Origin of the sequence: Arthrobacter sp. EM1, assembly GCF_029964055.1 — a bacterium.
Lineage (GTDB): Bacteria > Actinomycetota > Actinomycetes > Actinomycetales > Micrococcaceae > Arthrobacter.
This window is the reverse complement of the sequence record NZ_CP124836.1, coordinates 3,778,557-3,832,559: the sequence shown is the minus strand read 5'-3', so window position 1 is coordinate 3,832,559 and position 54,003 is coordinate 3,778,557. Positions and strand designations below refer to the sequence as shown.

Here is a 54,003-nt window from a genome sequence, read left to right as displayed (position 1 = left end):
AGCCGTCTCAGTGGTCCCCAATTAGGTTGGCATACTCAGATTTCGTTGATGATCCGGTCCAAGGCTGCCTGGGTTGTCGCGAGGTTTGTGATGGTGTCCGAGATCCGGTCGCGTTCCTGGAGCAACCGGCTCCGCAGCTTGGGTGTCCTCACGCCGGGATCACTCATGCACGGGAGCAGATCGACCATCGTTGCGCTGCATATGCCGGCTCCGAAGAGCTCCTGGATGAGCCCCACACGGGCCGCCGCATCCGGGCCGTAGACCCTTTGCCCTGATCCGGTGCGGTCCGCGCTTAGCAGGCCCTGGTCCTCGTAGTACCGCAGTGAACGCACACTGACCCCTGTCGCGGCCGAAAGTTCTCCGATACGCATCTATGCCTTGCCTCTCACATTGGTGTCAGGTTCTAGGGTACGAGCATGACTACAGAGAAGAGAACCACAGCCCCTGTGCGCCAGCTGCGCCTCATCGTCGAAGCCGAAGATTACGAGGCCGCGGTGACGTTCTACCGAGACGTGCTGGGCCTCACTGAACAAGCCGCCTTTGAAGGTGACGGCGATGCCAGAGTCACCATCCTCGAGGTCGGTCGCGCCACGCTCGAACTCTCCAACCCGGCCCAGATCCGGATGATCGACGATATCGAGGCCGACGGCCAACGGAGCGCAAAAATCCGGGTCGCCTTCGAAGTGGACGATTCGGCCACGGCAACGAAGGATCTCGTCGCGGGCGGCGCCACCCTCGTTGCCGAGCCGCGCGAAACGCCATGGAAGTCATTGAACTCCAGGTTGACCGGTCCCGGGGGGTTGCAGCTGACCTTGTTCCAGGAACTGGAAGACATCCAGACACGCAGCACCCGCCCAGGGTTCAAACACCCCTAAAGCAGCTGCCAACGATTCACGGCACTCCAGGATCAGCTCAGGCCGCACCAGGACAGCACGAGCATAAAAGATCAGCCGCGGACGTCCCGCCCCCGCGTCCCCATCCCAATCGAAAAAGAGAATTCAATGTTCCACGCAACAACGGCCGACCGTGACGCATGCGGCGCCGGCAAGGTCATATCCAAGGATCAGCAGTTCGGGTACGCGATACAGGAACTCGGCATCTCCACAACCGATGGCGAAAAACGGGTAGAAGCCGGGGAGGGAACGTCCCTCTATTGCATCGGCGGCCGCGGCTGGGCGTCCCTTCCTGGAGGACATGCCCGGTACGCCCTGGAGCCAGGGACCGTCTTCGCTGTCACTGAACCCGGATGTGGGGTCATCATCAACGCAGCCGAGGACCTTACGATGCTGCGGGTGGACCATACACGTAACAGTTGAGAGACCGTCTGGCCGAATGAAACAGTCCCCCATCGCTAACCAACACCCGACAGGAACATCCATGAGCCACGCGCGAAATCCCACCATTGACCCCCGTGCCGCACTGGTGATCATCGATGCGCAACGGGCCTTCGACGACGCCGCGTACTGGGGTCCTCGCGATAACCCCTCCTGCGAGGCGAACATCGCGGCCCTGCTGATGCGCTGGCGGGAAACCGGCCGTCCCATCGTTTTCGTCCGCCACGATTCGACCACGCCCTCCTCCCCCCTGCACCCGAACAACCCCGGCAACGCGTTCAAGGACATCATCACCGGCACACCGGATCTTCTGGTGCGCAAGAACGTCAACTCCAGCTTCCACGGCACCCCCGATCTACACGCGTGGCTTCAGGAAAACGACATCAAGGAGCTGGTCGTCTGCGGAATCACCACCAACCATTGCTGCGAAACCACGGCTCGAGTCGGGGGCAATCTGGGCTACCGGGTCTACTTCCCCCTCGACGCGACCCACACCTTCGACCGCACCGCCCCGGACAGACAAAACGTCACCGCGGCTGACCTGTCACGGATGACAGGGGTGAATCTCCACGAAGAGTTCGCCACAGTCGTGACCACATCGGATCTGCTAGAACGGGCAACGCAGATTACTGCCCGGTAGCCGGAGCTGACACGACTGTCCTTTCCGCGTCCCCTGGGGCCTCAGGCGCTCCCGCGGTCGGCGGCTCTCGCGCTTGGTCTAGATCCCAGCGATTGGTTCGGTGAGCTGCCCGGACCGGCTGATGAAGGGTGAGTGGCTCGACTCAAGACAGACCGCATTGGTGCACCGATGGGCCATTCGTTCCTGCGGGGCGGGGCTGATCCTTGTTCAACCACCCACCCCCGGCAAGCGTCCCCAGCTTCGTTGCCGGCTGGTGCCGCGTTCAGTCGAGGACTGCGGCTACCGCTTCGACTTCCACGAGCTGGTCGGGGTAGCCGAGAACAGTGACTCCCATCAGGGTGCTGGGAACATCGTGGTCACCGAACGAGGTGCGGACAACGTCCCACGCAGCCACCAGGTCGACCCTGTCGTTAGACGCGACGAGAACGCGAGTGCTGATCACATCCTCCAAGCCCGCACCGGCCGCCTCCAAAGCAAGGCGCATGTTCGCTATCGCCTTCTCCGCCTGGGCCGTGTAGTCACCTACCCCCGCCGTCGAACCATCCGCGTTCAGCGGACATGCGCCGGCCAGGAAGATAAGGCGGGCGCCGCTGGGGGCGGTTGCTGCGTATGCGTACTGCGCAACGTCTGCCAGAGAGTCCGAACGAATGAGACTGACCACTCGCGCCATGTTTGCCTCCATTGTGGTTGCCCCACTTTTCTGTCCATCGGGTCACGTCTGTCGGCTCGCGAAGCGAGCTTCTCTTGATCAGAGCGTCAAAACAGTTCGTTCGTCTGTGAGCCGGGCCAGTGCGCGGGCCTCGGCGCTGCCGGGTTCGGCCGTGTAGGTCAGGATCCGATGACCGGAATCGTCCGGCATGGTCAGGACCTCAAACCCGAGCTCCAGCGGTCCGAGCGCAGGGTGGTGCAGGGTTTTGCTACCGGACATGCAGTTCTCGACCGGGTGTTCGGCCCACATCACGGCGAATTCCGGGCTTTTGAGGGTCAGCTCACCGACCAGCGCGGCGAGCTCGGCGTCGTCGGCGAACCGGCCCGACAGGAGCCGCAGGGAGGCCACGGCGCGGCCGGCCTCGGTCCGCCAGTGCGCATACAGGTTCCGTGTGGCTTCGTCCAGGAAGAGCATCCGGGTCATGTTCGGCCGCTGTGTCGGCGTTTCCGGGGATTCGAAGTCCAGATGCGGGGCGACCAGGCCGTGGCCGGCGGCGTTCCAGGCCAGGACCTCCGTGCGTTTACCCAGCACCACCGCCGGGACCGGGTGCATGGACTCGATCAGCCGTTTCGTTCCGGGCCGGACATGGTCCGGGCGGCTGCGGGAAGGCTTCGCGTTCCGGCGCCGGATTCCGGAGAGGTCCGCGAGGTGCTTGCGTTCGACGTCGGTCAACGCCAGCGCCCTGGAAAGGGAGTTAATGACGGCGTCGGAGGCGTTCAGGTGCTGGCCCTGTTCCAGCCGGGCATAGTAGGTCACGCTCATCCCGGCCATCATCGCCACCTCCTCACGCCGCAGGCCAGGCACCCGCCGCGTCCCGTAGTCCATGAGCCCGACATCGCCCGGGCTCAGGGAGGCCCGTCGTTTGCGCAGGAACTCGCCCATGGCTACCGGTTGATTCATACCTGTGAGTATTCCCGAACATCACCAACTGTGGGTAGCACTGCCAGTGCTACCCACAGCACGGCGTGGCTGTCCGTGCCCGGGACCGGCAGGGTGGAAGGGAACCCATCCCAGACTTCAGCGATCGGACATCCCCGCCATGACAGCCCGCGACACCTCACCACTCCCCCAGCTCACCGCACCACCGGCCCCGCCAGCTCCCGCAGCGCCTCCCCGGATGACCGGCCGGCAGCGGCTCATCATGGTCCTGCTGCTGACCGCCAGCTTCACCCTCGCGGTGGACTTCTCCATCCTCAACGTCGCACTCCCCCGCATCGGGGCCGACGTCGGATTCTCCCTCGAACACCTGCAGTGGATCGCGACGTCCTTCGCGCTCTGCGCGGCAGGATTCACCCTGTTCTTCGGCCGGGTCGCTGACCTCTTCGGCCGCAAACGCCTCTTCATCGCCGGCATGGCTCTGCTCGGGATTGGTTCCCTTCTCGGCGGCCTCGCCACCGATCCCGGCCTGTTGCTGGCCGCACGTGTCGCCCAGGGCCTCGCCACCGCCGCCGTCACCCCGGCCGCCCTGTCCCTGCTCACGACGTCCTTCCCCGAGGGACCGCTGCGGGACAAAGCCCTGGGACTGAACGGCTCCCTAATGGCCGCCGGCTTCACCACCGGCGCGATCCTCGGCGGACTCCTGACCGACCTGCTCTCCTGGCGGTGGGCGTTCTTCATCAACATCCCCGTCGCGGCCTTCGTTCTGATCCTGGCACCGAAACTCCTGACCGAATCCGCCCGGGGGAACAGGACGAAGCTCGATGTCCCAGGCGCCGTCACCGTCACCATTGCCCTGCTCGCACTCGTCTTCGGCCTGACCACGGCCGGCGAGAAGGGCTGGGACGACCCACTGGCGTGGGGCACCCTGACCGCAGGCGCGGCATTGTTCATCGTGTTCTTCTTCATCGAAAAGAACACCGCCCATGCCCTCGTCCCCGTGAGTATCCTGCGCCGAAACAACATCGCCTGGGGCAACATCGCCGGAATCCTCGCGTTCGCCACCGAAACCTCCCTGGTCTTCGTCCTCACCCTCTACCTCCAGCAGGTCCTCGGCTACACCCCGCTCGGGGCCGGCCTGTCCTTCGCCGTGCTCGGCGCCGGCACCATCGTCGGGGGCCTGATCGCGCCGAAGCTCATCGGCAGGCTCGGCAACAAAAACACCATCATCCTCGGCCTCACCATCCAGGCCGCCGCCACCGGATCCCTGCTCCTCATCAACACCAGCCAAGGATCCCTGATCATCGTGCTGATCGGAACCTTCATCGGCGGCGTCGCCAACCTCGCCGCTATCGTCGGTTTCATGGTCACCGCCACCACCGGGCTGCCGGACACCGAACAGGGCCTCGCCACCGGGCTGACGACCATGAGCCAGCAGGTCGGCATCACCATGGGCATCCCGGTCATGAGCACCATCATCGCCGCGTCCCTACTCCGGCACGGCAGCGACAACGCCCCGCAGCAGGTCCTGGACGCCGTATTACCGGCCATCGGCATCAACGCCGGCCTCTGCCTCGCCACAGCACTACTCGTCGGACTCCTTCTGCGCATGCGTCCTGCAGTCCCGGCAGAAGCAAACTAGACCCAGTCCTCCGCCAAGAGACCCTCCCGGGCTGCCGGCCGGGCGGGGAAGCAAACGTCTTTTGGCGCTAGGCTTCGGTCCATGATTATCTGGCTCAACGGCACCCACGGGGCGGGTAAAACAACGACGAGCGCGCTCGTGCAGCAGTTGCTGCCCGGATCCCGCGTCTTCGACGCTGAAAAGGTCGGTGAGGTACTCATGGACATCAAACCCGGGCTTCCGGCGACGGATAACTTCCAGCACTGGGACCCGTGGCGGACGCTCGTTGTCGAAACCGCCAGGCGTGTGCTCGAGTACACCGGCGGAACGCTCGTGATGCCGATGACGGTCTTGGTGGAGACCTACTGGCGGGAGATCAGCGAGGGGCTGAGCGCTCACGGCATACCGATCCAGCATTTTGTTCTCCACGCCGACCAGGCAACGCTCCGCGACCGAATACAGAACGATAAGGACCTTGCCCCTTCGACGTTCCGCTTCGCGTACCTGGAACCGTACGCCGAGGCAGCTCATACTTGGCTGCACCATGAAGCCGAGGTCATCGACACCACGCACATCACGGCGGACCAAGCTGCGCAACGGATCGCGGATTCAGTCCTTAGCCGCCAACGGCACACACCACCCGGCAGCCTGCCCGACGACGGTCAGCTTCCGGAAACCCGCCTGTCGAAAACTAGTCTTTAGCTGTGACAGACGAGCAAATACTCAGCGGAGGCAACGCCAGCGGCGTCGTCGTGCGTGTGGGGTCAACCGTCCGTAAACCGTGGACCGAGGCGACCCCTCATGTCCTGGCCTTCATGACAGCAGTCCGGGCGGCCGGGGTCGATGTCCCCGCTGCCCTCGGCCAAGATGCCCAAGGCAGGCAGGTCACGGAATTCATTCCAGGCCGGCTTGCCCTCGATTCGGATCCACTCACCCATGCAGAACTCGGCAGGGTCGGAGCGATGGTGCGGGCCATCCACGACGCAAGCGAAGCATTCACCCCAGACCCTGGCGCGTCGTGGATCACGGCGATTCCCAGTCCCGGCGAAGAGCTAATCTGCCACAACGACCTCGCGCCGTGGAACCTCATCATCGGTGAACGATGGGCATTTATCGACTGGGACGCTGCCGCGCCGAGCACCCGGCTATGGGACCTTGCCTACGCCGCCCAAGCCTTCACGCTCTCCAACACCCAGCAGGCTCCCAAGGAAGCGGCACAAAATCTCGCAGCATTCGTCGATGGCTATGCAGCAGACCCTGGCCTGCGCGCCGGCCTCCCCGCCGCAATGTATCGCCGCGCCGCAGCCATGCACAACCTTCTCAGGTCTTCTCACGAGACAGGTCAGGAACCGTGGGGGACCATGTATGCCAATGGGCACGGCGACCACTGGAGAACCGCAACTCAATACGCAAAACAGCACCAACGCATCTGGGTCGAAGCGCTCCTCCCATCAACACGTTAACGGATCGGCGTACCGGAGGGCTTCTTCGCGCCTTGCGCGTGGCACGAGACCCGGCGACCGCCCTCCGGTTGACCGCGGGAGACAGAGACGAAGTGCTGATGGCACTGGCCTTGCGCCGCAACTCCGACGAGTCTGGGAACTAACAGGTTCGATCGACTGAACTTCATCACGGCAGGCCTTCGTCGCCGAGCATATGGACGAGCCCATCTGGTGATGTACAGTCCGGGCTATGGAACCAATAGTCAGGGAGAGCGCCCGAGTCAGCACCGCCGCCGGCGACCTCAACGCCCTGATTCACTACCGTCCTTCACCCCTCCCCCAGCCGGGACTGGTCCTGGTGGACGGCTCCGGAGACGGCACAGCCGATGGCTGGGGTGGTGCCGTTGATCTGCTCGTCTCGTGCGGAACAGTGGTCCTCACACACGACAAACCCGGGTGCGGCAATTCCTCCGGTGACTGGAGGACACAATCCCTGACTGCCCGGGCGGACGAATCCCTTGCGGCAGCGGCGCTGCTGAGGTCCCACCCAGCGGTAGCAGGCGTCGGGTGCGGCTTCTACGGAGTGAGCCAGGGCGGGTGGGTGGCGCTGATCGCAGCGGCCCTCGATGCCCGGATCCAGTTCGTCATCTCCAACTCCGGGCCCGGTGTCTCGCCCGCGTTCCAGGACCGCTTCCGAATCCTGAACAACCTCCGCCAGGACGGACAGGATGACATCTCCTTAGCGGAAGCCGGACGGTGGCTCGATGACCGGGCAGACCGGCTGCTTTCCGGGCAGGCCCCCGGGGAGGTCCTGACCCGTCAAGAAACCTTCAGCGGCAGAACCTGGTACGAAATCGCGACGCGTTACTTCGACACTGTTGAGATGCTGGGATTCCTCCGGCAGGTTCTCGACTTTGACCCCGCACAGATCCTGCCCAGGGTCCAGTGCCCGGTGCTGGCACTGCTGGGAGCATCCGACGCAATGGTTCCAGTCCCCGAAAGCCTGGCAGCCTTCTCGTCACTGCTCCGGCCACTGCCAGGCAATCCCCACGGCATAGCCGTGTTCCCTGGCGCCGGACACGGCCTGTTCATAGAAGACCCCGATCCGACAAAAGACAGAGCGTCGCAACTGGCACCGGGCTTCATCCCCATGGTTCACGCCTTCATTCACAAAAACACGTCCGCCGCAGTCGACAACAACAGCAACTGACTCACGCCCAGCGGATTCCGATCCTGTGGATCCTCATGCCTTCTCGTGAAAGGCGAGTCTTTGTCCCAGAGACGCCTGGAACCGAATCAAGTACCCGTCGGGATCTGCCACCAGAAACTGTGTGACGCCGGCTTCGTGCTCGCCGGTTCTGTACCACTTGGTCTCCGGTGCCATGAAGAGCGGCCATCCTCCGGCATCGAGGGCCTTCACAATCGGCTCGATCGACGGAACCGAAACCTGAAAGTTGACCCCGCGCCCCAGCGGACGTTCAAGAGGCCCGGTGATCCAGTTTCGACCCATTCCGACCTGCTCCAGCATGACGTGCGCCGAGCCTATGGCGATATAGGCAAAACCCTCGTTCATCCGGTGATAGAGCACCGCGAACCCGCATAGCCCGCACCAGAAATCCAGGCTCTTGTCGAGATCCGTGATGAGAAGTTCCGGCACCAGGACGGGGTCGGGTGCAGCGGTTGCCGTGGTCATACGCGGCTACTCTCGGAACGGTTCGCGCGCCAGACCGTGGCGTGCGCGAGGATTTGCGAGATGACGTCGGTCTTCGCATCCGCGTAGTCATTCATATCGGACCATCGTTGTCGTGCCAGCAACTTCTTCGTATAGGCATACAGGGTACGGTCGGTTTCATCGACCCGAAGCCAATCGCGCAGGTCTCTGTACTTCGAGACGGCCTCGTCCTCAGGGTTAAATACATGGACGTGAACATCTTTGGCAGGCGTCCTGAGCATGCGGTGCCCTTCCTCGCGGACTCGGAGAACAAAACCGGCGTCTTCCAGAGCCGGAATATATCCTGACTCGTCCTCAACGTCCATGACGGTCAGGAGGACGTCGATGATGGGCTTGGCCGATAAGCCCGGAACCGCTGTAGAGCCAATATGTTCTACGGACACCGCCTTCTCCCCGGCAGCATCCCGGATGGTTTGGGCGAGAGCTTCGAAGCGTTCGGGCCAGGAAGGGTCGTAGTCCACGATGACGATGGCTCGCGCTTCGCGGCCACCTATCAAGACGGCGTCCAGGCGCGCATCTGCTTCAGATTTCATCGATCAATCCTCGCACTCCGCGGCAGCTCCCGCTCCCCCACAATTGTGAAAACGACAACCCAATCTCGCTCCGGTTTCGACCCACATCAGTCAAAACTCATCAGCCACCAGTTTTGCAGCACCAGAATTTCGATAACGGTCCTTTTTGACCGGCGACTGTTCTGGCGCATGGGCGCAGTGAGACCGACGACGCACCTGCTTCCGATGCATCTAGGGTGGAACTATGGGGGAAACGACACGCGAGCCAATTTCCAATTTGATACCGGGCAGCCGCAGGAGGAATGTCCTCGCGGGGGCGGCCGTGGCAGCGATCCTCGTCCTCGGTTGGGGCGCCTACGCTGGCACCTTCCTATCGATCGCCGGAGCGCAGAGCTGGTCCGGAATTGCCTGCGATGGCGAATACCGGTCGGCCTCCTGCGCCTCTACGTCGGTGTGGCGGCAGTTTGAAATGACTATCACCCTCGCCCAGCTTGTAGCCCTGCCCATCCTGGTCTTCAACGGGATCAGACTGGCTTCGGGGGCCTGGTTCGACCGCGGCTGGATGCTATGGCTCGCTGCGGTCCTGCTGATCTGTATCGCCGTGGCTCCTCTGAACAACCCACAGCTCAGCTACCTCCCGTAGCCTTACCGTTCCCACCCGGTTCTGCCGGCCTGCCGGGAACAGCCTCAAAAATCGGTCGTTTTGACCGTGGCGCATAGGGCACGCGGGGTTCTGTTGATCGAAGCAACGCCATATGAGTTCCGAGCGCCTGGCCTACGGATCCGCTCGAGGTATTGGAGGGGCCAACTAGACTCGCTTGAACAACGAGGTTTGGGGAACCGATATGAGTACGCCAATAGTGCCGGCCAAAACGTCGACTACTCGACTGAACCGGCTGTCCGTCGCAGCCATCATCTTCGCCGTAATCGCTGCCTCCGGCGTCTGGATCTTTGGCGCCGCAGTTGTTGCTGTCTTTGCGGTGGGGTCCGGACACATGGCCCTCAGCCAGATTAGGTTGAAGGGAGAACGCGGCCGTGGTCTGGCCATTGTTGCCCTGGCCATCGGTTACGGCATCGCCACGTTCGCGTTGATCAATACGTTAATGTTCATTCCCGGCGCGCTCCAGCAGCTCGTTAGCTAGCGTCCATCCCGACAAAAGTCCGGCCTGATGAGTGCACGGTAAAGGATCCTTGAGCGGGCGGATAATCCGATGCACTGCAGCACCGTGGACGCCCAATTTCTGCCTTCCAGTTCGGCTCTCTGACGAAGCACCGGCCACGGGCGCGCGTTCTCCATGGCCTCGAGATCCCGTTGGATGGCGGGAGTGACTGACTGCATGACCGGGGACTCCAGGGATGCTTTTTCCTCGGAGCGCCAGGGTCGGTCTGCTAAGAACCCTCGAAATGGGCACCCGTTGCGAAAGTGGAAAGCCACCGGACGGGGATTACCTGGAGGTCGACGAGGACATGGCCGGCACCGTCGACCTCGGCGGCGGCGGCGACGGCCGCTCCCTCGTCGTGGTGCTGTGGGTGCTTGCCGGGTTCGAGTAACGCCCGGCTTTCGCGCTTGCACCGTTCGAGGTACAGGCGTCGCGGATGCTCAAGTCTGTCCCGAAGAAGGCCCGGATGCACGCCCAGCGGACAAGGGGCGCTAGACCGTGGGTGGCACCCGCCCCCACGTCTTTCAGCCTGGGAGACCGCCGCCGCCATTGTAGCCACCGTTGACCCGGGTGGCGTTCGGGTAATTGCGGCCGTCATTGCCCAGCTCGCGATCTCGGGTGGCACGTGGCTCGAAGTGAGGGTGCTTGTTACCAGCGCCCGCCTTCTTGCGTTTGATGACGAGGAAGTAGATGGCCGTTGCGATCAAAGCCGTGATAACGAAGGCCGCGATTGCTGTCTGAGTTGTGTCCATGGCTTGATTGTCCTCTCTATCCCGCGCGACTGGTGGATCCTTACGAGCCAATCATTACCCACTGGTCATTTTCCCGATGCTACCGCCCCCGGCCGGTGGGGTCGGATCGGACCCTGTGTGACCACGGTCTTGCCGCGGCATGGACGGAACCGGTGATCGATGCCGGAAAGGTAGAAATTAAGCCGCCCGCGAAGGAGGGCAAAGCCTGGACCGTGACCCAGGCTGACGCGGTCGCGGTCGACCCTGCCACCGTGATGGTGAGCGGGCGACTCGTCTTCAACGATTTCAACGTCGCAGCGAAACTCACGCGCTGGGGCATCGACGCGCACACGGGCGTTCTCTTCGGTCTCGCCAACCCGATCGTTCTTCCTGCGATTGCGCTCGGTCTCGCCGGAAGCGCCATCGGCGGATACTTCATGTGGTGGAAGCGCCGTCCCATCCGCGGTACGTCCTGGGCCATCGGACCGCCCCGGGCCCGCCGCTTCCTTCGCACCGCCTCGGGGCCGCTGACCGCAGCCGTAGCCGTCTTCGAGTCGGGTGACGCACGATGCGAACCGTCTGCGGCACTGTCCAAAAGGGATCCCTCCACGGGACGCCTGCGTGACGAGAGATGGTGCCTTCGATGCTCGGGCGGCGCCGGCTTATTGCTGCTTACGCGCAAGAAATCAGATCAATCCTGTCGTCTGGCGGGGAACCTTAGCTGTGACTTGCGTTCGATGCCCACGTGGGTAGGCTCGCGGCATGTCACAAGGTCGGTCTGACTCCGCAAAGCCCGGTCCGGGCTCCGCACCGAGGGAGAAATCAATGAGCAGTTCCGCACTGCCGGCGCTCATTGCTGGAGTGTTTTTCCTGCTCTGGGCGGCAATCCTTCTGACGTGGGCGCCGGTGGACACTCTCCGCCTGGTCACGGGCATCATCTTCGTGCCGATCGGCCTGGCACTGATCCTCAAGCACTTCATCGGCAGCCGACCCGCGAAACGCGAGCACTCCATGGCCTCAGCCGATGACCACTAGGACCCGAGCGCTCCGTAACTTGGCCGTCTACACGGCCGGGTTCCTGCCGTTCGCTCTCTTTTGGCGTTCCATCGGCTTCGTGCCGTCCGTGCTGATCGGCGTCGTAGCAATGCTGGTGGTCGCTCTGATCTTTCGCAGGCACGATGCGAAGTCCCGCACACCCCGCACGCTCCACCAATCCACCGAACAGGGGAAATGATGGCCGCAGGACGATGGGCACTTCTCATAGTTGCCGTAGTACTCATGATCGTCTCGGTAACTCTCGCCCTTCAGGGATCGGAGGGTCTGTGGTTCACCGCAGTGGCCATGGGCATCGCGATCTTCACCACCCTGCGGTCAGGACTCAAGGAACGTCGCCAGAACCAAGGCAACTCGGCGTCCGAAAGCTAGTACGCAGGGGCTGTGTGAGTTTCTGGCGGCCCAGCCAGACTGGCGGTGAAGTCAGCCACGAGATGCTGTCCGCGGTTGCTACGTCAGGAGGATGGCGCACCGCAGCGACGACGCCGCAGGCGGGTCCGGCCAGTCTCAAGTGGGGATTCTTCTTAGGCTTTCGGAGGCGCGGTTCTTGAATTCTTTCCCCTATAGCGCCGCCACAGGTAAAGACCCCAGAACCCGAGTGCAACGGCGAATACGGATGCAACTCCACGCCACCAGACAAAGGGCTGCCACAGTGCGAACAGGACCGCCCAGGCGAAGAATGAGGCACTTATCCAAGGGCTTGGAATCTTGTTGGCCATGCGGCCACCTTTCGAGTAATGCGTGCGGGGAAGGGAACGCCACCGCCACCGGGCACAACTGGCAAGGTCCGCCCTGGCCGCCGGACATCGATGAGCGGGTGCAGGTCGGCTATTCAGGGGTGTCCTAGGCTTCCTTGTCCGGACCCGGCAGGGCTGCCCTCCGGAGCTCCTTGATACGGAGGCGGAGGAAGATGATGCCGAGCACCAAGGCGTAAACAGCCAGCACTACGATTGCCACCATCACCACGGAGTAGAGAATTCCCAGTATTCCAATCGAAACCACGCTAAGCCCCCAGTTTTTTGATGCGACGAACCTACGGCGCAAGTCTCAGAGGCTAGCACTGTCCACCCTTTGACGGGGAGTCAACACCGCCCCCCGGTTCTTCCCCCGGAATAAGTGAAGGCCAAACCTAGGGACGGCATGTGCCCATGCCCAGCCACTCCGACGTGTGCCCATAAGACGATCGGCCTACGGGCGCGCATCTCGTAGCCACCCAATAACTAAGTTGCGTGTTTGGATGAAGCATGACCACCATCAAAGTAGTGAAGGCCAAAGACCTGCCACTCAGCGAAGTCCTAGAGCTATACCGTGCGGTGGAATGGCTTGCCTACACGAAGGACCCTGACAATCTAATACGAGCCTTGGAAGGATCTTCCACACTCGTGGCCGCTCATGATGGCCACACGCTGGTTGGACTAGCTCGCGTCATTTCCGATGGTGCTTCGATTTGCTACCTCCAGGACATCCTCGTGCGGCCGTCCCATCACAGAAGAGGTATAGGACGAGCCCTCGCTGAACGAGCGCTCGAACAGTACCCGCACGTGCGTCAGAAAGTCCTAATCACCGACGACCAGCTGAAGCAGAAAGCGTTCTATGAAGCGCTCGGCTACACCCAGACCGAGGAATTCCAAGGAGGATCGGTCAGGGCCTTCATCAGATTCGACTGAGTACCTACGTCCGTTAAAGGACCCCCATCTGGATGCCTTACGGCGATTCTGCGCTGCCCAGAAGACGAGGGAGAGACCGCTCGTGGTTCCAAACTTCCACTTCCTCCGCGTTCCAGACATCAAACAACGCATCTACGCCGTTGCTACGCGCATGCTCAATCTCTTGAGCAAAGAGCGGAGCGGCGTCGAGGAATTTGATATGGCTTCCGTTGCTGAGAGCAAGATCGGGTAACAGCTCAGGAGAGCGGTCAAAGAAGATCCATCCAGGGACTAACTGGTCGGGCTCACCCCGAAGCGCCCTAGGTCCCCGTCAGTCATCCGCAGGTAGCTGATGCCTGCCCAGCGTCCGCAGATATGCGGCAAAACCGTGCGGCGCCCTCGCCTGGATCCGGCCTGAGGTTAGCACTCGCATACTGTCGGTGGCAGTCACGGTGAAAGCGCGGCTCCGAAGGCTTTGCACCAGGGTCCGGTCCTCGTGCGAGACGAGTTTCGGGAATCCTCCGGCGGCCAGGTAGGCAGAGGCCCTGACACCGAAGTTGGCGCCGTAGATGTGCGGGTGGTCCTCCTCGAAGGGGTGGCGTTGCAGCCAGCGCCGCAGCAGCTCCGGGTCCATCCCTGCGGGGTCCGGTTCCACCGAACCCAATACGGCGTCGGCTCCGGCCTCGGCGAACTCCAGCTGGCGGACCAGCCAATGTTCCGGAACCCGCGAGTCGGCATCAGTGTTGGCCAGCCACGTCCGGCCCGCCCACGGCGGCGGGGTCCACCGCTTGCCGGGCGGCCGCCGCCGGGGTGAGCCGATGCCGGCGGCCCGGGCCCCGGCCGCCCGGCTGGCTCCGGCGCTGTGGAAGTCCACTTCGAGGGCACTAAAACGCCCGTCCGTGGCAGTGTAGCGTGCCGTGATGCCGGCAGACCCGTCGGTGCAGCCGTCCAGCACAACTGTCACGCCAACTTCCACGTCGGGCCGGATCCGGTGCAGCGCGTCGGCGGCGCACTGCACCGCCAACAGGGCATCGTCGAGGTGCTGGTCTTCGTTGTGGGCAGGAATCACCACAGCGATCCGGTCGATGCCGCATCCGCGGGGCAGCGGCAGCGCATGGGCGGCCATTCCGCCTAACCCTCCGGGCCCGGAACGACGGCGGTTTCCAGCGGAGCGGTCAGGACCTCCAGGATGAAGTCACGTTCGCGATACAGTCCGGCGTCGCTCCAGCCGAGTTGGCGGCGTGCTGCGGCGTGCACTGCGTCGCCGTCGAGCTCCCAGCCGGAGATCGGATGACGCCAGTGGCACAGGACCAGGGAGCCGCCGGGCAGGAGCGCGGCCTCGACCCGGGCGAACAGCCCGGCCAGCTCACCGGCTGCGAGGTAGTAGCCCACCTCGGAGACCACAATCAGGTCGAACCGGCCGTCCGGCCACTCCCGCGGGACAGTGAGCTGGCGGGTCCGGGCAGCGGGCAGGTGGTCGAGGCGCCGGGCGGCGTGGGCCAACGCGGCGCTGCTCGCGTCGACAGCCAGGAACGTGGTGCAGCGTTGTGCGAGTTCCGCGCTGAGCGTCCCGATCGAGCAGCCGACCTCCAGCCCTGCGGTATATACCTCGCCGGGCAGGGCGGCGAGGGTAAGCGAGCGTTTTCGCTGTTCGTACCAGCTGGTGGTGTACTCCCAGGGGTCGTCGGTTTCGGTGTGGACAGCATCAAAAACGCCTTCGGCGTCGGCGGCGGCGTAGGCGCCGGTGGCTCCAGTGGGGCGCTGCCAGGCGAACGTCTCAAATGGCCGTTCGAAGTGGCCCAGGAAGGCCGGCGAAAGCAGCGCCTCGTCCCCTGGCTGACCGGAGAGTGCCTGGACCTGCGACGAGTGGGCAGCCATCGCCGCGGCCTTGGCCCGTTGTTCCGCGGGATCCAGCGGCAGGCGCAGCCACGACTGCCATGCGGGGTCCGTGGCGTCCGCCCAGAGCCAGTACCAGATGGGGTATTCCAGCAGCCCGTGGCCGCCGGCATTGGCGGCCTCGGCCGCGGCGGCGCCCAATTCTTCGTGGTCTGTGTGGCCGTCGTGCCGGTACGGGGCCACGAGCGTAATGCCGGCCGGGGGCAGCCCCGAGGCGGCAGTTGCCTCGGCGATCGCGCGCTGGAGTGCCGCGCGCAGCTCTTCCCGGTGGTCGGCGAGCCTGCCGTCCGGTAGCCCGAGGAAACGCCACTCCGGTTCCGGCAGCAGGCGCTCGAGAGCACCGCCGAATTCTTTGAGCCGCACGCCGGCGAGCTGTTCCGGCGTCGTGCTGGGAGAGTCCGGGTGGGAGGACTCCCCGGCCGTGCACAACAGGACAGTGACGCGTGCGCCGAGCCGTTCGAGCCGAGCCATCAGACCGCCGGCACCAAGGGATTCGTCGTCCGGATGCGCGGCCAGGACAATAACCACCCGGCCGGCACCCTCCCCCGGCTCAAGCAGCAGCTCCGGCCGGGCAACCAGCCCGCTGGCCGCCCAGGCGGCCTCGCTGGTCCCGGCGTCCTGATGGGTGAAGCTCACCATGGGTGGTCCCCTTTGAGCGTGCGGGCACCGAGTTGCGCGTCGTCGCGCATGGTGTGGTGCTGGCGGATGTACAGCGAGAGGTCAGCCATACGCTTCCCATAGACGGGATCGAACGCGAGCGGGGCGGGCCCGAGATTCTGGCTGACAAGGGCCTGGATGTGTTCGACGGCGGTGGCCACCTGTCCGCGGACGCGCAGGGCCTCGCTCCAGGCGCCGCTGCCCGAGAGTTCCCCGGCATCAATTGCCTCCGCCGTCCGGGCCAGGTAACCGGTCAGGGCCGTCAGGGTACGGTCAATCTCGCCGAGGTGGGCGAGCGCGAGCTGGTCCGGTTTGCGGCCGCCGTCGGACGCCGCAACCAAAGCCTCCTTGAACCCGCGGGCCACCGCGACGGCGCCGCCCAGCCAGCAGGCCGCAACGCCCATGCCGCCCCAAGCGAAGCCGGGCCGGCGGTAATACCAGCCGGCGGCGCCCAGTGGCACGGCCGGAACGGCGTCGAAGCGCACTGTGCCGCTGGGGATTTCCCGGAGCCCCAGGCTGCTCCACCGCGGGTCTTCGAAGCTGACGCCCTGGGCATGGAGGTCCACTGCGAAAGCCGCCCTGCCGCCGTCGTCCAGGTGGGCGGTCACGACGGCGTGGTCCAGCTGGGCAGCCAGCGAGCACCATGGTTTGGCGCCGTGCAGCAGGAAACTGCCGTCAGTGGCTTTGGCCTCGAGCCGCAGGCCTGCCGCTTCGGCGGCAAACACACCCCAGGCGCCGGCGTCCGGGCCGTTCCGGTCCGGCAGCGCCGCGTGGCGGGCCGCTTGGCTGCCTGCGGCCAGGGCGGCGGACTGGGCGAGGATTGCCGCCGCGTCCAGATGCGGTTCAATGGCCCGTCCAGCCGCAACGTCGACGGCCGTGACGGAAGCCAACATTTCCCAGAGGAACGCCGTCCCTCCCTCGCCGGGGTTCGGTGCGGTTTCGGCTGCGGATTTGGCCAGCTCCAGCAGGGCCGGGACGTCGCCGACGGCGGACCGGGCTTCCGCCAGCAGGGGGCCGAGGCCGGCCAGGCGCTCCGGCCCGGAGCTTATCCGCACGGCCAGGGGCTGCTGGGAGGGTGGCTTCCGGTTCATTCGGGCCTGTTCTCCTTCGAATGGTGTCTGGTGCTTTGTCGTCCGCGCCTGCCGGCCGGACAACTGTTCGGCATAGGGCGACTCGCTCAGTAAATCTAAGCACACTTAGCACTTTTCGGATTCCGGCGTCAGTTCCGGCGCCGGCGGGAGGCCCCCCGCTGCTACAACACCCGCGCGAGGGCGAAGCCGTCCCAGCCTTTGGTGCCCACCGTCTGGATCACGGTGCCGTCCAGCCTCGGATCCTGGCCCAGCATGTCCAGGGCGCTGATGATCCCCCGGGCAGTGACGGGGTCCAGGGCGGGGTCCAGCACGGCACCCTCCCACACCATGTTGTCCATCACGATGGCCGTGCCGGGCCTGCCGAGGCGGATGGCCCAGTCGAGGTAGTGCGGGTTGTTTTCCTTGTCCGCGTCGATGAAAACGAAATCAAAGGGCTCAACGTCCTCGTCGGCGAGACCTCGCAGCGTCGCAAGCGCGAGCCCGGTCCGGATCTCCACCAGGTGGCCCAGGCCGGCGGCGTCCACATTGGCGCGGGCCACGCGGGCATGTTCGGGCAGGTATTCACAGCTGAGCAGCCGCCCGCCGTCGGGCAGTCCCTGTGCCATCCAGATGGTACTGAACCCCGCCAGGGTCCCGATTTCCAGCACGCGCCGGGCGCCGGAGAGCTGAACGAGGAGTTTGAGCAGTTTCCCGGCGTTGGGGGCCACCTCGATGGGCGGCATCCCCGCCTCAAGCGCCGTGGTGAGGGCGCGTTTGAGGGAGTTGTCCGCCCGGACCACAACGGCGGACAGGAAGTCTTCGACGGCGGACCAGCGGGCGGTGGGCTGATGCTCGAACATTGCCCCAGTCTTTCAGCTGCCCCGCCCCGGCGGTAGGCCCGACAGGGCCGATTCCTAGCCGGCCGCGGGGCTTGAGGCGCCCCCGATGGCTTCTTCCAACCGGTCAAGCTTTCCGGTCAGTTCGCCCGTAAAGCCCGGGCGAATGTCCGCTTTGATGACCAGCGAGACCCTGCTGCCGTAGCGGCCGACAGCCTCGGTGGCGCGCTTGACGACGTCGAAAACTTCATCCCACTCGCCCTCGATTGTGGTGAACATCGAGTCCGTGTGGTTCGGCAGACCAGACTCCCGCACGATCCGGACCGCTTCGGCGACGGCGTCGTGCACCGATGCCTCGTCCGAAGCGATGGCCCGGGAACCGGCTTCCGGGCCATCGGCCGTTCGCGCGGGACGGCCGGAGGGTGCGACGGAGAATGCAAGCAACATGGGCCCAGTCTTTCACGTACGCCGCCGCCCCGCGGCATGGCTGGCGGGCGGGGGCGTCAGGGGCCCGGACCGGAACCCGGACCGGGCCCCGGAACCCGCACCCCGGCCGCTGCCGCTGCCGCTGCCGCGCATACCGTCACATTCCCGCCTACCCGGGAGTAACCTCCCCGCCCCGGGTGCGCGTTGCTACCCTAAGCAAATGAACCGGGCAGCAGACCGCAAACCGCTCCGCGCTGATGCCGCGCGGAACGTGGACAAGATCATCACGGCCGCCCGCCTGTGCTTCCGTGAGCACGGCCCGGAAGTCCCGCTGCAGACCATCGCCGTGACCGCAGGAGTCGGCCCGGCGACGCTCTTCCGGAACTTCGCCGACAAGGAAGAACTGGTCCTCGCCGCACTGCACCGCCAGCTCGGTTTGCTGGTGGACCCGGTCATCGAGGAGGCCCTGGCCGGTCCCGACGCCGCCGACGGCCTCTTCCGTGTTATTGACGCGCTGATGGGCGTCGCTAGCGAAGAAGCCAACCTGCTTGGTGCCGTCGCTGGCCGGCGCGGGCTGCTGACCGGCATTACGGGGGACTTGATTGAGTCCGTCGCCGTGCTCCTGGGCCGCGGACAGGGCCAGGGTACGCTGCGCAGCGACATTTCGATGACCGACCTGATCCGGCTGCTGGCCATGCTGATTGGCGTGGTGGACACCATGGAGGCGGGTTCGGATGCCTGGCGCCGTGCGGCCGCCCTCGTCGAGGACGCGATCCGTTCGGAACGCCCCCACCGGCCGCTGCCGCCGCAGGCGCCCCTGCCGGGAACAGCCTTCGACTCCGTCCTTGGCTAGGGCCCGGCCTTGGCCTTGGCCCGGAATGCCTCAGGGCTGCGGGGCGGGTTCCAGCTGGCGCCGGCTAACGAGCCAGCCGTCCAGTTCCGCGGCGCTGACCGGGAGCGAGACATAGTGTCCTTGGGCGTTGTTGCAGCCGAGCTCCTTGAGTTCGTTCTGTGTCTGCCTGGTTTCCACGCCCTCGGCGACGATCCGCAGTCCCAGGCTGTGTGCCAGGGCGATGGTGGACGCCACAAGGGCCGAGGCCCGGGGGTCCGTGCCCATCGGCTGCACGAACGACTGGTCGAGCTTCAGTTCGTCGATGGGCAGCTCGCGCAGATAAGCCAGGGAACTGTAGCCCGTGCCAAAGTCATCGACGGCAATCTGAATACCGTTGCCCCTGAGTTCGGTCAGAATTCCCCGCGCGCGGTCACGGTCGGCCATCAGGAAGTCCTCGGTTATTTCCAGGATCAAGGCACTGGCCGGGAGCTGCCGCTCATGCAGCATGGCACTGATCCGGCGGGGAAGCCCGACGTCGACCAGCGAACTCGCGGAGATGTTGACCGCAACCGTGAGCTTCGCCTGTCGAGAAGACCACTGAGCGGCTTGATCCAGCGCCTTCTGCAGCACGACCAGCGTGAGGTCATGCATCAGGCCGCATTCTTCCGCGAGGTCCAGGAAGTCAGCGGGCATCAGCAGCCCCCGGGCGGGATGGTCCCAGCGCACCAGGGCCTCGACCCCGTGGATCTCGTTCGTGGCGAGATCGATTTGGGGCTGGTAATGCAATACCAGCTGATCGAGGACCAATGCGGTGCGTAGTTCCTGGATGGTGCGCAGCCGCAACTCGCCCTGCCGGTCATCGTCCTGATGGTAAAACTGGTGCCCGCTTCGGGCCGTCTTGGCCCGGTACATGGCAAGGTCTGCCTTGCGAAGGAGTGAGTTGGCGTCGGCCCCATGGTCCGGGAAGAGCGCAACGCCGATGCTGACGCTGGTCCGCAGTTCAATCCCGGCTACCGGGAACCCCCCGGCCAGCGCATCGCGGATCTTGCGGGCCACAGCGTCGGCTTCGTCGGCGCTGCTGCCATTCAGAAGCACCGCGAACTCATCACCGCCCAGCCGGGCCAACAGGTCACCGGTGCGAAGCGACCGCGACAACCGTTCCCCGACCTGGACCAGCAGGCGGTCGCCGGCCTCGTGGCCCAGACTGTCATTGATTTCCTTGAAGCGGTCCAGGTCAAGCAACAGCAGCGCACCGCTGCGCTTGCCGGCGCCGGCACCGGCGGCGGCGGCGGCGGCGGCCAATCGTTGCACACAATCATCGTGGAACGCCCGCCGGTTAAGCAGCCCGGTCAAATCATCCGTCCGGGCCAATCTGCGCAACAGTCGGTGGCGGAATGCCATCGGCACGGCCGCGAGGACCAGGGTGGCGCTGGCTAACACCAGCGCGTAGACCGGCACGTGTTGCTCGCTCCCCAGCAGCAGAACCGCCAACGCCGCCGCTGTCGCCGCTCCGGGCAGCAAAAGCGCCTGATGGGCCGTTCGCCGGCGCCGGCGCGGTTGCCCGGCACGGGAGGCCCGGTCAACCCACACGGCTATCAGTGCGATCCCGACGGCCCAGGCCATGTCCAGAGCTGACCCCACCGAATATGCTCCCGATGCTTCCCCCAGCGCAAACACAACATCCGCTGCAGCGAAGATGAGCAAACCAACCACGAGCGGAGCCCAGTGTCCGTCCGTTTCACCCCGGGCCGCGAAAATGGCCGCAACCACGGCAATAAGCATCAGGTCAAAGAGCGGATACGCGACGGCAATCACGGTCCGGGCAGAGAGGCCAGCTTCGCCTGAGGACCCCACCACGGGTTCAAGGACTACCGCCAACACCGTGGCTGCCCCGCAGGCGGCAACAGCGCTGTCGAGGAAAACGGGCCACGCAGCTCCATGCAGCCTCTTTCCCACAACAACGATCAAAGCCAGCAGCATCAGGGCATAAAAGAGCATGTATCCAAGGTCTGCCAGCGAAGGCGAAGGCAAAACACCGGATTCGTCCTGCGCCAAGGTGTAATACGTATCCCCCGCCACAGTCGCCGTCACCGCAACCGTAGCCAGTGCGTACTCGATCCGCACTCCGGCGGACCGGTGCAGTGCCAGCCAGCACACTGCAGCCGTTGTCCACCCCGTAGCCGCCGCCAGCCAGCCATCAACTACGGCGTCGAAGCCCTCGCCATGCAGAAGCCGGCCCGCGAGATAACCGGCCAAGGCCAGTGTCATCACAACGACGGGCAGTCCGGTCCTCCGGAAAACCATGCCGGCAGCCGGCCAGTCAGCTCGTTTCAAAATTCTCCCAAAGGTCCGGGTCACCTTACCAACCCCAGCCCCATCGACCATTCGTTCGCAGGCGGCATTTTGGTAACAGCTGCCAGCCGGTACGGCTAGTTCCAGCCCAGCAGCCTCAGTATTGCTGCTGCGCCGGCTCCGGCCAGGACGACCACGAGAAAGGGTGCCCGGAGCACCAGGGCGAGGCCCGCCGCAGCCAATGCCCCCAGCCGTGCATCCAGCGCCAGCGTCTGGCCCGAGGCCACGGTATTTACAATGGCCAGGGAGGCCAGCAGCCCGATCGTTATGGTGCCGGCGATCCGGGACATCCGGGGGTCACGGAGCACGCTGGCCGGGACCAGATATCCCAGCAGTTTCCACGCGTAGGCCAGCAGACAGGAAAGCAGCAGCCACATCCACAGGCTCATGCGGTATCCCCTGCCGGGCGCACCCGTGCGTCCGGGTGGTCCGCATAAGGGTCCACGTCCGGTTCCAGTCCTTCGTCGCTGCGGCCATTACTGAACCAGCCGATTGCCGCCGCAACCACGGCGGCCACCAGGATCGGCACCCCGGCGGGCACCAATGGTACCGCCAGCACAGTGGCCAGGGCACAGACGACGGCGATCGCCACAGGTTCGCGGCCCTTGAGCCGGGGCCACAACAGGCCCAGGAACGCCGCCACGGCAGCGCCGTCGAGGCCCCACTGTTTGGGATCGCCGAGCGCCCCGCCTGCCAGGGCGCCCACGGCGGTGAACAGGTTCCAGAGAACGAAGATGCCAACGCCCGCGGTCCAGAAGCCACGCTTGCGCTCCAGCGGATCAGTTTGACCGGTGCTGGTGGCGGTCGACTCGTCGATGGTGACGTGGGCGGCCGCAAACCGCAGCCAGCCCCGCGGCGCCAGCAGTGCGTTGATCTGCATGCCGTAAATCCCGTTACGCATGCCCAACAGGGTGGCCGCCCCCATCGCGGCGACCCCGGAGCCGCCCCCGGCTACCACACCGATAAACGCGAATTGTGAGCCGCCGCTGAACAGCAGCAGGCTCAGGGCCATAGTCTGCCAAAAGTCAAGGCCTGATGTAACGGACAGCGCTCCGAAAGAGACGCCGTAGAGTCCGGTGGCGATGCTGATGGAGAGCCCCACCCGCACGGCCGGGGACTGCAGAAGCCTCACCGCCGGGCCTGTTGCTGCCGGGCCCGTTGCGCCGGTGCGGTTTTCCGCAAGCTCCAGGCCCAGGCAATCAGCGGCGCCTGCAGCGGCAACCGCAGGGTGTGCGTGCGGCGCCGGGCGGGGGTCCCGCCCGGGCCGTAGGCCTTTCGCAGGGCGTCGAGGTGTCCGGCGAGGAAAAGGGTGAACATGGCCGTCACACATCCGGCCGCGGCGCGACGTGTCACCGGGACCAGGAGCCCCACGGCGGCGGCCACTTCAAGCAGGCCGCTGAATGCGACCCATTCCTCCCGGGACAGGACCGCGAGGGGGCTGTTTGGCTTCCCGCCGCTGTCATCCCGGCACAGCGCATCGGGAACCACTGGCGCGAAGAAATCCGGATCATCAAAGTGCTTCGACGCGCTGGCCAGCAGCAGGACGCTCATCGCGACCGCGGAAAGTGTCTGGGTGTCCCGGCCGGACCAGCGAGATGGCATGGATTAACTCAATCACAGCCGCGGTCCCCCCGCTAACCGTGACTGGCTGCCTCAAAACAGGACTTTCTGCAGGGTGTCACGAGGGTCAATCGGGGTACGTTGTTGCGTATGGGCGCTGCGGTGGAAATGAAGGGCGTTGTGAAGCGGTTCGGGACCGTGCAGGCGCTGGACGGCTTGGACTTCGACGTGGCTGCCGGTGAGGTGCACGGTTTCCTCGGGCCCAACGGATCAGGCAAATCCACCACCTTGCGGCTGCTGCTGGGTCTGCTGCGCTCCAATGCCGGTTCCATCCGGGTGCTGGGACTCGACCCCTGGCGTGAGGTATCGACCTTGCACCGCCGGTTGGCCTACGTCCCCGGGGACGTAGCACTGTGGCCGAACTTGACAGGCGGGGAGATCATCGACCTGCTGGGCCGGCTTCAGGGCGGGCAGGACCGCGCACGCCGGGATCAGCTCCTGGACCTGTTCGAACTGGACCCCAGCAAGAGGGCCCGGGCGTACTCCAAGGGAAACCGCCAGAAAGTGGCCCTTGTTGCTGCCCTGGCCACCGATGCTGAACTTTTCCTGCTGGACGAGCCGACGAGCGGGCTGGACCCGCTGATGGCGGACGTATTCCGCAGCTGCGTCCGCGAACTGCGCACGCAGGGGAGAACAGTGGTGCTGAGCAGCCATATCCTCAGTGAGGCCGAGGCACTTTCGGACCGGGTCAGCATTATCCGGTCCGGGCGGCTGGTGGAGACCGGCCCGCTGGAGCAGCTGCGGCATCTCACCCGAACTTCGGTCACCGCCGACGTCGCCACGGTGCCGCCCGGACTCGAACTCCTGCCCGGTGTCCACGACGTCGTCGTAACGGACCACCGGGTCAACGCCCAAGTCGAGCCGGCCGGCCTGAACCACCTGATGCAGGCACTGACGACGGCGGGACTGAGGTCCCTCACAAGCCAGCCGCCAACGCTCGAGGACCTGTTCCTGCGCCACTATGGTGCCGGCACTGCCGGGGATTCGGCGGCGGCGTCCGGCGCCCCGCCCGGACAGCCCGGCTCCGGTGCCCCTGCCAGGCCGGGCCGACGGCGGGCCGGCGATGCCTGAGACCCTGGCCGGAACCGGCGTCCTGATCCGGCTCGGGCTGCGGCGGGACCGCTGGATGCTGCCTGCGTGGATCGTCGGTTTCGCCTTGACCGCCTACTCGACCGCGCGTGCCGGAGTCGAGCTCTACCCCGATGCCACGAGCCGCATCGAGGCCTCCACCGCCCTGAACGCGACCGCCTCCATGGTGGCCATGTTCGGGCGGATCTACGACCCCGGCTCGATCGGTGCGCTGTCGCTCATCAAATACACCGCGTTTATGGCCGCCATCCTGGCCGTCCTGATGATCGTCCTCGCCGTCCGTCACACCCGCGGGGACGAGGAGAGCGGACGCCTGGAACTGCTCGGCGGCGGGCGGCTGGGGCGAGACGCACCGCTGGCGGCGGCCCTCACGATCAGCCTGGGGGCCAACGTGCTGCTCGGGTTGCTCTCGGCAGCCGCGCTGGCCGCCGGCGGACTGCCGGCGGCCGGTTCCTTCGCCTTCGGCCTGGGCTGGGCCGCCACCGGGATGGTATTCAGCGCCGTGGCCGGCGTGGCGGCACAGCTCACCGCCAGCGCCCGGGCCGCGACCGGGATCAGTGTCAGTATCGTCGCAGTGACCTATGCTTTGCGAGCTGTCGGAGACCTCGCCGAGCCGGGACCATCGGCGCTCTCCTGGCTCTCGCCCATCGGGTGGAACCAGCAGATCCGGGCGTTCGCCGGAGACCGCTGGTGGGTGCTGGCGCTGCCTGTTGCCCTCTCTCTCGTGCTGGTTCCGGCGGCATTCGCGCTTCGGGCACGGCGGGACCTGGGAGCCGGGATCGCTGCCGGGCGTCCCGGACCTGCCGTAGGCTCGCTCTCCGGCGTCTGGGGCCTGGCCGTAAGGCTGCAGTACCGCGTACTTTTAGGCTGGGCCGTGGCGTTCGTGATTTTCGGCGTTGTCATCGGTTCCCTGGTCTCCAATGTGGCAGAGCTGCTGAGTTCACCAAACGCCCAGGACCTTATCAAGCTGCTGGGCGGCCCCCGCGCTTTGACGGAGGCCTTCCTGGCCGCGGAAATCAGCATCATGGGTCTACTGGCGGCCGCCTACGGGGTATCGGCGGCGAACCATCTGCGCAGCGAGGAAGCCGCGGGCCATACCGAAGTCCTGCTGGGCACGGCCACTACCCGGTTCCGGTGGGCGGGCAGCCACTTCACCTTTGCGTTGGCCGGCATCGTTTTGCTGCTCTTTCTGGCGGGCCTGTCGATTGGTGCCGGAGCCGCCTTCGCCGTCAACGATGCCTCCCTGCTGGGCCGCAGCACCGTTGCCGCTTTGGCCCAGGTGCCGGCCGCATGGGTTGTTACCAGCCTCGCTCTGGCGGTGTTCGGCTGGGCGCCTCGGCTGACCGGGGCGGCCTGGGGCCTCCTGCTGGCGTTCGTCGCCTTGGGAGAGTTCGGGGTGCTGTGGAACGCCCCGAACTGGCTGATGGACCTCTCCCCGTTCAGGCATTCCCCGCTGCTCCCGGTGGGATCCGGGGATGGTGCGGCGCTGGGTGTCCTGACCGTGGCAGCGGCCGTGCTTGCTGCGTTCGGGTTCGCCGGCTGGCGGCGCCGGGACCTTGCAGCGTAGCCTCCCCCTGTTCCCCTGGGCTTGAGGCGCAAAGACCAGCGGGAGCTACCCGTGCAAGCCGAGGCTCCGCGACCCGGCCGAGAGCTGCGCCAGGACCTGCCCGGGCCGGTTGGTGGTGACCTCGTGGATCCCAAGCTCCTGGCACAAGGCGACGTCGGCTTCCGAATCCACCGTCCACACCCGGAACCGCCGGCCGGAGTTGAGCCAGCGCCGGATGGTCCGGGAATGGCCCCGGACATAGTCGATGCCCGGGCCGGCCAGCCCGGTCTCGCAGTCATCCAGGATCCGTTCGGCTTCCGTTTGCGCGGCCTTCATCACATTGGCAAGCGCTCCGCCGGTGAGCGCCCCGAGGCCCAGCTCCTCGCGGAGCTCCTCGACGTCGACGTCGTCCACAAGCTGGCACACGGCGGCGGACGGGACGGTTCCCAGCAGGTGCTTCACGGAGTCCGGGCTGAAGCTCATAAAAGACACCACGATGTTCCCGAGCCGGGACGTCGCCGGATCCCAGCCTTCGGCCGTGAGGATTTCCAGGACACGGTCTTCGAGCTTGAGCTGAAAGGGACTCGGGTGTTTGAGTTCAATTGCCAGCCCGATCTCCCGGCCTGCTGTCCGCAGGAGGGCCAGCAACTCCGGGAGCGTCAGCAGCTGGGCTGATCTACTGCCGTATTCTTCCGGGATCCTGGCGCCCTTCCAGGAGGAAAAGTCCAGCGCCCGGAGCTCCTCGAGGGTCCTGTCCGCCACGGCTCCGGTGCCATCCGAGGTGCGGTCCAGGGTTGAGTCGTGCAGCAGTACAGCGTGCTGGTCCCTGGTGAGGTGGATATCGCACTCCACACCGTCGGCGCCGTCGGCAATTGCCTGCAGGTAGGCCGCCCGGGTGTGCTCAGCGAACGCCGCACTGGAACCACGGTGGGCGTAGACCAGCGGACGGGTTGCGGTGGACTCGGCAGTCGTCATGCTGACACGTTAGCGGACGGCCACCGCCCAAGCCGGGCTAGGCTGGGCACATGCAGGTGAAATCTAAGCCAACTACCCGCGCGGAGGGCCCCGCCGGCGCCAACGCGCCCGCAGTCGGCCGCCCCAGCCGCCGCCAATCCATGGCAGGGAGCGACGCCGCGAAAGAATCCGCGCTCCGGCGGATGAAGCTGCTGGCGCTCTCACTGTTGGTTTTGATGGCCATCATCTTTGTGGTCGCCTTCGCCCTGCAGAAGCAGTACCCCTGGCTCGAATACGTCCGGGCTGCGGCCGAGGGCGGTATGGTGGGCGCCCTCGCCGACTGGTTCGCGGTGACGGCCCTGTTCAAGTACCCGATGGGCTTGAAAATCCCGCACACCGCCATCATTCCGCAGCGCAAGGACCAGATTGGCGCCTCGCTGGGTGAATTCGTGGAAACCAACTTCCTTTCCGAGCAGGTGGTCCAGGAGAAACTGGCCTCGGTGGACATCGCCCGCAAAGCCGGAGCTTGGCTCTCCGGGCCCGGCGGCGCGGAGCGGGTGGCCAAGGAAGGTGCCGCCGTCATCCGCGGGGCCTTTACCGTGCTCAACGACGACGACGTCCAGGCCGTGATCGAGGGCATGGTCCGCCGGCATCTGCTCGCTCCGCCGTGGGGTCCCCCGGTGGGCCGGGTCGCCGAGCGGATCTTCGACGACGGCCATCACCACGCCTTGGTGGACGTGCTCGTGGACCGAACCGTGGACTGGGTGCGGGACAACCAGGAGACGGTCAACCGGGTGGTGACTGACCGGTCCCCGACGTGGGTGCCGTCGTTCGTCGACGGACTCGTAGGCGACAAGGTCTACGTCGAGATCCTCAAATTCACCCGCGCTGTGCAGACCGACCCGCAGCACCAGGTCCGCCGGTCGATCGACACGTACCTCAAGGATCTGGCACAGGACCTGCAGCACGATCCGGTTATGATTGCCCGGGCCGAAGGCATCAAGGCCCAAGTCCTGGGAGATCCGGAAATTCGGGAACTCGCCTCCCGAACCTGGGGCACCATCAAGGCCGCGCTGCTCTCCGCCGTCGACGATCCGCACAGCGAACTGACCGTCAGGTTCAAAGCCGCCGTGCATGACTTCGGCACCCGGCTCGTTGTCGACGGCGAACTGGCCGGCAAGGTGAACAGGTGGATCGGGGACGCCGCCGGGTATCTCGTCAAGACGTACCGCTCGGACATCGCAGGTGTGATCACCGATACCGTATCCCGCTGGGATGCCGAGGAAACCTCGCAAAAGATCGAGCTTCAGATCGGCAAGGACCTGCAGTTCATCCGAATTAACGGCACCGTGGTGGGCGCCCTTGCCGGCCTCGCGATTTTTGCTGTGGCCCACCTGGTCTTCGGCTAAGCGAAGCTTTCCAGCTCCACGCCTGCGCTTTCGAGGGCCGCGCGGATCGCGGCGGCGGTTTCGACCGACCCGGGCGTGTCACCGTGGATGCACAGCGAGTGCGGTTCGATCCTGAGCACCGTCCCGTCCACAGCTTCGACCTCGCCTTCGACGGCAAGGCGCACGGCCCGTTCCTGGATCCGGCCGAGGTCCTCCAGCAGTGCACCATCCTGCGAGCGCGGCAGCAGGGTGCCGTCGGGCAGGTAGGCGCGGTCGGCGAAGGCCTCGGTAAAGACCGGGTGGCCGGCTTCTTGGGCGATCCCGAGCAGGGCGGAGCCCGGGAAGCCCAGCACGGCAAGCCCCGGATCGTAGGCCTGGATGGCCGCGACGACTGCCGAAGCCTGCTCGGCGTCGCGCACTGTCCGGTCGTAGAGTGCCCCGTGCAGCTTGATGTAGTCCACCGAGGCGCCGACGGCGTGCGCCACCCCGTCCAAGGCGCCGAGCTGGTACAGCACGGCGCCGAAGAGATCATCGAACGTCATGTCCAGGGCCCGGAGCCCGAATCCGGCCATGTCCGGGTAGCCCAGGTGAGCGCCCACCCGCACGTCGGACTCGTAGGCCGCCCGGCAGGTGTCCAGCATGGTCACGGGGTCCCCGGCGTGCAGCCCGCAGGCCACGCTGGCGCTCGTCAGAAGCGGAAACATCGCGGCGTCGTCGCCCATGGTCCACGTCCCGAAGGACTCCCCCAAGTCAGCGTTCAAATCCAAAACGTGCCGCCTTTCTGCGCTGAATCGTCCTTGCTGTCCTTTGTGTCAGCCGGGGCTGCTGCCGGGCCGTCCAGCTCCGCGGTCGCTCCCAGTTCGCCGGGGATCACGAGGGGCAGCGGTCCGAACGCTTCCTTGGCATTGGCCACCACGGCCCGTCCCATCATCCGGTTGCCGACCCCGCCCACGACGGCCCCGACGCCGAACGGCAGGGCCCGGCCCAGCAAGGCACCGCCTTGGCGCCTGAGCAGGCTCCGGAGGAAAGCCCGCTGGATCCGTTCACGAACCTGGCCGAAGCCAACAAGCGGTGCCCGGCGTGCGAACAGTGTGCCCCACGCCTGGGTGGGCCCGCCGCCCTGCCCGGTGGCTTGGCCGCTCAGGGAACTCAACAGCGCGGTGCCTTCCTCGCCGAGCATTACGGCCATGACCAGTGTGCTGGCCTTTTCCGGATCCACCATCCGCACGCCGTGAAGTTCGGCGAGCGAGGTGGCAAAAAGTGCTGTGGCCTCCAGGAAACCGGCGGTCGCGGCGGCCGAGAGGCCCAGTGCGGCCACAGTCCCGACGCCGGGAATCACGGCCGCCCCGCCCACAAGCGCGCCGCCGCCGGTGACGGCAATGAGGTAGTCCCGTTCCAGGGTTGCGGCCAGCTGGGCCGCCGTGGCCCGCGGGTGCTTTCGCTGGAGCCGGCGAAGGTTCGCCAGGATCAAGGGGCGCTGGATTTCAACGGCCCGCAGGAGCACGTTGTGCACACCTGCCCGGGGTTTGCCCTCGGCGTCGAACATCGCGTTGTGTGCTGACTGCTGGGCAATTTTCATTGCCGGGTTGCCTCGCTTGGCCATCATCGCCTCTCATCGGAACCGTCACTGCTGTGGATTCAAGCCTTAACACTAGGCCACAGCGGCGCCGCCGGTAGAGGCGGACGATGGCCCGGGCGGGCAGTTGAGGGCGGATCGGCGGCGCCTGTCCGCCCTCAACTGCCGTGAAGAACTGCCCGGTTTAGCGCGGTGTCCGGATGAGCTTCTTATTGACGAACTCATTCATGCCGAACCGTGCCAGCTCGCGCCCGACGCCCGAACGCTTCACACCACCGAAGGGCAGATCCGCCTGGGTTTCGGCCACGGAATTGATAAAGACCATGCCGGTGTCCAGCCGATCGGCCACCGCCTTGGCCTTCTCGGCGTCGGCACTGAAGACCGCACCGCCGAGCCCGTACGGGGACCCGTTGGCCAGTTCAATGGCCTCCTCAACGCTGGCGACCTTGTAGACGACGGCCGCCGGGCCGAAGAGTTCTTCGGAGAACGCCCGCATCCCGGGGGTCACATCCGTCAGCACCGTGGGCTCCACGAAGGCGCCGGGGCCATCGATGTGGTGTCCGCCGGTCCGCAGGGTAGCGCCCTTGTCCACGGCGTCCTGGATCTGCTCGATGAGGCCGTCCGCGGCGCTCTGTGAGGAGAGCGGCCCGAAGCGGGTGTCGGCGAGCAAGGGATCACCGTGCTTGACCGCGGACATCCGCGCAGTGAACTTCTCCACAAAAGCCTCGTACAGGTCCTCAAGGATGATAAAACGCTTCGAAGCCGTGCAGGCCTGGCCGGCGTTCCCGATCCGTCCGCTGACCGCTGCCTTTACCGTGGCGTCCAGGTCGTCTGAGTCGAGGACGATAAACGGATCACTGCCACCGAGTTCGAGCACATACTTCTTCAGGTTGCGGCCGGCCACCTCGGCGACTGCCGAGCCGGCCCGCTCGCTTCCGGTCAGGGAGACACCCTGGACCCGGTCATCGGCGACGACTTCGGCAACCTGTTCGTTGCTCAGGAAAACGTTGAGGTAGACACCCTCCGGGAGCCCGGCATCCTTGAAAATCTGTTCAATGGCAAGGGCGGACTGGGGGCAGCTGCCGGCATGCTTGAGCAGGATGGTGTTGCCGAGGACCAGGTTGGGGGCGGCGAACCGGGCCACTTGGTAGTACGGGTAGTTCCACGGCATGATGCCCAGGAGCGGCCCGACCGGTGCTGAGCGGACGATTGCTTCGCCGCCGCCTTTAACATCAAGCAGTTCGTCTTCGAGGAAGGCCGGGCCCTCTTCGGCGTAGTACGAGTAGATGTCGGCCACCAGGCCCACTTCGCCCCGGGACTGGGCCAAGGGCTTGCCCATCTCCGTGGCGATCAGACGGGCCAGTTCGTCCTGTCGTTCCCGGTACAGTTCGGCCACGCGGGCAATGACCGCGGCGCGGTCCGCTACGGGCGCAGCCTGCCAGGCCTGGAAGGCCTGCTTCGACGCCGCGAGGGCATTCTCCACCTCATCCGCGGTAGCAAGCGGAAATTCCTTCAGCGTCTCTCCGGTCGCGGGGTTCACTGTCTTGTAAGCAGTCATTAATCCACCATCTCCGATTCTGGGTAGTCCGGCTCAATCGGGCCTGTGGCCGCCGCAGCAGAACTGCGTAGCGGCTTTCCGGCCCCGTGCGTCGGAACGGGGTGTCCTGGTTGGATTGCCCGTCCCGTTAGGCGACAACCCGGACACCGGCCCGCCTATTCCATCGGATTTTCCCGCCTGGAAACCGCCGCCCTCACGCGAAGTCGCAGCCTAAACTGGGACCATGCGCTCACCGAGGGCCCTGCGGCCCTTCGCACACCGGGAATACCGTGTGCTGATTACAGCACTGGCCATCTCCATTTTCGGCTCCGGAATGTGGGCCGTGGCGATGGTCTACGAGGTGATCGAGCTCGGCGGGGGGCCGTTGGAGCTCTCCCTCGTTGCGGCCGCCGGCAGCGCCGGACTCGTCGCGTTTTTGCTGATGGGCGGCATCGCCGCGGACCGGTTCCCGCAGCGGCTGCTCATCATCGCGGTGGAGGGGGCCAACCTGGCCGTCATCGCCACCATCAGCGGACTGGCCATGCTGGGCTGGCTGGAACTCTGGCATCTGGCGCTCGGCGGGTTTGTGCTCGGCGCCGGCGCAGCATTCTTCTTCCCCGCCTACTCCGCCATCCTCCCCCGGATCCTGCCGCCGGAGGACCTGCTCGCGGCTAACGGTTTGGAAGGGACCATGCGGCCGCTCCTGCAGCAGGCCACCGGCCCGGCCGTCGCGGGCATCCTGGTCGCAGCCCTCTCCCCCGCGCATGCAGTGACCGGGGTGGCGGTGTGCCACCTGCTGGCCCTCGCCGTCCTCAGCCTGCTCCGCCGCCAGCCCCGTCCGGATATGGACGGCGCTGGCGGCGGGGCAGGTTCCGGGACCGGCGAACGCGCCCCAACGTCCCTGCTGCAGGACCTCCGCGAAGGAGTCAGCTACACGGTCCGCACACCCTGGCTAATGTGGACCCTGCTGTGGGCCTGCATCTCCGTACTTTTCCTGATCGGCCCCATCGAGGTGCTCCTGCCGTTTGTGGTCCGCGACCAGCTCGGCGGCGACTCGCGCCAGTTCGGATTCCTGCTCGCGGTGATGGGCGTCGGCGGCGCCGCCGCGTCGCTGGCAACTGCTTCGTTCCCGCTGCCGCGCCGCTACCTGAGCGCGATGATGGTGAGCTGGGGCGCCGGGAGCCTGCCACTTGCCGCCGTCGGCATCATCGACAGCTTTTGGGCGCTGGCTGCCGCGCTCTTCGTCTTCGGTGCCACCGGCGGGATGGGCATGGTCATTTGGGGCACCCTGCTGCAGCGCCGGGTTCCCCCGCACCTGCTGGGCCGCGTCTCAAGCCTGGACTTCTTCGTCTCGCTGGCCCTGATGCCGGTCTCCATGGCCCTCGCCGGCCCGGCCGCCGAGGTGCTGCCGGTCGGGCTCATCTTCCTGGTGGCCGGGACCGTGTGTCCGGTTGTGGCGGTCATCGCACTGGCCGTCGCGAAGATGCCGGCCGACGAGATCGCCAACCCGCTCGACGACGGCCCGGAGCGCCTGGCTGGCGACGGGCACCCCGGCAGCAGCGGCGCCGCCGAACGGCAGCAGCAGGCCTAGCCGGCTGCGCGCACCATCGGCAGGGACGCCGTCGGCAGTCCGCTCGGGAAGATCGTGGGCTCCGGGACCGCCACCGGGGCCAGCGGCACCCGGACCGGATCACCGTCGACCGTAAACAGCTCGCCGCGGACGTCGATCTCGAGCGGTGGGCCCCCGCGCACCGTCAGGCTGATGGCACCCTGCTCCAGTTCAAGCTGCAGCAGCCGGCCCTGGATCTTCAGGTGGAACGAGAGCCCTTCCCAGCCAGCGGGCAGCCGCGGGTCGAAGTAGGGCACCGCACCCTGGTCCCGGAGGCCGGCGAAGCCGCTGACCAGCGAGCTCCACACGCCGCCGGTGGACGCGATGTGCACGCCGTCGATCGTGTTGCCGTGTGTGTCGTCCAGGTCGATGAACAACGCGTGCGTGAAGTGGTCCAGCGCGGCGTCGCCGTAGCCGACCTCGGCCGCCATAATGCCCTGCACACAGGCGGACAGGGTGGAGTCGCCGGTGGTGATCGGGTCGTAGAAATCGAAGGCGCGGCGCTTTTCCTCGGCCGTGAAGTCCTGCCACTGCAGGAACATGGCCAGCACGGTATCGGCCTGCTTCAGCACCTGGTGGCGGTAGATCACCAGCGGGTGGAAGTGCAGCAGCAGCGGGTACTTGGAACGCGGTGTCGTCCAGTCCCACGGCTCCAGGGTCATAAAGTCGTTGTCCTGAGCGTGGACCTGGAGGTCCTCGTCATAGGGCAGCTGCATCCGGTTGGCGGCCTGCTCCCACACCTGGCGTTCGGCATCGTCAATCCCGGGGTGATCCAGCGCCGCCGCCGCCCGCAGGTTAAAGCGCGCCATCACGTTGGTATAGACGTTGTCGTTGACAACGGCGGTGTACTCATCCGGGCCGGTGACGCCGTGAATATGGAACTGCCCGTCCTTGCCAAAGAAACCCAGGGACACCCACATCCGGGCGGTCTCGATCAGCAGCTCGGCGCCGAGGGTTTCCTGGAACTCCTGGTCGCCGCTGGCCCAGATGTAGCGGTTGGTCGCGAAGGCGATCGCGGCGGCGATGTGGAACTGGGCCGTGCCGGCGGCGTAGTAGGCGCTGGCCTCCAGCCCGTTAATGGTGCGCCAAGGGAACAGGGCGCCGTCCACGCTGAGTTCCTTGGCCCGGATCTTGGCTTCGGGCAGCATCTCATGGCGGAACTGCAGGACCTGGCGGGCGTTGCCGGGGCTGGTGTACGTCAGGTAGGGCATCAGGTACACCTCCTGGTCCCAGAAGTAGTGCCCGTCATAGCCGGAACCGGACACACCCTTCGCCGGGATGCCGGCGACGTCGGCGCAGGCGGTGGCCTGGGCCAACTGGAAGAGGTTCCAGCGGACGGCCTGCTGCAGCTCGGTCTGGCCGGCGAGGATGATGTCGCTGGTGGTCCAGTAGTTTCGGTAATGCTCCGCGCTTTCGGCGAAAATCTCCGACAGCGGCCTCAGACCCGCTTCCGCGTCGTCGGCAAGGTCTTCGGAGGCTTGCCCGACGGCGTAGCTGACACTCTTTTCCAGCACAAACGGCTCGTCGGCGCTTACGGCCAGAACGTAGCGGACACTGCTGTCGTCCTCATGCACCTGGGTGTCGAAAGGCTGCACGCCGGCGTTGGTCCAGTGGTCGACAGCCAGGCCAATGCGCTGTTTGGATTCGGCGGTCTCCCAGGACAGCCGCAGCGAGCCGTCGCCGCCGTCGAGCCGCACCGGCAGCAGCACCCGCCCGGCGTGCCGGCCGGCACGCCGGGGGTCGTGGGCCGAGTGATCATCCACCGGCTGGTCCTGGCGGTTTATCACCGAGGAGGTCACGTCCGCGGAGATATCCCGGTCCGCGCCGAGTTCCAGCGAGATGCCAAGCGCACCGCGGGACTGGTAGCCGACAGCGCGTAGTTCGATGGTGGTCACGGTGGCGCCCGAGCGGCACTGCCACACGATCCGGCATTCGTACACGCCGGTGGCGAAGTCGACACTGCGGCGGTAGTCGAGCACTGTGGATTCGTCCAGGCTCAAGGTTTCGCCGTCGATGATCACGGTGAAGTTGTTGGCGTCGGGGATGTAGAGGATCCGCTGGCCGGTGCGGGCGAAGCCGTAGGCGTTCTCCGCGTGCTTGATGTCCCAGGTCTCGTGGAAGCCGTTGACGAAGCTGCCCGGCAGCTCGGCGTCGGCGGCGGCCCAGTGGGCGCCGCGGATACCGAGGTGGCCGTTGCCGAGGCTGAAGAGGGTCTCCAGCGTGCCGGCGTTGCCGGGGAGGTGCACAGTCTCGACCAGCTGCCAGGGGTCATTGGGGAACCGCGCGCGGTCAGAGGTGATAAGGGCCATGGTTTATCCTTCAGGCGGTAAAAAGGCTGCTGATGAGAGGTTTTTTGTGCGGTCTTGCAGGGCCTTGCAGCGTCCTGGTCGGGACGGAAGGGTGACGGGCTAGAGCAGCTCGTCGAGGTCGTTGACGACGAGCGTGGCTCCGGCGGCCAGCAGGGTCTGCCGGCCTGCCCCGCGGTCCACGCCGATCACCGAATGGAAGTTCCCGGCCCGGCCGGATTGGACGCCGGACACGGCATCCTCGACCACAACGCACTCGTCGCTGGGCAGGCCCAGCAACCGGGCGGCATATTCGTAGGTCGCCGGGCTGGGCTTGCCGGGCAGGCCCTCGGCCACGGCGACGACCCCGTCGACCACTACCGGGAAGTAATCCGAAAGTCCGGCGGCCTTGAGCACCGCCGGGGCGTTGCGGGAGGAGGAGACGACGGCGAGCTTCAGCCCGCGGGCCAGTGCCGCGTCGACGAACCGCACGGAGCCTGCGTAGGGCCGAACCCCGCCGGCGGCGACGATGTCGTTAAAGACCTGGTTTTTGCGGTTACCCAGGCCGTGGACGGTGTTGTGCTCCGGCTCGTCCTCCAGCGGGCCTTCCGGCAGGACGATGTCGCGGGAGGCGAGGAAGTCCCGGACGCCATCGAAACGGGGTTTGCCGTCGATGTGGTCGAAATAGTCGCTTGCGCGGTAGGCGGCGGCCCCGGGAACGGACTGGAGGTAGCCGTCAAAAAGTTCGCGCCAGGCGCGCTCGTGCACAATCGCGGTTGGGGTCAGGACGCCGTCGAGGTCAAAGAGGATGGCAGACGCCCCGGCCCAGCTCGACGGGGTGCTGTTGGAAAGCTCAGTCATGGTTCGGTTGTCCTTTCAGACGGCATTTTTCAGACGGTGGACCGGCAGGCCGGGGCCGGCGTTTTAAGGGGGCGGGCCGGAACGGGGCCCCGGCGCTGTAGATCGCGGGGCTTCCCGGTCGCAACCGGGCGCCGTTCAACGCCGGCGGGTGCGCTGGCCCGCCGTCAGTTTGGTCTCCAGCAGCTGGCGTGACGGGGTTTTGGAACTCCAGGGCGGTGGAGCCCTTCAATTGCTGCACGGCCGTGGGGCGCCGGGATCGGATACCTCCCGAAGGGCGCCCGGCGGTTTTCGAAGCTGCGGGAGTCGGTGCAGATGGAAAATCCGGAGAGTGCGCCGACGTCCTCGACGGTGACGCGGCGCCTTAGCCTGCAACACAGGGCTCAGCCCTTTCTTCCCCCTGAAGTCAGTTGACGGCCAGAAATACGGCCCACGTTGAGTGTAAGCGCTTACAAAATTGGCGCGCAATTGGATAAAAGGACCTTTGGCACTATCGCCACCCCACGCGGGGTTCCGCCGCGGGCGGAGTCAGCTTCCCGGGTTCAGCACATAGTGGCGGAGGAACGCGCTGACGTCCACCAGTTCCGCGGCCGAAATGGCGTGGCCCGTTCCCGGGTAGGTCCTCGCCGTGAGCTGTGTGTGCTCGTGGAGCCACTCCTCGGTGTGCTCCGCGGCGGCGGCGTTTATCACCAGGTCATCCCGGTCCCGGCCCCAGAAGAAGGGCGGCCGGGACTCGAACGATTCGCTCATCGCCAGGAGTTCGTTGTCCAGCACAAATCCTGACAGCCCGACGGCGGCGCGGAACTCCGCCGGCCGCAACCGGAGCAGCGTCGTGGCCATGGCCATGCCCTGCGAGTAGCCGAGCAGGCTGACGCTGGTGTGTTGGGACCTGACTGATTCGATCCAGCTGAACACGGCATTGGCGGCAGCGATGACGTCAGCGAAGTCATGGGTCAGGAAGTAGTCCAGCAGGAACCAGCCGTACCCGTCGCCGATCTCCTTGGGGCCACGGAGCGCCGCGCAACTGAACCCGGACGGCAGGCTGCCAAAGAGTTTCACCATCCGGGATTCATCCCGGCCGTAGCCGTGCATCATGACCAGCAACGGGGTCCCGTCGCGTTCGTGTTCCGGTTTGGACCAGAGGACGCGCTCCATCGCAACAGCCTAGCTTTCGGTGATCACCAAGGCGGTGCTGTGACCGCCGAATCCGAAGGCGTTGGCGATGCCCGCCCTGGCTCCCTGGCCTGCCACCGTTTTCCGCAGAAGGTTCAGGTCGATCCCGTCGTCGGGTTGGTCAAGGTTGCCGGACCCCGGAAAGTCCCCGGTTTTCAGCGCCTGGATCAGGACGACGGCGCCGAGGGCGCCTGCGCCGCCAAGGAGGTGCCCGGTGAGGGATTTTGTGGAGGTAACGGGCACCTGGTTTCCAAGTACGGCCCTGATCGCGTCGGCTTCCAGGCGATCGCCGACCGGGGTGGAGGTCGCGTGGGCATGGACCAGCCCGATGTCTCCGGCACCAAGGCCGGCGGCGGCGATGGCCTTTTCCATCACCCGCCGCTGCATGACCGGATCGGCGGCGACGATGTCGACGGCGTCGGATGTCACAGCAGTTCCGGCCACGACACCGAGCACTTCCGCTCCCCGGGCGCGGGCGTGGTCTTCGCGTTCCAGGACCAGGATCGCGGCGCCCTCCGCCAGTACGAATCCGTCCCGGTCCCGGTCGAACGGCCGCGAAGCGGACTCCGGGTCTCCGTTGCGGGTGGACAGGGCCCGAATTTGGGCGAAGCCGCTGATGATGAGGCCGTTGATGCAGGAATCCACGCCGCCGGCAATCACAACATCCGCTGTCCCGGCACGGATCATGTCTGCCGCCTGGGAGATGGCTTCCGCCCCGGAGGCACAGGCGCTCACCGGGGTGCGCGCCCCGCCTTTGGCGCCGACATCCATGGACACCCAGGCCGCGGGCGCGTTGGTCATGATCCGGGTCAGCGTGTGCGGGGAGACGCGCCGCGGCCCGCGGGCATCAAGGGCCCGGGCCTGCTCCAGGGTTGTGTCCAGGCCGCCATAGCCGGATCCGATCACCACGGCCAGGCGTTCCGGGTCGGCTGCGGGACGGCCTGCCTGCGCCCACGCTTCCCGGGCCGCAATCAGCGCGAGGTGCCCGCACCGGTCCATCCTCTTATATTCCGGGGTGGAGAGCAGCGCGGGAACATCAACGTCCGCCCGGCCCGCCATCCGGACCGGAAGCTCCTGCGCCCAGTCATCCTCAAGTGCCGCGATTCCTGAGCGCCCGGCCAGCAACGCGGCCCGGGTCTCGGCCGCCGTCGCACCGACGGGAGTCACTGCTCCCAGTCCGGTGACGACGACTCTGGGGAAAGCTGTAAGCATGGGCACCGGATTTCTGTGAGGCACGTTGCGTAACCCGCCGGGGTGCGGGGCTGGTGCGGCAGTGCGGTAAACGGCGGCACGTATCTGGCCGGCCGCAGCGGACGCTTCAAGACTACGTGCGAAAACTGGCCGGAGTGGCGTCAATGAGATCGTTGAAACAACACGCACCGGGCTGTAGCCTGACGCTGGACAGCATGCTTAGCAATACTTAACCGTCCGACCGGACACAAGGAGCAAGTCATGAGAATCGGTTCCGCCATTTTCCTCATCGCCCTCGGCGCCATCCTCGCCTGGGCCATCACCCCCGGCCTGATCCCCAATGTGGACCAGACCATGATCGGCTACATCCTGATGGCGGTCGGTGTCATCGGGCTGATCGCTTCCCTGGTCCTGGCCTCACCAGGGCGCAGCCGCACCCGCCGGGTCAGCGAGACACGCTCCGTTGTGGACCCCAATACCGGCGAGACCATCACCCGGAACGAAAGCCGCGACGCCGGCATCTAGTCCGAGCGCGCCGCCGCGCACCGCATAAGCCACCCGACGCCGGGCCGAACCCTTTACCGGGCCCGGCCCGGCGTCGGCCGTTGTATGGCCCTTCCCGCCCTTCCAGCACGCGCACCGTCCCGTGCGTGAACACCGGCCGAACCCGTCTCCACCCCTACCCGCTACCTCTACCCCTACCCCTACCCCTGCGCATGCCCCGCGCCCGGGCCCGGCGGCGGACATGCCCTGCGCCCGGCCCCACGGATGGACATAGTCCAGATATGCCCACTCCTCGATCCGAAAACTGGGCATGCCCATCGGCCGCGTACGGGACATTTCTGTGTTCATGTTGTTTTTCATTGACAAAGCCACATATTCACAGATAAAGTCAATCAACTCCACTTCATTGTGATGGTAATCACGGAAGTGCGGGGGAGGTCCGCAGTACTGACGCAAGGGAGAGCCAGTGTTCGCCGAGGAACGCCAACAGCTGATCGTGGGGCTCATTGTTGCCAGCGGCCGTGCCAGCGTCACGGACCTCGCCGAGCGTTTCAGCATCACCACCGAAACCGTCCGCCGGGACCTGGCCGCCCTCGAATCCGCCGGCAGTGTGCGCCGGGTACACGGCGGCGCCGTCTCCCCGGACCGCTTCAGCACCAGCGAAGAAAGCATCCTGGTCCGCGCCGACCAGCGGCAACCGGAAAAGACCCGGATCGCCGAAGCGGCCCTCGCACTGATCCCGGAAAACCGAACCGGCAGCATCCTGATCGACGCCGGCTCCACCACCGAGACCCTCGCCGACCGCCTGGCCGCGCGGACTGCAGCGACGTCAGCCGCTGCAGCACCCGGCGCGGAACTCGTGGTCATCACCCACTCGCTGCCCGTCGCGGCAAAGCTCTCCGGTGAGGCCGGCATCGCCTTGCACCTGCTTGGCGGCAGGGTCCGCGGAATCACCCAGGCCGCCGTCGGCCAGTCCACGGTGGAAGCCGCCCGCAGGATCCGCCCGGATATCGCTTTCATCGGCACCAACGGCATCCACGCAGCCTTCGGGCTGAGCACCCCCGATCCTGAAGAAGCCGCTGTCAAAGCCGCCTTCGTCCATTCAGCCCGCCGCATAGTGGTGCTCGCTGATTCCTCCAAGCTGGATGCCGAAACCCTGGTCCAGTTCGCCTCGTTGAAAGATCTGGACACTTTGATCACTGACACGAAACCCGGCCAGGACCTGGCCGACGCCCTCGCGGATGCCGGAGTGGAGGTAGTGGTCGCATGATTGTCACCCTGACCGCCAACCCAAGCCTGGACCGCACCGTGGCACTGCCGGGACCCCTGGTCCGCGGCGAAGTCCAGCGCGCCGTCTCCGTCCGGCAGGAATCCGGCGGCAAGGGCGTAAACGTCTCCCGCGCCCTGGTCGCCTCCGGGCTGAAGACCGTCGCAGTGCTCCCGGGCGCCGAGGCGGACCCCGTCCTCGCCGGTCTCCGCGAAGTCGACGTCCCATTCGCCGCCCTCCCCATCGGAGAGCCGCTGCGCAGCAACGTGGCGCTCACCGAACCCGGCGGCGTGACCACCAAGATCAACGAACCCGGACCGGCGCTGAGTGCGGACCAGCAGGAAGCCCTGATCGGGCTGCTCCTGGACCACTCCCGGGGAGCCAGCTGGGTTGTCCTGGCAGGATCGCTCCCACCCGGGGTCCCGGCCAACTTCTACGCCACCGTCACCCGGCGGCTGCGCAGCATGGATCACGGCAAAGAGGCTCCCCTTGTCGCCGTGGACTCCTCCGGCGAACCGCTCGCCGCCGCGATCTGCGGCGATGCGCTGGGGAAACCGGATCTCATCAAACCCAATGCCGAGGAACTGGTGGAACTGGCTGCCGCAGCCGGGTTCGCCACGCACAAGTCCGCCGAGGAACTCGAAGCGGATCCGGGGGCGGCCGCGGCGGCCGCTTCCGCCGTCGTGCGATCCGGAGTCGGTGCCGTGCTGGCAACACTCGGCTCCAAGGGTGCGGTGCTCGTCACGGCCGACGGCGCGTGGCTGGCCACGCATCCGCCGGTCACCGCGGTGAGCACGGTAGGCGCCGGCGATTCGTCACTGGCCGGTTACCTGCTCGCTTCCAGCCAGGGCGCCGCCCCGGCCGATTGTCTCCGCCAGGCTGTGGCACACGGTGCCGCCGCCGCTTCGCTGCCGGGCTCCACAGTCCCGGCAGTCCACCAAACCACCCCCAACGCCGTAACCATCACGGCCCTGACGAAGGATTGACAGTGACTGCGCTCATTACTACCGAACTGGTCGAGCTCGACCAGAACCTGGGCGACTCGCCCGAAGCCGTGATCCGGCACCTGGCAGGCAAAGTCGCCGCCAACGGTCGCGCCACCGAGGTGGAAGGCCTCTTCGCCGACGCCTTCGCCCGGGAACAGAAGACCGCCACCGGGGTTCCGGGCGGCATCGCCATCCCGCATTGCCGTTCGACGGCGGTGACCGAACCCACCCTGGTGATGGCTCGGCTCTCCCAGTCCGTCGACTTCGGCGCCAAGGACGGCCCCGCGGACCTCATCTTCTTCATTGCGGCCCCCGATGGTGCGGACCAGGAACACCTCAAGCTGCTCTCCAAGCTGGCCCGCTCCCTGATCAAAAAGGACTTCACCCAGGCCCTGCGCGACGCCGGTTCGGCGGCCGAGGTCGTCGGGCTCGTCGAAGGCGCCCTTGCCGATAAGCCTGCCGCCCACTCCGCACCGGCACCGGCCGTAAGCGGCGCCCCGACCGGGACCGGAGCTTCCCGCCCCAAGCGCCTTGTCGCTGTCACTGCCTGCCCCACCGGCATCGCCCACACCTACATGGCCGCCGATTCGCTTGTGGCCGCGGCCAAGGAAATCGGCGTGGACCTGCAGGTGGAGACCCAAGGATCTTCAGGGGCAAAGCCGCTGGATCCGGCAGTGATCGCCGCAGCCGACGCCGTCATCTTCGCCGTCGACGTGGATGTCCGAGGCAAGGAGCGCTTCGCCGGCCTGCCGGTTATCAACGCCCCCGTCAAACGCGGCATCGACGAGCCGGAAAAGATGGTCCATGAGGCCCTCGCGGCCGCAGAGAACCCCAACGCCCGCCGGGTCCCGCACTTCGGCGCGGAGGAACAGGCACAGAACGAGGCCGAGGAAAAAGGTGAGCACATTGGGCAGAAGCTGAAGAAAGCGCTGCTGACCGGCGTCAGCTACATGATCCCGTTTGTGGCCGGCGGCGGCCTGCTGATCGCGCTTGGCTTCCTAATGGGCGGGTACCTCATCACCCAGTATGCCGATGCCATCGTTGTGGACAACAGCATCTTCAACCTGCCCACGGAATTCCCGGACAACGCATGGGGCCCGCTTGGCGCCTACCTCGGCGCCGTCCTGTTCAAGATCGGCGCCCTCTCACTGGGCTTCCTGGTACCGGCCCTGGCCGGCTACATCGCTTACGCCATCGCTGACCGGCCCGGTATCGCCCCGGGCTTCGTTGCCGGTGCAGTCGCCGGATTTATGGGTGCCGGCTTCCTTGGCGGCATCGTCGGCGGCCTGCTCGCAGGCTACATCGCCCATGTGATCGGCCAAATCCAGGTCGCCCGCTGGCTGCGCGGCCTGATGCCTGTTGTGATTATCCCGCTGGTTGCGTCCCTCGTGGCATCGGGGCTAATGTTCCTGGTCCTGGGCGGCCCGATAGCCGGCATCACCGCCGGCCTTAATGACTGGCTTTCCGGCCTGACCGGTGCCAGCGCTGTTGTCCTCGGCATCATCCTCGGTCTGATGATGTGCTTCGACCTGGGCGGACCGGTAAACAAGGTTGCTTACTCCTTCGCCGTCGCCGGTCTCGGTGCCGCCACGATCACCAACCAGGCCCCGTGGCAGATCATGGCAGCCGTGATGGCCTCGGGCATGGTTCCGCCGCTGGCAATGGCACTCGCCACCGTCCTGGACAAGCAGCGCTTCAGCCTGGCTGAGCGCGAAAACGGCAAGGCCGCGTGGTTGCTGGGCGCCTCCTTCATCTCCGAAGGCGCCATCCCCTTCGCCGCCGCCGACCCGCTGCGCGTGATCCCGGCGAGCATGCTCGGCGGTGCCGTCACCGGCGCCATCTCCATGGCCGCCGGCGTCGGATCCAAGGCCCCGCACGGCGGACTCTTTGTCTTCTTCGCGATCGACAACTTCCTGATGTTTGTTGTGGCAATCATCGTCGGCACCATTATTACGGCGCTGTCCGTCCTGGCACTCAAGCGCTGGGCCGTCAGGAAGACCGTTGATACGGTAGAACTGGTCCCCGCAACCGTCTGATTGAAGCGGCCGGGAAGATTTTCCACGCTGACATCCCCATGCTGAATCCAAGGAGCAGAAATGACCGAACGTAACGCCACCATTGCCAGCCGTGTAGGGCTGCACGCCCGCCCGGCCGCCATCTTTGCGGAGGCAGCCGGCGAGTTCGATCTCGAGATCACCATCGCCCGGCTGGGTGAGCCTGTCGACGAGGCCATGGATGCTGCCAGCATCCTGTCCCTGATGAGCCTTGGCGCATCCCACGGCGACGTGGTAGTCCTGCGCGCCGAAGGCGACGGCGCCGACGCCGCCCTCGAACGGCTGGTCCAGATCCTGGAAACGGACCACGACGCCGAATAGCAGCACCGCCCGCCGACTGTAACGCGACAGCCCGGCCGCACCCACCGAGGGTGTGGCCGGGCTCCTGCGTTAAGGGTCGGCAACCGGCAGCCCCGCAGGTTCCTGGGCCGTCCCGCTCAGGTCCGCTACATACCCTTAGCCAAGGCTTGTCAGGTGCCTGCCGCACCGATAGTTTGGAATCCGCGGCAGCGGAACACCGCCGCCGGCGGAGGTCCCGGTCCGCCGCCGGCCAGATTCGGGAGGCGGTGGGTGATGCCGCCGGCACCGACAACCAGCCAGGGAGGCAGGCCATGCCGAAGACGAAGACTGAGCCCTCCGCGCTCGGGAACGCCTGATCCAGATGGCCACGGGCCGGACGCCCGGCCGCTCAGGCCTCTTTCCGCGCGGACGGCGCGGCCGCTTTTGTCCCGGCGGCCTTGGTCCCGGCCTTCGGCGCGGCCCTGGCTGCAGTCTTCGGTACAGTCTTGGCTGCAGTCTTGGGCGCTGTCTTGGGTGCGGCGCGGGAAGTCCGGGTGGGAGCAGCCTTCGCGGCCGTCGACTTCGAAGCGGGCGCCGCGGCCCCGGGCCCGGCGGAGTCGTCCGACGTGGCCGCCCGTCCCCCGCGTTTCTTCTCCAGGCTCCGCTTGAGCGCCTCCATCAGGTCGATCACCTCGCCGGAGCCGGAGCCGGCGGCCGGGACGCCAAAGGTTTCCTCGGTGTCCAGGGACTCCCCCTTCTCCAGCTTCGCCTCGATGAGCAGGCGCAGCTGCGCCTGATAGTCGTCGGTGAACTGCCCGGGTTCGAAGTCCGCCGCCATCGAATCGACCAGCGCGGCGGACATTTCACGTTCCTGGGCGGAGATGCGGATAGTGGTTTCGAGCGAGGAAAAGCTGGCCTCCCGCACCTCATCGGCCCAGAGCAGCGCCTGCAGCACCAGCACGTCCCCGCGGATCCGCAGCGCCCCCAGCCGGGTCTTGTCGCGCAGCGCAAACTGGACGATGGCCACCCGGTCGGTGTCTTCAAGCGCACGGCGCAGCAGGACGTAGGCCTTGGGCGATTTGGAGTCCGGCTCCAGGTAATAACTCTTTTCGAACATCATCGGGTCCAGCTGCTCCGCCGGCACAAACTGCACCACGTCGATCTCGTGGCTGTTTTCCGCCGGAATGGACTTGAGCTCCTCGCGGCTGAGGACCACGGTCTGTCCGTCGTCCTCGTAAGCCTTGTCGATGTCCTCGTAGTCCACGATCTTGCTGCAGATTTCGCAGCGTCGCTGGTAGCGGATCCGCCCGCCGTCGGCGTTGTGGACCTGGTGCAGGCTGATGTCGTGGTCTTCGGTGGCGCTGTAAACCTTGACCGGCACGTTGACCAGCCCAAATGCTATCGCGCCTTTCCAGATGGCTCTCATGGATCAAGTGAACCGCACAGCGGCGTGGAGGTGAAGCCCCTTGGCTGAAAGGGCGACGGCGAACGGCAAGGAGCGGGTCCGGGTCGGCGGCCGGGAGCTGGTGGTCACCAATCTGGATAAGGTGATGTACCCGCAGACCGGTACCACCAAGGCCGAAGTCATGGCTTACTACGCGGCCGTGGCGCCGGTGCTGATCCCCGCCGCCGCGGACCGTCCGGCTACCCGGAAGCGCTGGGTGCACGGCGTCGGGACGGCCGATGCCCCGGGCGAGATGTTCTTCCAGAAGAACCTGGACCATTCGACACCGGGCTGGGTTCCGCGGGCCGCCATCACCCACAAGCAGCGCACCATCCAGTACCCGCTGGTCAACGACCCGGCCACACTGGCCTGGCTGGCACAGACAGCAGCCCTGGAGATACACGTGCCGCAGTGGTGCGTGGATTCCCACGGCGAGCAGATGCCGCCGGACCGGCTGGTGCTGGATCTGGATCCCGGTGAGGGTGCAGGACTGGCCGAATGCGTCGCGGTCGCCTGGCTCGCCCGGAGTATCCTGCAGGACGTGGGCCTGGATCCCGTACCCGTGACGAGCGGCAGCAAAGGCATCCACCTGTACGCGGCCCTCGACGGCAGCCAGAGCTCCGAACAGATTTCGGGTTTCGCCCACGAGTTGGCCCGCGCCCTGGAAGCCGACCATCCGGAGTTGGCCGTCAGTGACATGAAAAGGACCCTGCGCGCCGGCAAGGTCCTGGTGGACTGGAGCCAGAACAGCGCCGCAAAGACCACCATCGTTCCCTACTCACTGCGCGGGCGGCTCCGGCCCACGGTGGCGGCTCCGCGGACCTGGCGTGAACTCAACTCACCGTCACTGCACCAACTGGACTACCGGGAGGTCCTTGCGCGCGTGAAGTCGGGCAAGGATCCTTTCTCCGTCATCTCCGGCGGGCGCAAGGCAACGGCGCAGCCCGGTGGCCGCCCGAACGGCAGCAACACCACCGGCGACGGCGGCGCCACCGACCCGCGGCTGGAGAAGTACCGCGCCAATCGTGACGCTGGCTCCACCCCTGAGCCCTTCACTGCCGAGCAGTACCGGGCAGCTTCAGAAGGCGGCACCCTCCGGGAGAAGTTCGTCATCCAGGAACACCATGCCAGCCGGCTGCACTATGACCTCCGGCTGGAGCGTGACGGCGTCCTGGTCTCCTGGGCGCTGCCCAAGGGCGTTCCTACGAGCCGGACCACAAACCACCTGGCGGTCCAGACCGAGGATCACCCGATGGACTATGCGGGCTTCGAAGGCACCATCCCCAAGGGCCAATACGGCGCCGGTACCGTCAGTATCTGGGACCACGGCTACTACGATTGCGAGAAGTGGATCGCGGGCAAAGAAGTCATTGCCACCCTCAGCGGCCAGGACGACGGCGGGCTGGCCGGCGCCCGCAGGTTCGCGTTGATCCATACCGGCAGGGGCGAGGAGCAGTGGCTCATCCACCTGATGGACGCGCCGGGCGCGAAGAATGAGCATGCTCCCCCGCCGCAGGAGGAACCTCCGCTGCCCGCCGCCCCGGATCCGGCGGACGTTTCACCGATGCTGGCCAGCCCCGGCAGCGCCGCCGACCTGCCCGGCAAGGACTGGCAGTTCGAACTCAAATGGGACGGGGTGCGGGCCCTGATCGTCGGGGGTGCGGGCAAGATCCGCCTGATCAGCCGCAACGGCAACGACATGTCCGCCGCGTATCCGGAACTGACCAATCGTTCCAGCTGGCCGGAGCAGGACTTCATCGCCGACGGCGAGATAATCGCCGTCGGCCCTTCGGGGCGGCCCGACTTTGGGCTGCTGCAGGGGCGGATGAACCTCGGCAGTGCCTCCGACGTCGCGCAGGCGCGGGCATCTACGCCGGTCCGGCTGATGCTTTTTGACCTCCTGGCCGAGAGCGGCTCGGACCTGCGCCGCCTGCCGCTCGGCCGGCGGCGGGCACGGCTGGAAGCATTTTTCACCCTTGCCGGCGGCCCGGTGGACCTCTCCCAACTAATCCACGGCGATGCCGGGCACATCCTGGAAAGCGTTGAGGAACTGGGGCTGGAGGGCGTCATGGCCAAGCGCACGGACGGCCGCTACGTCGGTCAGCGGAGCCGGTCCTGGCTCAAGCTAAAGTTCGAAAAGACCCAGGAAGTGGTGGTCGGCGGCTGGCGCCCCGGCAACGGCGAGCGCCGCGACACCGTCGGTTCGCTGTTGCTGGGCATTCCGGACGGGCCGACGCTGCGCTACGTGGGCCGTGTGGGCAGCGGCTTCAGCACCCGCGAACTCGGCGGCTTGCGCCGGCAGCTGGAGGCTTTGCCGCGCAAGACCTCACCGTTTGCGGATGTTCCCGCGGAAGACGCCGCCGGCGCCCGGTGGGTGTCGGCCAAGCTGGTCGGCGAGGTTAAGTTCGGTGAGTGGACGGGATCCGGCAAGCTTCGGCACCCGGTCTGGCGTGGCTGGCGTCCGGACAAAAACCCGGACGACGTCGTCGTCGAACACAGCTGAGGGCCCGCCGCGGCGGGCCCTCGCAGTGCTTAGTCGTGATGCGGGACCTGGGGACGACTCTGCCGGTGGATGGCTGCGTCCGCCACCTGCTGTCCTTGTTGTCCCCGGACAACGTCGCGGTCCTTGGGATGGCGGTGCTTCCCGCTGCCGTCCGGCCACTCATGGCCGTCGTCGGGCGACGGGGGTTCCGGGCGTTTACTCTCCGGCCCGGGAACCTCGTCCATGGACTCCGCAAGGTGACCGGCAACCTCGGGCTCGATCTCGTCTTTCGAGTGATGATCCGCCATGGCTCGTCCTTTCCACGATGAAATGAAACGTCCCACCATCCTAGGTCCGCCGGGCGGTGATGTCTCTAGGGTTACCAGCGGACCTTTTTCTCCGCCGGGCCCTGTTTGCCGCTGACGTGCGTTGGCTTGTGGCTGTGGCCGACACTCTGCGAGCCAGCCCCGCCCCGGGACTTGCTCGCGAGCATCTCCTTTTGGGCGTCCGTCAGACGGGACTTGATGCCCTTCCCCTGCTCCGGGCCGGCCTGCGGCCTGCCGTCCGGCTCCGCGCCGCTGTTGCTGCTCTTTGTGGTTTCATTGCCAGTCATGGACTGTTCTCCTTGTGTGGCGTTCGATCGGCGGTGCTGATCAGCAGTGTGTTGCAGTCAACCCTAGGCGCTTTCCGGAAGCCTTGGATACCCCTCCTGCGCGGTGCTTCCCGGAGCCGGAACCCGCCCCGTCGCGGATGAGCCCGTTGTGTTCCGGGAGGCGTGATTCGGGCCCTAAAACCGGCGGCAGACCGCCCGGCCGTGAAATATTTGCGCGGTCCACGGTGCAGACGCGAGTTTCCCAGTAACGACGCGGCGAAACGGCGGAAAGAAATTTCCCGCAACCGGCCCCCTGCGGGGTCGAAATAGCGGATGGTACGGCACCAAACTCGGAAATACCATCGAAATCACGTAAAATTGAAAGCCTGCCCAGAGCGGGGCAGCTACAAGTCGCAAGCAAATGACCTCCATAGGAGTGCACCAAATGCCCAAAGACCGAAGCATGACCGACTCTTCGGCTGGCGTGATCGACGCCGGCCGAACCAACCAAGCTGCCCCCCCGGGTGCGAAGAAATCAAAGCTGCGGACGCGGCGCCGGCTCAAGGAGTCCGACGTCAACGTCGTTAATCGGCCGATGCTCAAAAAGGCACTCGGCGGCACCATCGTAGGTAACACCATGGAGTGGTACGACGTCGGTGTGTTCGGTTACCTGATCACCACGATGGGACCGGTGTTCCTCCCGGAAGCGGACAAGTCTGTTCAGACTCTGTTCCTGCTGGGAACCTTCGCCGCCACCTTTATTGCCCGCCCCCTCGGCGGAGTCGTGTTCGGCTGGCTCGGCGACAAGATCGGCCGCCAGAAGGTCCTCGCCGCAACTCTTATGATCATGGCGGCCAGCACTTTCGCCGTCGGCCTCCTGCCGGGTTACGCCCAGATCGGGATCTGGGCAGCGGTGCTGCTGGTCCTGTTCAAGGTCATCCAGGGTTTCTCCACCGGCGGCGAATACGCCGGAGCCACCACGTTCGTGAGCGAGTACGCCCCGGATAAGCGGCGCGGCTTCTTCGCCAGCTTCCTGGACCTCGGGAGCTACCTCGGCTTCGCGATCGGCGCCGCCCTCGTCTCCGTGCTGCAGCTGACCCTTGGTCAGGACACGATGGAGCAGTGGGGCTGGCGGATCCCGTTCCTGGTGGCGGGCCCCCTGGGTCTGATCGCCGTTTACTTCCGGAGCAGGATCGAGGAGTCCCCGCAGTTCCAAGCCACCCTGGACGCCCAGGCGAACCTGGCCAAGGACGCAACCGCCGGTGACGCCGCGGTAGCCAAGGGCCCGGTAGGCATTGTGAAGGCGTACTGGCGCTCCATCATCGTCGCGATGATCCTGGTGGCCGCCGCAAATACTGCCGGTTACGCCCTGACGTCATACATGCCGACCTACCTCACCGAGTCCAAGGGGTACGACCCGGTTCACGGCACCCTGCTGACGATCCCCGTGCTGGTCATCATGAGTCTCTGCATCCCGCTGACCGGCAAGCTCTCCGACCGGATCGGCCGCCGTCCCGTACTGTGGATCGGCGCCGTGAGCACCGTCGTCCTGGCCGCCCCGGCGTTCCTGCTGATCGGCGTCGGCGAAATCTGGTCCACTTTGCTGGGCCTTGGCCTGGTCGCCTTCCCGGTCACTTTCTATGTGGCCAACCTGGCGTCGTCCCTGCCCGCGCAGTTCCCGACGTCGAGCCGCTACGGAGCGATGGGCATCGCGTACAACTTCTCGGTGGCCATCTTCGGCGGTACCACACCGTTTATCGTTGCGGCCCTGATTAACGCCACCGGCGATGACATGATGCCTGCTTACTACCTGATGGCTACTTCGGCCGTCGGTGCCGTGGCGATCTACTTCCTGAAGGAATCGGCCCGGATGCCCCTGCCGGGTTCCATGCCCAGCGTGGACACCCCCGAGGAGGCCAAGGAACTCGTCGCCAACCAGGACGAGAACCCGCTGATCGACCTGGTGGAAATGGATATGCCGTTTGCCGGCGCTTCGGCCGATGCAGCTGCTGATTCCGTGAACCGCGAGGATGCCGGGACCGTACCCGCCAAAGTCTAAGTCAGCCCCTGGCACCAAGGCCGGGTTTGTCCTGAACCCGGCCTGCTAAACCGTATTCTGTAGCAAGTCCCGCCCATCGAGGCCTGTCTTCCGGTGTTTCCCCTGGGGAACCACCGGAAGGCGGGCCTTAGGCACGTCCGGCACTAAGCCGCGCCGCTAACCGTCCGGCCCCAGCATGGAACAGGAGGCACCGTGCCATCCTTCGGCGCCCATCTCCGCAGCCTCCACCGCCTGGCGCCAGCCAACAAAGACCACGTCTCGGCCTTCCGCGTGGCGGTCAGCGTGGCAGCGCCGTCCCTTGCGCTGCTTGCCGCAGGCCGCCCGGAACTGATGATCTACGCGGTGTTCGGCGCCCTGACCGGCATGTATGGCCGCAACGAACCTCATCAACTGCGGCTCAGGCACCAGGGCCACGCGGCCCTCCTGCTCGTGGGCGGGCTGGCCGTCGGCGTGTTCCTTTCGGTACACCAGCTGCATTCTTGGGCGCTGGTCGTTATCGAAACGGGGCTGGCCGCGGCGGGATCCCTTTTCGCGGACAAGGTGGCACTGAAGCCGAACGGCCCGTTCTTCGGCATTCTGGCATTGGGCGCCTGCGCCTCCATCCCCACAACTGTGCACTGGCACACGGCGGTCCTCATCGGGGCACTGTCGGCAGGCTTTTCCATGGCCGTGGGATTCGGCGGATGGGTGCGGGGCAGAGCCTGGCAACGCGGTGCAGCCCGGGAGATCCCGGCACTGCGCGGGGCCAGACGCCGGGCCGCATGGATTCATGCGGCGCGGTACTTCACGGCCGTCGGGGCAGCTGGCTCCGTCGGTGTGCTCAGCGGCAGCGGGCACCCGCACTGGGCCATGGCCGCCGCCGCGGTACCGCTGGCGGGGGCCGATATGCCCAGCAGCGTTTATCGTGGCCTGCACCGGATTGTTGGCACCCTGGCGGGTCTGGTGGTGGTCGCGGTGGTGCTGTTCCCCTGGACGCTCTCACCCCTGAGGGCGTTTCCCGGACATGAGGCAGCCGTCCTGGCCGTGCTGGTGATTGTCCTGCAGTTCACCACGGAGCTTTTTATGACCAGGCACTACGGGCTGGCGATGGTGTCCTTCACTCCCGTGATCCTGCTGATGACACAGCTCGCCGCCCCCGCCGACCCGCACGTGTTGGTGACCGAACGCGCCGTCGAGACCCTGCTGGGCGCCGGGCTCGGCATCGTTGTTGTGGTTTTGATCCGGCGGCGCCGGTCGCCGGGCGGTCCGCCCTGACCCGTTATTTCGCGCGGCGCGGCGGGCCGGCAACGAGCCTGTCCGGAAGGATGCGGGCGGCCGCGGTCAGCACCTTGTACCGCTTGCTCGGGATGGAAACAGCCTTGCCCGTGGCATTATCGGCGAGGCCTTCGCGCACCACACGCTCGGCCGTCAGCCACATCCAGCGCGGCGTTGCCGCCTTATCCATGCCCATCCGGTCGTGGAACTCGGTGTGTGTGAAGCCGGGGCAGACCGCGGTGACGGTGACGCCCTGCCTGGAGTAGGCGAGGCTGGCCCAGCGGCAGAAGCTGACAAGCCACGATTTCGCGGCCGAATAGCTGCCCCGGGGAAGAAACGCAGCGACGCTTGCGACGTTGATGATCCGGCCCGAGTGCTGGCCGAGCATACCCTGCAGGGCGGCGTGGGTCAGCTGCATGGCGGTCTCGACGTGCAGTTTCAGATGCCTGGTCTCGTCCGCGATGTCGTTCTCCGCGAAGGAACGCAGCAGCCCAATGCCTGCGTTGTTGACCAGGATTTCCACTGGTCTCGCCGGATCCGTGAGCCTGGCGACGACGGCTGCCACGCCGGCGTCGTCCGTGAGGTCGGCGGAGAGAACTTCGGCACGGACGCCGTACCGCTCCGAAAGTTCCGATGCCCCGGCCTGCAGCCTTGCCCTGTTGCGGGCCACGAGGACCACGTTGTGGCCCTGGCCGGCGAGCTGGCGGGCGAATTCGGCCCCGATCCCGGCGGTGGCGCCGGTGATCAGGGCAGTGGAACCGGCAGGCGTCACGGCACGGGAAGTCATGGCCACAGCCTAACCGGTGCCGGCCGCCGCCTCAGGCCAGGGCCTGCCCGGCAGGCAGTTCCACGTCCTCGGGATCGCCTGCAGCGCCGTGGTGGCGCTGCTGCAACTCTTCGGTGGCCAGCTCGTACCAGGTGTGGGCCCCGAAGGACGGGCTGTTGGTGTCGAGGTGCCGGTACAGGGCATCGGCCAGCTGCCCCAGCGCCATGTCGGAGAGTGCCCGGACGGTTGCGGCGGGGTCCAGCGTCCCCTCGAAGTACTCGGTCAGCTGCGGGTCGCTGACGGCGTTGAGCTCGGCCGCTGCCGGGCCGCAGGCCTCGTCCACTCCTGCGGGCAACCCCGGCCCGGAGGGAAGGGCGGCGGGGGACGCGCCCGGCCCCGCAGCAAGGTCAAGTGGCTGCCCCGCCGCGAGTTCCGCCTCGAGTCCGGCGAGGACTTCACCGTCGGAGCCGACGTGCAGGAGGCAGATCGGCAGCTCGGCGGGTTCCGCCAGCGTCATGCGGAACGGCTCTGCGGTCTGCCCGGCACCCCCCGCGAAGGCCACCGTGCCGGTATCGGCCATGGACCGCAGCTGCAGGAGGATCTCGGGGTCCAGGTGGGATGACTTGTGGAGGTCGATGATGACATCGGTGCCCGCACCCAGGCGCCCCGCACGCCGGATGATATGCAGCAGGGAGGGGAAATCAGCTTGGGTAAGGCAACCCGTGACTTCGAGGGTCACGGTTCCGGCGTCGGCCTCCACACGGACAAGCACACGCAGTTTATGGTTCACGGGGTTCTCCAAAGGGACACGTCCAAGAGCCGACTGCGTAACTCTGCTAAAACCTTACGAGGTTATTGCCCCCGGCCACAAGCGGGCGGCGCCGCCAAATTGGGGCCTTCCGGGGTTCAGGCGCCGGCCGGCGGCCGTTCCGGCCAGTCGATGTACTGGGTATAGGAAGCGTGCTTGCGCAGGTAGCGGTAGATAAAGGGGCAGTTGGGGATGATCCGTTTGCCGGCTGCGACGACGTCGTCCAGGGCGAAGTGGGCCAGCACCTTGCCGAGCCCCTTGCCCTGGAATTGCTCGGCCGTATCAGTGTGAATAAAGTCCACATGGCCGGGCTCATCGATGAAGCGGATTTGAACGGCCAGCTGGCCGCCTACGTGGAGCTCATAGCGGTGCAGCTCATCATTACGGGTCGTGGACACGTCCGGGCGAAACGTGTCTTCGCGGGCTGCAGAGTTCTCCGTCATGGTTCGACATTGGCACTTAAAGGCGGGTGTGGCAATGGCAGGCAAGATGCTGCAGGGCGGCGAGGCGGCCCAGTTCCGCCGGCCGGCGGCACCGCTATCCGATCAGGCCCAGTTTCTCCAGCATCTGCCGGTCGGTCTCGGGCGTTGTTGCCGGGGGGAGGTACAACGTAGAAATCCCGGACAGGTCGGATGCTTTGATGGTGTCAAGATGGTTCAGTTGGATTACGGGTGGAAGGTGCCCAAAAGTCGAGGCGTCATAGATGATCACCGGATGGTCCTTGGGATAGAACTCCCCTATTCGTTCAATCAGCACCGGAAAGTTGTGCCTGCGGTAGCCCGAAAAATTGAAGCCGTCGTCACCGGCGCACTCCGCCTGCCACAACAGAACGTGCATGGATGTATCCAGCGTCCGGTTCCTGATCAGGAAGTCAGTGGCGTCCAGGGTCATCAGCCCGAAGGTTGAAGGGTCCAGGCCGAGATCGGCGAAGAGGCTGTCCTGGGCGGAAACGGCCGAGCCCATCTCGGCCCGGTAGCCTTCGCTGCGCGCCCTGCGGATGGCCTCGTGGGTGGACCACGCGAACACTCCGGGGTGGCCATAAAAGACGGCACAGGTTCGGCGGCCCCGGCGCACCTGTTCGAGAATTGCGTCCACCATTGCCCGGTATGTCTCAATCCTTGGCACGCCATTGCCGTACAGCCCGTACAACGAGGTGG

General features: G+C 66.2%; 59 protein-coding genes (1 of these 59 cut by a window edge). 28 read left to right on the top strand and 31 right to left on the bottom strand.

Annotated elements, in window-relative coordinates; translation table 11 throughout:
* Positions 1 to 35: 35 nt before the first annotated feature.
* Positions 36 to 371, bottom strand: coding sequence for a MerR family transcriptional regulator (locus tag QI450_RS17820; RefSeq protein ID WP_226774654.1), 336 nt, complete (start codon positions 369 to 371; stop codon positions 36 to 38).
* Positions 372 to 416: 45 nt separating this feature from the next.
* Here QI450_RS17820 and QI450_RS17815 point away from each other — a divergent pair, with 45 nt between their 5' ends.
* The 3 genes from QI450_RS17815 (at position 417) to QI450_RS17805 (ending at position 1,974) form a co-directional block, all read left to right on the top strand.
* Positions 417 to 875, top strand: coding sequence for a VOC family protein (locus QI450_RS17815; RefSeq protein ID WP_226774655.1), 459 nt, complete (start codon positions 417 to 419; stop codon positions 873 to 875).
* A 126-nt stretch (positions 876 to 1,001) separates the two neighbouring features.
* Positions 1,002 to 1,316, top strand: a complete 315-nt coding sequence (locus QI450_RS17810; RefSeq protein WP_226774656.1) for a hypothetical protein — start codon at positions 1,002 to 1,004, stop codon at positions 1,314 to 1,316.
* A 61-nt stretch (positions 1,317 to 1,377) separates the two neighbouring features.
* Positions 1,378 to 1,974 (top strand): cysteine hydrolase family protein, encoded by a 597-nt coding sequence (locus QI450_RS17805; protein WP_226774657.1) that lies wholly within the window; start codon positions 1,378 to 1,380, stop codon positions 1,972 to 1,974.
* A gap of 262 nt (positions 1,975 to 2,236) precedes the next feature.
* On the opposite strand, the gene QI450_RS17800 is transcribed toward QI450_RS17805, so the two are convergent.
* On the bottom strand, positions 2,237 to 2,644 hold the full coding sequence (locus tag QI450_RS17800; RefSeq protein ID WP_226774658.1) for a Rid family hydrolase: 408 nt from the start codon (positions 2,642 to 2,644) through the stop codon (positions 2,237 to 2,239).
* 78 nt (positions 2,645 to 2,722) lie between these two features.
* Positions 2,723 to 3,583: a helix-turn-helix transcriptional regulator gene (locus tag QI450_RS17795; protein WP_226774659.1), complete on the bottom strand. Its 861-nt coding sequence runs from the start codon at positions 3,581 to 3,583 to the stop codon at positions 2,723 to 2,725.
* A gap of 139 nt (positions 3,584 to 3,722) precedes the next feature.
* Here QI450_RS17795 and QI450_RS17790 point away from each other — a divergent pair, with 139 nt between their 5' ends.
* From QI450_RS17790 to QI450_RS17775, 4 genes are all read left to right on the top strand, one after another.
* Positions 3,723 to 5,201 (top strand): MFS transporter, encoded by a 1,479-nt coding sequence (locus tag QI450_RS17790; RefSeq protein WP_309485690.1) that lies wholly within the window; start codon positions 3,723 to 3,725, stop codon positions 5,199 to 5,201.
* Between the two features lie 81 nt (positions 5,202 to 5,282).
* Positions 5,283 to 5,882: an AAA family ATPase gene (locus QI450_RS17785; RefSeq protein ID WP_226774660.1), complete on the top strand. Its 600-nt coding sequence runs from the start codon at positions 5,283 to 5,285 to the stop codon at positions 5,880 to 5,882.
* A 2-nt stretch (positions 5,883 to 5,884) separates the two neighbouring features.
* Positions 5,885 to 6,643 (top strand): phosphotransferase, encoded by a 759-nt coding sequence (locus tag QI450_RS17780; RefSeq protein ID WP_226774661.1) that lies wholly within the window; start codon positions 5,885 to 5,887, stop codon positions 6,641 to 6,643.
* Positions 6,644 to 6,872: 229 nt separating this feature from the next.
* A complete protein-coding gene (locus QI450_RS17775) occupies positions 6,873 to 7,832 on the top strand; it encodes an alpha/beta hydrolase (RefSeq protein ID WP_226774662.1) in 960 nt (319 codons plus the stop codon).
* A gap of 33 nt (positions 7,833 to 7,865) precedes the next feature.
* On the opposite strand, the gene QI450_RS17770 is transcribed toward QI450_RS17775, so the two are convergent.
* Both QI450_RS17770 and QI450_RS17765 read right to left on the bottom strand, forming a co-directional pair.
* Positions 7,866 to 8,315, bottom strand: coding sequence for a VOC family protein (locus QI450_RS17770; RefSeq protein WP_226774663.1), 450 nt, complete (start codon positions 8,313 to 8,315; stop codon positions 7,866 to 7,868).
* The gene (locus QI450_RS17765; RefSeq protein ID WP_226774664.1) at positions 8,312 to 8,887 is read right to left on the bottom strand and encodes a GrpB family protein; all 576 of its coding nucleotides are present in this window, start codon (positions 8,885 to 8,887) and stop codon (positions 8,312 to 8,314) included. Before QI450_RS17765 ends, QI450_RS17770 begins: the two co-directional genes overlap by 4 nt.
* 223 nt (positions 8,888 to 9,110) lie before the next feature.
* Here QI450_RS17765 and QI450_RS17760 point away from each other — a divergent pair, with 223 nt between their 5' ends.
* From QI450_RS17760 to QI450_RS17750, 3 genes are all read left to right on the top strand, one after another.
* The gene (locus QI450_RS17760) at positions 9,111 to 9,509 is read left to right on the top strand and encodes a hypothetical protein (RefSeq protein WP_226774665.1); all 399 of its coding nucleotides are present in this window, start codon (positions 9,111 to 9,113) and stop codon (positions 9,507 to 9,509) included.
* 202 nt (positions 9,510 to 9,711) lie between these two features.
* Positions 9,712 to 10,008, top strand: a complete 297-nt coding sequence (locus QI450_RS17755) for a DUF4190 domain-containing protein (RefSeq protein WP_226774666.1) — start codon at positions 9,712 to 9,714, stop codon at positions 10,006 to 10,008.
* 262 nt (positions 10,009 to 10,270) lie between these two features.
* Complete coding sequence (locus QI450_RS17750) at positions 10,271 to 10,417, top strand: hypothetical protein (RefSeq protein WP_226774667.1); 147 nt, start codon at positions 10,271 to 10,273, stop codon at positions 10,415 to 10,417.
* Positions 10,418 to 10,550: 133 nt separating this feature from the next.
* Here QI450_RS17750 and QI450_RS17745 read toward each other — a convergent pair whose 3' ends face one another.
* On the bottom strand, positions 10,551 to 10,778 hold the full coding sequence (locus QI450_RS17745; protein WP_226774668.1) for a hypothetical protein: 228 nt from the start codon (positions 10,776 to 10,778) through the stop codon (positions 10,551 to 10,553).
* Between the two features lie 32 nt (positions 10,779 to 10,810).
* Here QI450_RS17745 and QI450_RS17740 point away from each other — a divergent pair, with 32 nt between their 5' ends.
* From QI450_RS17740 to QI450_RS17725, 4 genes are read left to right on the top strand one after another with little or no spacing between them, the layout of a single operon-like run.
* Positions 10,811 to 11,539 (top strand): PepSY domain-containing protein, encoded by a 729-nt coding sequence (locus tag QI450_RS17740; RefSeq protein ID WP_348994517.1) that lies wholly within the window; start codon positions 10,811 to 10,813, stop codon positions 11,537 to 11,539.
* 43 nt (positions 11,540 to 11,582) lie between these two features.
* The gene (locus QI450_RS17735; protein ID WP_226774670.1) at positions 11,583 to 11,792 is read left to right on the top strand and encodes a hypothetical protein; all 210 of its coding nucleotides are present in this window, start codon (positions 11,583 to 11,585) and stop codon (positions 11,790 to 11,792) included.
* Entirely contained in the window at positions 11,782 to 11,991 is a 210-nt protein-coding gene (locus tag QI450_RS17730; protein ID WP_226774671.1) for a hypothetical protein, read from the top strand. Before QI450_RS17735 ends, QI450_RS17730 begins: the two co-directional genes overlap by 11 nt.
* Positions 11,992 to 12,035: 44 nt before the next feature.
* The gene (locus QI450_RS17725) at positions 12,036 to 12,182 is read left to right on the top strand and encodes a hypothetical protein (protein ID WP_226774672.1); all 147 of its coding nucleotides are present in this window, start codon (positions 12,036 to 12,038) and stop codon (positions 12,180 to 12,182) included.
* Between the two features lie 471 nt (positions 12,183 to 12,653).
* On the opposite strand, the gene QI450_RS17720 is transcribed toward QI450_RS17725, so the two are convergent.
* Positions 12,654 to 12,812: a hypothetical protein gene (locus tag QI450_RS17720; protein ID WP_226774673.1), complete on the bottom strand. Its 159-nt coding sequence runs from the start codon at positions 12,810 to 12,812 to the stop codon at positions 12,654 to 12,656.
* A 242-nt stretch (positions 12,813 to 13,054) separates the two neighbouring features.
* On the opposite strand from QI450_RS17720, the gene QI450_RS17715 reads away from it, so the two are divergent.
* Positions 13,055 to 13,477 (top strand): GNAT family N-acetyltransferase, encoded by a 423-nt coding sequence (locus QI450_RS17715; protein ID WP_226774674.1) that lies wholly within the window; start codon positions 13,055 to 13,057, stop codon positions 13,475 to 13,477.
* A gap of 310 nt (positions 13,478 to 13,787) precedes the next feature.
* Here the strand turns inward: QI450_RS17715 and QI450_RS17710 are convergent, their stop codons facing one another.
* From QI450_RS17710 to QI450_RS17690, 5 genes are all read right to left on the bottom strand, one after another.
* Positions 13,788 to 14,582 (bottom strand): glycosyltransferase, encoded by a 795-nt coding sequence (locus QI450_RS17710; protein WP_226774675.1) that lies wholly within the window; start codon positions 14,580 to 14,582, stop codon positions 13,788 to 13,790.
* 5 nt (positions 14,583 to 14,587) lie between these two features.
* Positions 14,588 to 15,991: a bifunctional PIG-L family deacetylase/class I SAM-dependent methyltransferase gene (locus tag QI450_RS17705; RefSeq protein WP_226774676.1), complete on the bottom strand. Its 1,404-nt coding sequence runs from the start codon at positions 15,989 to 15,991 to the stop codon at positions 14,588 to 14,590.
* A complete protein-coding gene (locus QI450_RS17700; RefSeq protein ID WP_226774677.1) occupies positions 15,985 to 17,100 on the bottom strand; it encodes an acyl-CoA dehydrogenase family protein in 1,116 nt (371 codons plus the stop codon). Before QI450_RS17700 ends, QI450_RS17705 begins: the two co-directional genes overlap by 7 nt.
* 161 nt (positions 17,101 to 17,261) lie before the next feature.
* On the bottom strand, positions 17,262 to 17,939 hold the full coding sequence (locus QI450_RS17695) for an O-methyltransferase (protein WP_226774678.1): 678 nt from the start codon (positions 17,937 to 17,939) through the stop codon (positions 17,262 to 17,264).
* Between the two features lie 54 nt (positions 17,940 to 17,993).
* Positions 17,994 to 18,362 carry a thiamine-binding protein gene (locus QI450_RS17690; RefSeq protein ID WP_226774679.1) on the bottom strand — a complete coding sequence of 123 codons (369 nt, stop codon included), beginning with the start codon at positions 18,360 to 18,362 and terminating at the stop codon, positions 17,994 to 17,996.
* Between the two features lie 199 nt (positions 18,363 to 18,561).
* Between QI450_RS17690 and QI450_RS17685 the strand changes: the two genes are divergently transcribed.
* Entirely contained in the window at positions 18,562 to 19,194 is a 633-nt protein-coding gene (locus QI450_RS17685; protein WP_226774680.1) for a TetR/AcrR family transcriptional regulator, read from the top strand.
* A 30-nt stretch (positions 19,195 to 19,224) separates the two neighbouring features.
* Here QI450_RS17685 and QI450_RS17680 read toward each other — a convergent pair whose 3' ends face one another.
* From QI450_RS17680 to QI450_RS17665, 4 genes are all read right to left on the bottom strand, one after another.
* The gene (locus QI450_RS17680) at positions 19,225 to 21,507 is read right to left on the bottom strand and encodes an EAL domain-containing protein (RefSeq protein ID WP_282468059.1); all 2,283 of its coding nucleotides are present in this window, start codon (positions 21,505 to 21,507) and stop codon (positions 19,225 to 19,227) included.
* Positions 21,508 to 21,602: 95 nt separating this feature from the next.
* Positions 21,603 to 21,914 (bottom strand): AzlD domain-containing protein, encoded by a 312-nt coding sequence (locus tag QI450_RS17675; RefSeq protein WP_226774682.1) that lies wholly within the window; start codon positions 21,912 to 21,914, stop codon positions 21,603 to 21,605.
* Positions 21,911 to 22,657 carry an AzlC family ABC transporter permease gene (locus tag QI450_RS17670; protein ID WP_226774683.1) on the bottom strand — a complete coding sequence of 249 codons (747 nt, stop codon included), beginning with the start codon at positions 22,655 to 22,657 and terminating at the stop codon, positions 21,911 to 21,913. The genes QI450_RS17675 and QI450_RS17670 overlap by 4 nt, the downstream gene beginning before the upstream one ends.
* Positions 22,654 to 23,127 carry a hypothetical protein gene (locus QI450_RS17665; protein WP_226774684.1) on the bottom strand — a complete coding sequence of 158 codons (474 nt, stop codon included), beginning with the start codon at positions 23,125 to 23,127 and terminating at the stop codon, positions 22,654 to 22,656. Before QI450_RS17665 ends, QI450_RS17670 begins: the two co-directional genes overlap by 4 nt.
* Before the next feature lie 108 nt (positions 23,128 to 23,235).
* Here QI450_RS17665 and QI450_RS17660 point away from each other — a divergent pair, with 108 nt between their 5' ends.
* On the top strand, positions 23,236 to 24,216 hold the full coding sequence (locus QI450_RS17660) for an ABC transporter ATP-binding protein (protein ID WP_226774685.1): 981 nt from the start codon (positions 23,236 to 23,238) through the stop codon (positions 24,214 to 24,216).
* Positions 24,209 to 25,801: an ABC transporter permease gene (locus QI450_RS17655; RefSeq protein WP_282468058.1), complete on the top strand. Its 1,593-nt coding sequence runs from the start codon at positions 24,209 to 24,211 to the stop codon at positions 25,799 to 25,801. The genes QI450_RS17660 and QI450_RS17655 overlap by 8 nt, the downstream gene beginning before the upstream one ends.
* 45 nt (positions 25,802 to 25,846) lie before the next feature.
* Here QI450_RS17655 and QI450_RS17650 read toward each other — a convergent pair whose 3' ends face one another.
* Entirely contained in the window at positions 25,847 to 26,755 is a 909-nt protein-coding gene (locus QI450_RS17650) for a glycerophosphodiester phosphodiesterase family protein (RefSeq protein WP_226774686.1), read from the bottom strand.
* Between the two features lie 50 nt (positions 26,756 to 26,805).
* Here QI450_RS17650 and QI450_RS17645 point away from each other — a divergent pair, with 50 nt between their 5' ends.
* The gene (locus QI450_RS17645; protein ID WP_226774687.1) at positions 26,806 to 28,143 is read left to right on the top strand and encodes a DUF445 domain-containing protein; all 1,338 of its coding nucleotides are present in this window, start codon (positions 26,806 to 26,808) and stop codon (positions 28,141 to 28,143) included.
* Here the strand turns inward: QI450_RS17645 and QI450_RS17640 are convergent.
* From QI450_RS17640 to QI450_RS17630, 3 genes are all read right to left on the bottom strand, one after another.
* Complete coding sequence (locus QI450_RS17640) at positions 28,140 to 28,889, bottom strand: 5-oxoprolinase subunit PxpA (protein ID WP_226774688.1); 750 nt, start codon at positions 28,887 to 28,889, stop codon at positions 28,140 to 28,142. The two genes, QI450_RS17645 and QI450_RS17640, sit on opposite strands and share 4 nt — an antisense overlap.
* Complete coding sequence (locus tag QI450_RS17635) at positions 28,880 to 29,725, bottom strand: hypothetical protein (RefSeq protein WP_226774700.1); 846 nt, start codon at positions 29,723 to 29,725, stop codon at positions 28,880 to 28,882. The genes QI450_RS17640 and QI450_RS17635 overlap by 10 nt, the downstream gene beginning before the upstream one ends.
* A gap of 157 nt (positions 29,726 to 29,882) precedes the next feature.
* On the bottom strand, positions 29,883 to 31,256 hold the full coding sequence (locus QI450_RS17630; RefSeq protein WP_226774689.1) for an NAD-dependent succinate-semialdehyde dehydrogenase: 1,374 nt from the start codon (positions 31,254 to 31,256) through the stop codon (positions 29,883 to 29,885).
* Between the two features lie 223 nt (positions 31,257 to 31,479).
* Here QI450_RS17630 and QI450_RS17625 point away from each other — a divergent pair, with 223 nt between their 5' ends.
* The gene (locus QI450_RS17625) at positions 31,480 to 32,826 is read left to right on the top strand and encodes an MFS transporter (RefSeq protein WP_226774690.1); all 1,347 of its coding nucleotides are present in this window, start codon (positions 31,480 to 31,482) and stop codon (positions 32,824 to 32,826) included.
* On the opposite strand, the gene QI450_RS17620 is transcribed toward QI450_RS17625, so the two are convergent.
* The 4 genes from QI450_RS17620 to QI450_RS17605 form a co-directional block, all read right to left on the bottom strand.
* Positions 32,823 to 35,153, bottom strand: a complete 2,331-nt coding sequence (locus tag QI450_RS17620; RefSeq protein WP_282468057.1) for a glycosyl hydrolase family 65 protein — start codon at positions 35,151 to 35,153, stop codon at positions 32,823 to 32,825. The two genes, QI450_RS17625 and QI450_RS17620, sit on opposite strands and share 4 nt — an antisense overlap.
* 99 nt (positions 35,154 to 35,252) lie before the next feature.
* Positions 35,253 to 35,990 (bottom strand): HAD-IA family hydrolase, encoded by a 738-nt coding sequence (locus QI450_RS17615; RefSeq protein WP_226774692.1) that lies wholly within the window; start codon positions 35,988 to 35,990, stop codon positions 35,253 to 35,255.
* Positions 35,991 to 36,515: 525 nt separating this feature from the next.
* The gene (locus QI450_RS17610; protein WP_226774693.1) at positions 36,516 to 37,142 is read right to left on the bottom strand and encodes a dienelactone hydrolase family protein; all 627 of its coding nucleotides are present in this window, start codon (positions 37,140 to 37,142) and stop codon (positions 36,516 to 36,518) included.
* A gap of 9 nt (positions 37,143 to 37,151) precedes the next feature.
* Positions 37,152 to 38,372, bottom strand: a complete 1,221-nt coding sequence (locus QI450_RS17605) for a beta-ketoacyl-[acyl-carrier-protein] synthase family protein (RefSeq protein WP_226774694.1) — start codon at positions 38,370 to 38,372, stop codon at positions 37,152 to 37,154.
* A 240-nt stretch (positions 38,373 to 38,612) separates the two neighbouring features.
* On the opposite strand from QI450_RS17605, the gene QI450_RS17600 reads away from it, so the two are divergent.
* From QI450_RS17600 to QI450_RS17580, 5 genes are all read left to right on the top strand, one after another.
* On the top strand, positions 38,613 to 38,876 hold the full coding sequence (locus tag QI450_RS17600) for a DUF6458 family protein (protein WP_226774695.1): 264 nt from the start codon (positions 38,613 to 38,615) through the stop codon (positions 38,874 to 38,876).
* A 445-nt stretch (positions 38,877 to 39,321) separates the two neighbouring features.
* Positions 39,322 to 40,125 (top strand): DeoR/GlpR family DNA-binding transcription regulator, encoded by an 804-nt coding sequence (locus tag QI450_RS17595; RefSeq protein ID WP_226773896.1) that lies wholly within the window; start codon positions 39,322 to 39,324, stop codon positions 40,123 to 40,125.
* On the top strand, positions 40,122 to 41,108 hold the full coding sequence (locus QI450_RS17590) for a hexose kinase (protein WP_226773895.1): 987 nt from the start codon (positions 40,122 to 40,124) through the stop codon (positions 41,106 to 41,108). The genes QI450_RS17595 and QI450_RS17590 overlap by 4 nt, the downstream gene beginning before the upstream one ends.
* A 2-nt stretch (positions 41,109 to 41,110) precedes the next feature.
* The gene (locus tag QI450_RS17585) at positions 41,111 to 43,144 is read left to right on the top strand and encodes a fructose-specific PTS transporter subunit EIIC (protein WP_226773894.1); all 2,034 of its coding nucleotides are present in this window, start codon (positions 41,111 to 41,113) and stop codon (positions 43,142 to 43,144) included.
* Positions 43,145 to 43,204: 60 nt separating this feature from the next.
* Positions 43,205 to 43,483 (top strand): HPr family phosphocarrier protein, encoded by a 279-nt coding sequence (locus tag QI450_RS17580; RefSeq protein WP_226773893.1) that lies wholly within the window; start codon positions 43,205 to 43,207, stop codon positions 43,481 to 43,483.
* A gap of 367 nt (positions 43,484 to 43,850) precedes the next feature.
* On the opposite strand, the gene QI450_RS17575 is transcribed toward QI450_RS17580, so the two are convergent.
* A complete protein-coding gene (locus tag QI450_RS17575; RefSeq protein WP_226773892.1) occupies positions 43,851 to 44,867 on the bottom strand; it encodes a Ku protein in 1,017 nt (338 codons plus the stop codon).
* 40 nt (positions 44,868 to 44,907) lie between these two features.
* Between QI450_RS17575 and QI450_RS17570 the strand changes: the two genes are divergently transcribed.
* The gene (locus QI450_RS17570; RefSeq protein ID WP_226773891.1) at positions 44,908 to 47,388 is read left to right on the top strand and encodes an ATP-dependent DNA ligase; all 2,481 of its coding nucleotides are present in this window, start codon (positions 44,908 to 44,910) and stop codon (positions 47,386 to 47,388) included.
* Positions 47,389 to 47,417: 29 nt separating this feature from the next.
* Here the strand turns inward: QI450_RS17570 and QI450_RS17565 are convergent, their stop codons facing one another.
* On the bottom strand, positions 47,418 to 47,675 hold the full coding sequence (locus tag QI450_RS17565) for a hypothetical protein (protein ID WP_226773890.1): 258 nt from the start codon (positions 47,673 to 47,675) through the stop codon (positions 47,418 to 47,420).
* A 71-nt stretch (positions 47,676 to 47,746) separates the two neighbouring features.
* Positions 47,747 to 47,980, bottom strand: a complete 234-nt coding sequence (locus QI450_RS17560; RefSeq protein ID WP_226773889.1) for a hypothetical protein — start codon at positions 47,978 to 47,980, stop codon at positions 47,747 to 47,749.
* A gap of 424 nt (positions 47,981 to 48,404) precedes the next feature.
* Between QI450_RS17560 and QI450_RS17555 the strand changes: the two genes are divergently transcribed.
* Both QI450_RS17555 and QI450_RS17550 read left to right on the top strand, forming a co-directional pair.
* A complete protein-coding gene (locus QI450_RS17555; RefSeq protein ID WP_226773888.1) occupies positions 48,405 to 50,018 on the top strand; it encodes an MFS transporter in 1,614 nt (537 codons plus the stop codon).
* 192 nt (positions 50,019 to 50,210) lie between these two features.
* The gene (locus QI450_RS17550; RefSeq protein ID WP_226773887.1) at positions 50,211 to 51,272 is read left to right on the top strand and encodes an FUSC family protein; all 1,062 of its coding nucleotides are present in this window, start codon (positions 50,211 to 50,213) and stop codon (positions 51,270 to 51,272) included.
* A 4-nt stretch (positions 51,273 to 51,276) separates the two neighbouring features.
* On the opposite strand, the gene QI450_RS17545 is transcribed toward QI450_RS17550, so the two are convergent.
* The 4 genes from QI450_RS17545 to QI450_RS17530 form a co-directional block, all read right to left on the bottom strand.
* Positions 51,277 to 52,059: an SDR family oxidoreductase gene (locus QI450_RS17545; protein ID WP_226773886.1), complete on the bottom strand. Its 783-nt coding sequence runs from the start codon at positions 52,057 to 52,059 to the stop codon at positions 51,277 to 51,279.
* Between the two features lie 31 nt (positions 52,060 to 52,090).
* Positions 52,091 to 52,828 (bottom strand): hypothetical protein, encoded by a 738-nt coding sequence (locus QI450_RS17540; RefSeq protein WP_226773885.1) that lies wholly within the window; start codon positions 52,826 to 52,828, stop codon positions 52,091 to 52,093.
* Positions 52,829 to 52,944: 116 nt separating this feature from the next.
* Complete coding sequence (locus QI450_RS17535; protein WP_226773884.1) at positions 52,945 to 53,289, bottom strand: GNAT family N-acetyltransferase; 345 nt, start codon at positions 53,287 to 53,289, stop codon at positions 52,945 to 52,947.
* Between the two features lie 94 nt (positions 53,290 to 53,383).
* Positions 53,384 to 54,003, bottom strand: partial view of an SAM-dependent methyltransferase gene (locus QI450_RS17530; protein ID WP_282468056.1) — the 3' portion only. 1,837 nt of this gene lie beyond the right edge of the window; 620 of the gene's 2,457 nt are visible here — the last part of the coding sequence; its start codon lies off the right edge, out of view; it ends in the stop codon at positions 53,384 to 53,386.

What these genes read in the sequence shown, in the direction of transcription:
- QI450_RS17820 (WP_226774654.1), bottom strand. Translation starts at nt 371, where the DNA reads ATGCGTATCGGAGAACTTTCGGCCGCGACAGGGGTCAGTGTGCGTTCA.
- QI450_RS17815 (WP_226774655.1), top strand. Translation starts at nt 417, where the DNA reads ATGACTACAGAGAAGAGAACCACAGCCCCTGTGCGCCAGCTGCGCCTC.
- QI450_RS17810 (WP_226774656.1), top strand. Translation starts at nt 1,002, where the DNA reads ATGTTCCACGCAACAACGGCCGACCGTGACGCATGCGGCGCCGGCAAG.
- QI450_RS17805 (WP_226774657.1), top strand. Translation starts at nt 1,378, where the DNA reads ATGAGCCACGCGCGAAATCCCACCATTGACCCCCGTGCCGCACTGGTG.
- QI450_RS17800 (WP_226774658.1), bottom strand. Translation starts at nt 2,644, where the DNA reads ATGGCGCGAGTGGTCAGTCTCATTCGTTCGGACTCTCTGGCAGACGTT.
- QI450_RS17795 (WP_226774659.1), bottom strand. Translation starts at nt 3,583, where the DNA reads ATGAATCAACCGGTAGCCATGGGCGAGTTCCTGCGCAAACGACGGGCC.
- QI450_RS17790 (WP_309485690.1), top strand. Translation starts at nt 3,723, where the DNA reads ATGACAGCCCGCGACACCTCACCACTCCCCCAGCTCACCGCACCACCG.
- QI450_RS17785 (WP_226774660.1), top strand. Translation starts at nt 5,283, where the DNA reads ATGATTATCTGGCTCAACGGCACCCACGGGGCGGGTAAAACAACGACG.
- QI450_RS17775 (WP_226774662.1), top strand. Translation starts at nt 6,873, where the DNA reads ATGGAACCAATAGTCAGGGAGAGCGCCCGAGTCAGCACCGCCGCCGGC.
- QI450_RS17770 (WP_226774663.1), bottom strand. Translation starts at nt 8,315, where the DNA reads ATGACCACGGCAACCGCTGCACCCGACCCCGTCCTGGTGCCGGAACTT.
- QI450_RS17765 (WP_226774664.1), bottom strand. Translation starts at nt 8,887, where the DNA reads ATGAAATCTGAAGCAGATGCGCGCCTGGACGCCGTCTTGATAGGTGGC.
- QI450_RS17760 (WP_226774665.1), top strand. Translation starts at nt 9,111, where the DNA reads ATGGGGGAAACGACACGCGAGCCAATTTCCAATTTGATACCGGGCAGC.
- QI450_RS17755 (WP_226774666.1), top strand. Translation starts at nt 9,712, where the DNA reads ATGAGTACGCCAATAGTGCCGGCCAAAACGTCGACTACTCGACTGAAC.
- QI450_RS17750 (WP_226774667.1), top strand. Translation starts at nt 10,271, where the DNA reads ATGGGCACCCGTTGCGAAAGTGGAAAGCCACCGGACGGGGATTACCTG.
- QI450_RS17745 (WP_226774668.1), bottom strand. Translation starts at nt 10,778, where the DNA reads ATGGACACAACTCAGACAGCAATCGCGGCCTTCGTTATCACGGCTTTG.
- QI450_RS17735 (WP_226774670.1), top strand. Translation starts at nt 11,583, where the DNA reads ATGAGCAGTTCCGCACTGCCGGCGCTCATTGCTGGAGTGTTTTTCCTG.
- QI450_RS17730 (WP_226774671.1), top strand. Translation starts at nt 11,782, where the DNA reads ATGACCACTAGGACCCGAGCGCTCCGTAACTTGGCCGTCTACACGGCC.
- QI450_RS17725 (WP_226774672.1), top strand. Translation starts at nt 12,036, where the DNA reads ATGATCGTCTCGGTAACTCTCGCCCTTCAGGGATCGGAGGGTCTGTGG.
- QI450_RS17715 (WP_226774674.1), top strand. Translation starts at nt 13,055, where the DNA reads ATGACCACCATCAAAGTAGTGAAGGCCAAAGACCTGCCACTCAGCGAA.
- QI450_RS17710 (WP_226774675.1), bottom strand. Translation starts at nt 14,582, where the DNA reads ATGGCCGCCCATGCGCTGCCGCTGCCCCGCGGATGCGGCATCGACCGG.
- QI450_RS17705 (WP_226774676.1), bottom strand. Translation starts at nt 15,991, where the DNA reads ATGGTGAGCTTCACCCATCAGGACGCCGGGACCAGCGAGGCCGCCTGG.
- QI450_RS17700 (WP_226774677.1), bottom strand. Translation starts at nt 17,100, where the DNA reads ATGAACCGGAAGCCACCCTCCCAGCAGCCCCTGGCCGTGCGGATAAGC.
- QI450_RS17695 (WP_226774678.1), bottom strand. Translation starts at nt 17,939, where the DNA reads ATGTTCGAGCATCAGCCCACCGCCCGCTGGTCCGCCGTCGAAGACTTC.
- QI450_RS17690 (WP_226774679.1), bottom strand. Translation starts at nt 18,362, where the DNA reads ATGTTGCTTGCATTCTCCGTCGCACCCTCCGGCCGTCCCGCGCGAACG.
- QI450_RS17685 (WP_226774680.1), top strand. Translation starts at nt 18,562, where the DNA reads ATGAACCGGGCAGCAGACCGCAAACCGCTCCGCGCTGATGCCGCGCGG.
- QI450_RS17675 (WP_226774682.1), bottom strand. Translation starts at nt 21,914, where the DNA reads ATGAGCCTGTGGATGTGGCTGCTGCTTTCCTGTCTGCTGGCCTACGCG.
- QI450_RS17665 (WP_226774684.1), bottom strand. Translation starts at nt 23,127, where the DNA reads ATGCCATCTCGCTGGTCCGGCCGGGACACCCAGACACTTTCCGCGGTC.
- QI450_RS17660 (WP_226774685.1), top strand. Translation starts at nt 23,236, where the DNA reads ATGGGCGCTGCGGTGGAAATGAAGGGCGTTGTGAAGCGGTTCGGGACC.
- QI450_RS17655 (WP_282468058.1), top strand. Translation starts at nt 24,209, where the DNA reads ATGCCTGAGACCCTGGCCGGAACCGGCGTCCTGATCCGGCTCGGGCTG.
- QI450_RS17650 (WP_226774686.1), bottom strand. Translation starts at nt 26,755, where the DNA reads ATGACGACTGCCGAGTCCACCGCAACCCGTCCGCTGGTCTACGCCCAC.
- QI450_RS17645 (WP_226774687.1), top strand. Translation starts at nt 26,806, where the DNA reads ATGCAGGTGAAATCTAAGCCAACTACCCGCGCGGAGGGCCCCGCCGGC.
- QI450_RS17635 (WP_226774700.1), bottom strand. Translation starts at nt 29,725, where the DNA reads ATGGCCAAGCGAGGCAACCCGGCAATGAAAATTGCCCAGCAGTCAGCA.
- QI450_RS17630 (WP_226774689.1), bottom strand. Translation starts at nt 31,256, where the DNA reads ATGACTGCTTACAAGACAGTGAACCCCGCGACCGGAGAGACGCTGAAG.
- QI450_RS17625 (WP_226774690.1), top strand. Translation starts at nt 31,480, where the DNA reads ATGCGCTCACCGAGGGCCCTGCGGCCCTTCGCACACCGGGAATACCGT.
- QI450_RS17620 (WP_282468057.1), bottom strand. Translation starts at nt 35,153, where the DNA reads ATGGCCCTTATCACCTCTGACCGCGCGCGGTTCCCCAATGACCCCTGG.
- QI450_RS17615 (WP_226774692.1), bottom strand. Translation starts at nt 35,990, where the DNA reads ATGACTGAGCTTTCCAACAGCACCCCGTCGAGCTGGGCCGGGGCGTCT.
- QI450_RS17610 (WP_226774693.1), bottom strand. Translation starts at nt 37,142, where the DNA reads ATGGAGCGCGTCCTCTGGTCCAAACCGGAACACGAACGCGACGGGACC.
- QI450_RS17605 (WP_226774694.1), bottom strand. Translation starts at nt 38,372, where the DNA reads ATGCTTACAGCTTTCCCCAGAGTCGTCGTCACCGGACTGGGAGCAGTG.
- QI450_RS17600 (WP_226774695.1), top strand. Translation starts at nt 38,613, where the DNA reads ATGAGAATCGGTTCCGCCATTTTCCTCATCGCCCTCGGCGCCATCCTC.
- QI450_RS17590 (WP_226773895.1), top strand. Translation starts at nt 40,122, where the DNA reads ATGATTGTCACCCTGACCGCCAACCCAAGCCTGGACCGCACCGTGGCA.
- QI450_RS17580 (WP_226773893.1), top strand. Translation starts at nt 43,205, where the DNA reads ATGACCGAACGTAACGCCACCATTGCCAGCCGTGTAGGGCTGCACGCC.
- QI450_RS17575 (WP_226773892.1), bottom strand. Translation starts at nt 44,867, where the DNA reads ATGAGAGCCATCTGGAAAGGCGCGATAGCATTTGGGCTGGTCAACGTG.
- QI450_RS17565 (WP_226773890.1), bottom strand. Translation starts at nt 47,675, where the DNA reads ATGGCGGATCATCACTCGAAAGACGAGATCGAGCCCGAGGTTGCCGGT.
- QI450_RS17560 (WP_226773889.1), bottom strand. Translation starts at nt 47,980, where the DNA reads ATGACTGGCAATGAAACCACAAAGAGCAGCAACAGCGGCGCGGAGCCG.
- QI450_RS17555 (WP_226773888.1), top strand. Translation starts at nt 48,405, where the DNA reads ATGCCCAAAGACCGAAGCATGACCGACTCTTCGGCTGGCGTGATCGAC.
- QI450_RS17545 (WP_226773886.1), bottom strand. Translation starts at nt 52,059, where the DNA reads ATGACTTCCCGTGCCGTGACGCCTGCCGGTTCCACTGCCCTGATCACC.
- QI450_RS17535 (WP_226773884.1), bottom strand. Translation starts at nt 53,289, where the DNA reads ATGACGGAGAACTCTGCAGCCCGCGAAGACACGTTTCGCCCGGACGTG.